Genomic DNA, 56288 nt, shown 5'->3' on the forward strand with positions numbered 1-56288 from the left:
GTGTGGATCTGGTAGCCGCCCAGGTCGAACTGGGCGTCGGTGATGCCGGTGTGGGTGGTCACGTACTGCTTGGCGATGTCCACCAGGTAGCCCGTCTGCCCGCTGAGCCCCACCTGCTTCGGCGGCTCCTGGGGCTCGGGAAAGGTGGTGTAGGCGGCCCGCTGGGCGGGCGTGAGCTTGCCGATCACGACCATCCGGTCGAGGATCCACTTCCACCGGTCCACCGCCCGCTTGTGGTTCTCGGGGCTGATCGCCGGGTCGTAGCGCCCGGCTCCCTTGAGCAGCGAGGCGAGCACGGCGCCCTGGCTCACGTTGAGCTGCGAGACGTCCTCGCCGTAGTACGCCTGGGCCGCCCGCTCGATGCCGTACGAACCGCGGCCGTACCAGCTGGTGTTGAGGTATCCCTCCAGGATCTGCTGCTTGCTCAGCTTCCGGTCGAGCTTGACCGCCAGGACGATCTCGGTCAGCTTCCGGGACATCGTCTGCTTCTGGTTCAGATAGGCGTTCTTCACATACTGCTGGGTGATGGTGGAACCGCCCTGCATCGCACCACCGGTCGCCATGTTGCGGACGGCCCGCGCCATGCCCTGCGGGTCGACGCCGTAGTCCGAGTAGAACGTCTCGTTCTCGGCGGCCAGCGCCGCCCACTGCACCCCCTGCGGCACCTGGTCCAGCGGGATGTCCTGCCGGTTGACCTCGCCGGTGCGGGCCATCTCGGTGCCGTCCGCCCAGAAGTACACGTTGTTCTGCTGGATGGCGAAGGCCTTGAGATCGGTGGGGATCTTCGTCTCGTGGTAGACGTATCCCAGCAGCCCGACCAGACACGCGACACCGAACAACCCGATCCGCACCACATGCCGCCACGACGGCACCCACCGGCGCACCCCCACCCGGTCCGGCCGCGGATACCCCTTGGGCCGCCTGCCCGCCCGCCCCCGACTCAACCGCACCACGGCCGCCCTGCGCAGACGCAGACCCGCGACCCCGGCCGCGCGCCGACTGCTGGCAAGCATGTGCCCCCCGTAATTCACCCAACCATTCGAACCCCCTTACCAATAACGACTTTGAAAGTCCGTTTGGTTGCATCGCACGGAGACGAGTTGGACAGCCCCGCCGCGGCGGCGCGACCCGCGGTCCACGAGGATGTGGAGACTGCGAGACTGCCAGTCATGGCAACCGTCCCGGTGATCCCCCAGCGCCATCAGATAGCGCAACTGCTTCCGGCGATCGGCTCCCGGCTGCGGGTACTGCGCCAGGAGGCCGGGTTGACGCTGGATCAGGTGGCCGCCCTCACCGGCATCGGCGCTTCCACGCTCTCTCGCCTGGAGGCCGGGCACCGCCAGCCCTCGCTCGACCTGCTCGTCCCGCTCGCCGCCGTCTACCAGACCCCGGTGGAGGAACTGGTCGCCGTGGTGGAGCACGCAGGGGAACCCCCGGTCGTTCACTCGCCGCAGCGGCGCCGTGGCATCGCCGCCCAACGGCTCTCCCATCACACCGGCGGGATCCAGGTGTACCGGCTGGTCCTGCCCCCGCACGAGAAGCCCGACCAGCGGCGGCACGACGGCTACGCCTGGATGTGCGTCCTGGCCGGGCAGGTCCAACTCCTCCTGGCCGGCACCCGGCTCACCCTCGGCCCCGGCGACGCGGCCGAACTGGACACCCGGACCCCCCACTGGTTCGGCGCGGCAGGTGGAGCACCGGCCGAAGTGCTGTACCTCGCAGGCGCGGACGGACTGCGGGTGCGCCTACAGGCCCGCGCGACGAGCCGTCCGCCCGAGCCGTTCCCGCCCAGAAGCACGAGCGCGAGCACGACGCAACCGCAGCCCTCGTGAAGCCGCCCGTCGTCGTCGCTCCGTGCTGTCTGGCGCTGATGTTCTGCCCGGATGGCGCTGTGGTTCAAGCCCGTGCTGTACCGATCCTCCTAGGCTCCAAGGGAAGGGACACCCCGAACACCGGGCCGTCGCCGACGCGGTGACCCCGCGAGGAATTGGAGCTTTCCGATGGCTGAGGACACGTTCACGGGCAGGGTCGTCATCGTCACCGGCGGTGGGTCGGGCATCGGGGCGGCCACCGCTCACCGCTTCGCCGCCGCGGGCGCCACAGTGGTGATCATCGGCCGGACGCAGGCGAAGCTGGACGAAGTGGTGTCCGGCGCGCCGACCGGCTCGACGCTGATCGCTCGGGTCGGTGACGTCTCGGACGAGGTGGAGATCACCCGGCTGGTGGACGGCGTTGCCCACGACCACGGCCGGTTGGACACCCTGGTCAACAACGCCGGCACGTGTGAGCCCCTGGGTTCCGTGACCGATATCGATACGGCGGGCTGGCGACGCGTCATGTCCACGGACCTCGACGGGGTGTTCTTCGCCTCCAGGGCCGCGCTTCCACATCTGCGCGCCGTGGGCGGCAGCATCGTCAATGTCGGTTCGGCCTCCGGGCTCGGCGGTGACTGGGGCCTGGCCGCCTACGACGCGGCCAAGGGCGCGGTGACCAACCTGACCAACGCGATGGCGCTCGACCACGGCGCGGAAGGCGTGCGGGTCAACGCCGTGCATCCCAGCATGATCTCCACCGACATGACGGCGGGATTCCTGCAGAACGAGGCGATCGTCGCCGCAGCGCTCAACCGGGTGCCGATGCGGCGCTTCGGCGATCCGGCCGAGGCGGCTTCCGTCATCACGTTCCTGGCCAGTGCGGCGGCGAGCTTCGTGAACGGGGCTCATATCCGCGTCGACGGCGGGCTCGGCGCCTCGAACGGCAATCCGCACCTCGCGTAGCGGCTGGGCATCTCGACCGGGATCGTCATAGCCGTCCTCCTGGTCCTGCGCAGGGGTGGCAAGGTCCTCCGGGCCCGCCGCAAGCAGCGGTCCAGCGCCGACGCGCGCCACCCCGAGTAGCGGCAAGGCGAAACAGGCTGTCATCCGACAGGTCATTCGGGTGCTGAGCGCGTGAGCTTGGCATCCATGTCGAGCGAGCCGACGATCGACCGCAAGGTCGCGATGAGCTCCGCGACGGAACCGGTGCGAGCCTCGGCGCGGCTGATCGCGCAGATCCGGACCGTGTCGGAGGCGTCGGCGATCGGGCGGAACAGCACCGTGGGCAGGGAGTTGGTGAACGCGATCGGCCCGGGGTGGACACCCACGTGTCCGCGCGTGGCCACGTGCACGGCCAGCTCGTCGTAGCGCCCCACCTCCTCGATGTGGGTACGCGGGATGCCTGCCCGGATGATGTCCGCCTGCAACTGGCTTTCGAGGTAGGGGTTGTCGGCACGCGGAGTGATCAGGATCTGACGGGTGCGGAGGTCGGTGAGCGCCACCTCCCGGCGGCTCGCCAGTGGGTCCGCCGCCTGCACGACGGCGACCAGCGGGAACTCGCCGAGCACGGTACTGGCGATCCCGGGTTGCTCGGGGACCGACCAGCACAGACCCACGTCCACCGCGCCGTCCGCCACGGCGGCCAGTTGCTCGGGAGTGTGCATGGGGACCGGACGCCACCGACCCCGGGCCTCGTCGTCAGCGGCGGCACCGGGCCAGGCGTCGACCAGTCCCGGCAGGAGCAGCTGTCCCAGCTCCGGGGTGTGGGCGACGACGAGGTCGCGATGGCGCACCGAGCGCAGGCGGGCGGTCCGATGGGCCTGGTGCAACGCCTCGATGGGCTGCCGTATCGCGGCGGCGAACTCGGCGCCGAAGGGCGTCAGTCGGACCTGCCGGCTGGTCCGCTCGACGAGCCGACCACCGAGGCTGCGTTCCAGACTGGCGACGGCCTCGCTGACACTGGGCGGAGCCAGTCGCAGGCGGTCGGCGGCCCGCCGGAAGTGCAGTTCGTCCGCGACGGCGAGGAAGCACTCCATCTGACGCAGGTTCACCGCCGCGCTCCCGTCACTTCGTGGTGCCCGAACCATGACGAGCAACTGCCCTATTCTGTCACATCGTTCGGATTTCCCGAACGATGTGTTCGGCAACCTGCAGTTGATCAGCCCCTCGGCGTCGCGGCATCGTAGCCCGAGGGAGGGCACTATGACCGAGACCGTCCGGCCGCTGCGGCGGGCCTGGATCGCGCGGTTGGGCCCGCGAGGTGAGGTCGACATCGACCGAGCGGCAGCTCCTCGCGCGATCGTCGAGGACGCCGTCGAACGCGTCGGTGCGGACCCCGTGCTCTGGGCGATCGAACTGAGTTCCCTGGTCGTGCGGCGGATCGTCGGCGAGGTGCCGGCCCTCGGTGGCAGCCCGGCCGGGGTCGAGCTGCTCCGCCGAGGCAACGAAGGGACCACCCTGCGGGCGCTGTTCACCCTGCTGGACGGCCCGGCCGTCGCCCCGCCCATCGGTGCGGCGACCCTGGAGGGCATCCGCGAGTTCGTCCACCGGGGCGTGCCGCTCGAACAGGTGCTGCACGGCGTCCGGATCGGGCACGCGGCAACGGCCGAGGCGTTCCTGCGGGCCTGCACCGAGCTGGTCGACCCGCAGGCGGCCGTCGAGGAGGTCACGGCGGTCTCCCGCGAGCTGTTCAGCTACGTCGACGAGCTGTCCGACGCCATGATCCGCACGTACCTCGTGGAGCACGAGGTGTGGAGCACCAGCGCGGCCGCGGCACGGGCCGACATTGTGCGTTCCCTGCTGGGTGATGCCACCACGGCGGATGTCGGCGAGGCGTCGCGGGCCCTCGGCTACGACCTGCGGCGGACCCACGAGGCGGTGGTGGTGTGGTCGGACTCGCCGAACAGGAGCTCCACGCTGCAGGCGGCGGCGATCGAGGCGCTCCGGGCCCGGGATGCCACCACGACGCTGGTCGTCCCCGTGGCCTCGGGGCGGTTGTGGGCGTGGGGCACCGTACCTCCGGACGGCACGCGCCGGACCGGTTCGTGGGATGCCGTCGCGCAGGCACTGTCCCGGCAGCAGGTGCAGGCGGCCTTCGGGACCCCGGGCGCCGGTGTCGCGGGCTTCCGTCGCTCGCACGGTGAGGCCGAACGCGGGGAGCGGGTCGAGCGGCTGCGGCGCGAGGCCGGACGGGTTCCGAGGCCTGCGACCGCCTACGCCGACGTCGCTGCCATCGCGCTGTCGGCCACCGATCTCGACGCCGCCGGTGACTTCGTGCGACGTGAACTCGGCGGGCTAGCCGCCCGCAGCGCACCGATGGAGGCGCTGCGGACCACGCTGTACCAGTACATCGGCGCCGAGCGCCGCCTGGTCGAGGTCGCCCGAAACCTGCACGTGGCCAGGGGGACCGTGACCTACCGCGTGAAGCGGGCCCAGGAGGTGCTGGGACACGACCTCGACGACCGCCGCTTCGCCCTGCACACCGCCCTGGCGCTCGCCGAGGAACTGGGGGACGCCGTCCTGCTACCGCGCGACATCCAGCGGTGAGCGGTGAGCCCGGCGGGCCGGTCGCGGCCCGGACCGACCCGGCAGACCAACAGGAGGCCGGGATTCTGAGCCGCCAGAACAAGCGGCCACCCCGGGAGCTTGCGTTTACTTCGAGGTGTCGGACGCGGTGCGGTACCGGGCCGCGCATCCCGACACACGGACTCGAGCACTCCAGGAGGCGCACGATGATCGACCGAGAGACCTTCCTCGAGCTGATGAGCGGGGTGTGTGCCCCGGTCACCGTGGTGACGGCGATGACCGCCGACGGGCGACCGCACGGCAGCACCGTGTCGAGTTTCGCCTCGCTCTCGCTGGACCCTCCGCTGGTGAGCTTCGCCCTGGACCGCGCCTCGGGGCTGCTGACCCACCTTCAGCCGGGTGACCGGGTGGGGGTGAACATCCTCGGCGCCGACCAGCAGGAGCTGGCGTCGACGTTCGCCCGTCCAAGTCGGGGACCTGGCCTGAAGTTCGACGGCGTCAGCTGGACCGTCCGCTCCGGACTTCCCTACCTGCCCGAGTCGGCCGGCTGGACGGCGGGACGCGTGGAGCGCCACGTGGACGGCGGCGACCACGTCCTGCTCGTCGTGGGCGTCGAGGAGGCCGAGTCGACCCCCACGGCCCCGCTGGTCTACGCGCGCCGGGTCTTCGGCACGCATTCCGGCCTCGCTGTCGCGAGCTGAGTCGCGAGCCGACCCGTACCCCGACAACCCCCGACACCGAGGTGACGACGATGAGTATCTCCCTGGACACTCCCCATCTGACCGGCGCCGCGCGCGAGTTGCGGGCCGACCTGGTCGAGCGCGCCGCCGCGCTGCGACCGGTGCTCGCCGGCAACGCCGAACTGACCGACCGCGAGCGAGCGGTGCCCGCGAAGAACATCGACGCCCTGGCCGAGGCCGGCCTGCTGTCGCTGATGCAGCCCGCCCGTTACGGCGGCCGGCAGACCGACTTCCGCACCCTGCTGGAGGTCGGCCGCGAGGTCGGGCGCGCCTGCGGCTCCACTGGCTGGTTGACCTCGCTGCTCAACGCCAACGCCTGGTTCGTCGGGCTCTTCCCCGCCCAGGCCCAGGACGACGTCTGGGCCCACACCCCGCACGCCCGGGTCGCCGGCGTCGTGACCCCCTCGGGTACCGCGCGCGTGGTCGAGGGCGGCTACCGGGTGAGCGGGCGCTGGGCCCCCGCCTCCGGGTGCGCCCACGCCGACTGGGCGGTCCTCGGGGTCACCCGGCCGGATGCCGAGGGCACCTCGGACGCCGTCGGCATGGTGCTCGCGCCGATGTCGGAACTGACCGTCGAGGACACCTGGTTCGTGGCGGGCATGCGCGGGACGGCGTCGAACACGCTCGTCGGCGAGGACTTCTTCGTACCCGCACACCGCTTCCACTCCGTCCCCGACGCCGTCGAGGGTCGCTACGCCACTCCCTTCACCGACGAGGCGCTCTACCGGGCGCCGTTCGTGCCGGTCGCCGCACTCGTACTGACCGGGCCCCAGCTCGGGCTGGCTGCGGCCGCCGTCGATCTCCTGATCGAGAAGGCCCCGCAGCGGGGGTTGACCCTGACGAACTACGCCTCCCAGGCCGAGGCCCCCACCACCCAACTCGCCGCCGCGAACGCGGCGTCGGTCGCCGACTCCGCCCTGCTGCACGCCTACCGCGCGGCCGCCGACATCGACGAGGCCGCACGCGCCGGGGTGTTCCCCGACTACGACGCCCGGGCACGGATCCGGATGGACGCGGGCATGGCGGCGGTCCACGCCCGTGAGGCGGTCCGCATCGTGTGCTCGGCCCAGGGGGCTTCGAGCTTCGGCGAGTCCAATCCGCTGCAGCGCATCTGGCGCGACATCGAGACCGGCAGCCGGCACGCCGTCCTCAACCCCGACGTGGCCGCCGAGATCTACGGCAAGTCGCTGTTCAGCATCCGGGGCACGGTGTCCGTGATGGTGTAGACAATCGTCACCGACGGCAACCAGAACCCGATCGTCCGGGCAGACTGCCCGTACGCCCCTTTCCCGCACGTTTACCCGAGGAGGCGACCGTTCGTGACGACAGGCCGGATCGATCTGCACCAGCATCTCGTGCCCCGGGAGTACGCCGAGGCGTTCGCGGCAGCCGGAATCGGACACGCGCTGCCCGGCTGGAGCCCGTCGGCCGCACTGGCGATGATGGACGAACACGCCATCGGGACCGGGGTGTTGTCGCTCTCGACACCGGGCACCCACTTCGGTGACGACGCAGCCGCGCGGCGACTCACCGAACAGGTCAACGACATCCACTATCCCGGCATCGACGCGGCCGGGCACGCCGCAGTCGACCGCGGCTGAACCCACCCCCGCCGTCAGCAAGAGAACGCCGACATCGTCGGCGGCTGGACCCAGCTGGACTCACCCCAAGCTGAGCAGCACCCGCCGACGCGGTCGGCTGCCCCGCCCACTTCCCCCTCGGGAGACACATCGTGCGTATCGCCACCCTTTCCGGCCGGCTGGCCCTCATCGTGGACGGCAAGGCCGTCGACGTCGAACAGGCCAGTGACGGCAGCTTCTCCGCCGACCCGCAGGCCGTCTACGAGCGGTGGGAGGCGTTCCGGGCCTGGGCCGCCGCCGCCGACCTGCCCGCGGGGGTGGCGTTCGAGCCGGCCGAGCTGGGCTCACCGGCCCCGGCGCCACGGCAGACGCTGGCGATCGGCTTGAACTACCGCGCCCATGCCGCGGAGTCCGGGTTCAGCGCGCCCGAGGGCTTGCCGCCGGTGTTCACCAAGTTCGTCACCAGCATCAGCGGACCGGTCACCGAGGTGAAGCTGCCGGCAGGGGGCCATACCGACTGGGAGGTCGAGCTGGTCGCGGTCATCGGCCGCCGCGCCGAGGGCGTCGCCGAGAGCGATGCCTGGAGTCACATCGCCGGACTGACGGTGGGTCAGGACCTCTCCGAGCGGGTCTCGCAACTGGCCGGCCCGGTGCCTCAGTTCAGCCTGGGCAAGTCCTTCCCCGGGTTCGCCCCCATCGGGCCGTGGCTGGTGACGCCGGACGAGTTCGACAATCCCGACGACCTGGAACTGCGCTGCGCGATCAACGGTGAGCAGGTCCAGAAGGGCCGCACCCGCGACCTGATCTTCTCCGTGCCCGCCCTGATCGCCGGGCTGTCGGCGGTACTGCCGCTGCTGCCCGGCGACGTCATCTTCACCGGCACTCCGGCCGGCGTGGGGCTGGGCCGCGATCCACAGCGCTGGCTGGCCGCCGGTGACGTGCTCGTCAGCACCATCGAGGGCATCGGCGAACTGCGCCAGACCTTCGTCGCCTGACCCGGTTCGACGGACAGACGGACAGAGGAGTCCTGATGGCACTGCACCGTCTGACCTCCATCACCATGGGGGTCCCCAACGTCGCCGAGACCGCCGCCTACTACGCCGACTTCGGTCTCACCCCGGACGGCGACGGCTGGTTCACCACCCAGGACGCCGGACGCCAGCTGCGGATCGTTCACGCGCCGACCCGGCGCCTGGTGGAGGTCCGGATCGGCGTCGACACCCCTGACGACCTGGCTGCGGCCGCCTCGCGGCTGAAGCGGCTCGGCATCGAGAGCATCGTCGACGCCCTGACGCTGATCACGTACGACCGGACCACCTCCGTACGTGCGGTCCTGGAGGTCGCTCCCCGCCTGGTCCAGGCCCCGGTGGCGATCACCGCCTACAATGGCCCCGGACGCGCCCAGCGGACCGGTGCCCGCGCGCCCGGTGTGCTGCGCACCAGCCGCGTGCGGCCCCGCAAGCTGGGCCACGCCGTCCTCGGCACCACGGACTTCGACGCCACGACCGCGTTCTTCCGCGACGGGCTCGGCTTCAAGGCGTCCGACTACATCAAGGACCACGGGGCGTTCCTGCGCTGCTCCACCGACCACCACAACATCCTGGTCCTGGCCGCCCCGGTGGCCTTCCTGCACCACTCCTCCTGGCAGGTCGACGACATCGACGAGGTCGGCCGCGGCGCCGCCGCCATGCTGGAGGGCAACCCCGAGCGGCACATCTGGGGCCTGGGACGGCACCACGCCGGTTCCAACTTCTTCTGGTACCTCAAGGACCCGGCCGGCAACTTCAGCGAGTACTACTCCGACCTGGACTGCATCGTCGACGACCAGCTGTGGACGCCGGAGGTCCTGGAGGGCGCCAGGGGACTGTTCAACTGGGGCCCGCCGCCCCCGCCCTCCTTCCTCGCCCCCGAGGACCTCGCTGCCCTGATGGCCGGTTCACACAGCGAGTCCAGGTAGCGGCACGAGCAGCGGGCCGAACCGGGACGGCGCTCCGCGCACCCTGCGCAGCGTCTCCTGCGAGCTTCATCGAAGGACATCCATGGACAAGACCTCACCCACCGCGGCCGGCGCCGTGGCCGACATCGAAGACGGCGCTTCGCTGGCCGTCGGCGGCTTCGGCCTGTGCGGCATCCCGAGCACCCTCATCTCCGCCCTGTACCAGCAGGGTGCGGGCTCGCTGCGCGTGGTCTCCAACAACTGCGGCACCGACGAGCACGGCCTGGGCGTCCTGCTCGGCGCCGGACGCATCGCCCGCGTCACCGGCTCCTACGTCGGTGAGAACAAGGAGTTCGCCCGCCAGTACCTCACCGGCGAAGTCGAGGTCGAACTCGTGCCCCAGGGCACCCTCGCCGAACGCCTGCGCGCGGGCGGCTGCGGCATCCCCGCCTTCTACACCCCCGCCGGCGTGGGCACCGCGCTCGCCGACGGCGGCATCCCCTGGCGCCACCACACCGACGGGGGCGTCGCCGTCGCCTCGCCGACGAAGGAGATCCGCACCTTCCACGGCCGCGGCTACGTCCTGGAGGAGGCCATCACCTGCGACTTCGCCCTGGTCCGTGCGGCGCGCGGCGACCGCCACGGCAATCTCGTCTTCGACAAGTCCGCCCGCAACTTCAACCCGCTGGCCGCCATGGCAGGCCGGGTGACCATCGCCGAGGTCGAGGAACTGGTCGAACCGGGCGTCCTGAACCCCGACGAGATCCATCTGCCCGGCGTCTTCGTCCAGCGGGTCGTAGCCCTCACCGCGCAGCAGGCGGCGGACAAGCGCGTCGAGAAGAGGACGGTGGCCCCCTGATGGCCTGGACCCGCAACGAGATGGCGGCCCGAGCCGCGGCCGAACTTGGCGACGGGGACTACGTCAACCTCGGCATCGGACTGCCCACCCTGGTACCCGGCTACGTGACCAAGGGGGTGCACGTGGTGCTCCAGTCGGAGAACGGCATCCTCGGCACCGGCCCCTATCCGGCCGAGGACACCGTGGACCCCGACCTGATCAACGCGGGCAAGGAAACCGTCACCGTCCTGCCCGGCGCGGCGTTCTTCGACTCCGCGCTGTCGTTCGGCATGATCCGCGGCGGCCACATCGACACCGCGATCCTCGGCGGCATGCAGGTCTCCGCCCACGGCGACCTCGCCAACTGGATGGTCCCCGGCAAGATGGTCAAGGGCATGGGCGGCGCGATGGATCTCGTCCACGGAGCACGCCGGGTCATCGTCCTGATGGACCATACCGCCAAGGACGGCAGCCCCAAGATCGTCGAGGAGTGCACCCTCCCGCTGACCGGCCGGGCCTGCGTCCACCGGATCATCACCGACCTGGGCGTCCTGGACGTCGGGGACCACGGCCTCGTCCTGGTCGAGACGGCGCCCGGTGTCACGGTGGAGCAGATCGTCACAGCCACGGCGGCAGCGCTGCGCCTTCCGGAACCACTCCGCCGGACCACCTGAGACCTCCGCCGGCCCGGTGATCTTGGACAGCCACCGGGCCGGCGGAGCCCAAGTGAAGACGATGTTGCCCGGGACGCTGCGGCGTCCCGGGCAACGTGCGTGAGCGGCAGCACCAGGGCTCGAGTGCCGGGCCTGCCGCAGGGCCTCGCCGGTGGCGACGGGTCGCGGGTGCGGCCGCCGTCGAACCAGCGGGCCGCCCACCGGCGGGAGTGAGCACGGCGGGCGGCCCGGTCGGGTGTGATCAGGGAGCGAGCACGACCGTCTTGCCGGGCAGCCGCCCGGCGCCGGCGTCCGCATGCACGGCGGCCAGCTCGGCCACCGGGCGGCGGGCGGCGACGTGGATCTGGAGCTTGCCGGCATCCACCTTGGCGACCAGCTCGGCCAGTTGGGCTCCGTCGCTGCGCACCCACAGGCTCGCGCTGCGCACCCCCCGAGCGGGGTCCTCGGGAATCGGGCCGGCGCTGCTGGCGGCGACCCCGCCGTCGGCGATGTAGTTCGTCAGCTGCGCGAGCTCCTCCGGGGAGACGCGCACATGGTTCACCACGACCTGGAACGGACCGCCCACGGCAGCCGGGCCCGCGGCGAGGTCGAGGGGGCCGACGACCCGCTCCGCGCCGTAGCCGCGAAGGCGGTCGGCGTGCTGCGGCGCGTCCACCGCGGTCACGTGCGCTCCCGCGTCGACGGCGAGCTGCACCACGAGGCTGCCCACCGCGCCCCCCGCCCCGTTGACCAGGACGGTCTGACCGGGCTTCAGCTCGGCGAGCTCGAACGCCACCTGCCAGGCCGCCAGGCCGGTCAGCGGCAGCGCCGCGGCGTCGACCAGCTCGGTCGTCTGCGGCGCCGCGGCCAGGGACTCGGCCGGGACCAGCACGTACTCGGCGGCGCCGCCGGCGGAGTCGAGCGGCAGCATCGCCACGACCCGGTCGCCGACCGCCAGGCCCGTCACGCCCGCGCCGAGCTCGGCCACGGTGCCGGCCAGGTCGATCCCCGGCACGTACGGGAGAGTGATCGGGAGCATCTGGGCCAGGGCACCGGCGCGGATGTGGTCGTCGACCGGGTTGAACGACGTGGCCGCCACCCGCACCAGCACCTGCCCGGCGCCGGGGACCGGACGCTCGACGTCCTCGTAGCGCAGGACCTCGCTGCTGCCGAACTCGTGGAAACGCATGGCCTTCATGGCACTTTCCTCCAGGGTGTATTGATGCCGTCGCCAAGGGATGAGGCGATCAGGCGGGAAGGTGGAGCACGTCGAGGCGCTCAGGTCAGCTGCACCGAGCGGGTGGAGTTGCCCAGCACCATGCGGTCGATGGCGCTCACAGCGCTGCCGGGGTCATCGGCGGCGCCGACGGTGACCAGCAGCGGGACGAAGTGGTCGGCCGTCGGGTGGGCGACCGCGGCACCGGGTGCTTTGTTGCGGTAGTCGGCGAGGGCGTCGGCGTCGCCGCGGGCGAGGGCGTCGACGGCCCATTCGTCGAACGCCGCGGTGGCGGCGGCGAGCTCCGGCCGGTGGAAGACGGCGAAGCTGTGCGTCATGAAGCCGGAGCCGAGGACCAGGATGCCTTCTTCGCGCAGCGGCCGCAGGCGTGCCCCGAGCTCAAGCAGCGCGCTGGGATCGAGACTTGGCATCGACAGCTGCACGACCGGAACGTCGGCCGCGGGGTACATGGCCATCAGCGGGATGAAGGCGCCGTGGTCGAGGCCGCGGTCGGTGAACTCGTGCACCGGCGTGCGACCCAGCAGGCCGGTGAGTCGCCGAGCCAGGTCGGTGGCGTCCGGGGTCGCGTAGGGCAGGGTCTTGTAGCGGGGGTGGAAGCCGCTGAAGTCGTAGTGGAGCGGGGTGCCGGCCGCGGCTCCGGAGATCGCGACCGGTGCCTGTTCCCAGTGGGCCGAGATGACGACGATGGCCCGGGGTTTGGGCATCGACCGGGCCCAGTCGAAGAGTTCGCCGAGCCACTGCGGATCGTCGAGGGTGAACGGGGCCCCGTGGCTGACGAAAAGGCTGGGCAGCGGCCCGTCGGAGGGGTGCCACACCCGCTGCTCGCGCGCCTGCGGCAGGACCCGGGCCAGCAGGTCGTCGTAGGCCGCGGCCGGCATGTGCGGCGGGAGGGGGAAAGCCAGGCTGCTCGTGGTGGTCATCGACATCAGCTCCTTCACTTGCCCAGGCAAGTATTTTCACTTGCCCAGGCAAGTTAAAAGTAGCTCATCAAGAGTTGCCTAGGCAAGTGATGCGAGTTGTCCGGGCAAGTATGATGGGGCCCATGGACACTCAGTCGCCCTGGCTCGACGACGACCAGCAGGACCTGTGGCAGGCGCTCCTCACGGTCGTCATCGCCCTCCCGGCGGCCCTCGACCGCCAACTGCAGCGAGACGCGGGCATCTCCAACTTCGAGTACGGGGCGCTGGCCCAGCTGTCCATGGCCGACGAGGCCACGATGCGACTCAGCGACCTGGCCCGGGTCTGCGACAGCACCCAGCCCCGCCTGTCGAAGATGATGGACCGCTTCGAAGCCCGCGACTGGGTCGCCCGCCGACCCGACCCCACCGACGGTCGATACACCCTCGCCACCCTGACCGACGCCGGCCGGCAGAAGCTCGTCGAGAGCGCACCGGAACACGTCGCGCAGGTGAAGCGACTCGTGTTCGATCCGCTCAGCGCCGCTCAACGCCGCCACCTCGAAGCCGCGCTCACCCGCATCGCCGCCACCGTGCGCCGGGAACTCGAAGGCGGCTGAGCACCGGCTTGGCCTTGGCTTGGCTCGGCTCGGCTTGGCGACGGTGGGACCGGGATCTCAGACGAGGTCGGTGACGGTGCCCCGGATGCCGAGCAGCGACTTCCCGTACAACTCCGCGCTGACCTCGGGGCTGACGATCGCGTGCCGGCTGCCGGTCTCGCTGTCGCGCCAGATCCGCTGCAGCGGGTTGGCCTCGGCGAAGCTGCCCGCCCCGTGGACGGAGACCAGGATGCGGATGGCCTCGCGCGCGTTGACGGCGGCGACCCCGGTGTCCATCCGCATCCGGGCGCGGGCGTCGTAGTCGGGGTAACTGCCGTGCGCGGCAGCCTCGTCGATCTCGGCGGCGGCCCGGTAGGCATGCAGCTGGGCCGAGTCGATCAGCGACGCGGCCTGTGCGACTGCGAGTTGCGTGGTGGGAGCGACGGCCTGGTTGTCGTAGAAGGTGTAGGTCATGGGCCGGCGAGGGGCCCGCTCCACGACCAGGTCGAGGGCAGCCTGTGCCAGCCCGAGCTGCGGCCCGGCGAGCACCAGCGCCGACACCGGGACGAAGGCCGAGCGGTAGACGGCCTCCTCGGCGTGCGGGGTGAGGTAGCGCCCCGCCACGGCGTCCGGCGCGGACAGGTACCGGTGGCAGGGGACGAAGACCTTGTCGGCGACCAGGGTGTTGGACGCGGTGCCGCGCATGCCGGTCACGAACCAGGTGTCCTCGACGGTCAGTTCCGACATCGGAATCAGGACCATCCCCGGCTCGAGCTCGGCGCCGGTGACACGGAGCACACCGACGATCGCCCACTGGGCATGGGCCGAGCCGGACGCCGGGCTCCACCGGCCGGTGACGACGAAGCCGCCGTCCACCTCATCGGCCGTCCCCGTCGGCGCGAGGACGCCCGCGACACGGGCGGTCGGGTCGTCGGCCCAGATGTCGTCCTGAGCCCGGCCCGTGAACAGCCCGACGTACCACGAGCAGACGTTGAGCAGCGTCGCCGCCCACGCCGTCGATCCGCAGCCGCGCGCGATCTCCCGGGACACCTCGAGGCAGGTCCGCACGTCGGCCTGCAGTCCGCCGTAGCGTGCCGGCTGCAGGATGGACAACAGCCCGGCACCAGCGAGGGCTTCGATGTTCTCCTCCACCACCCGCCGTTCGCGGTCGCTGCGCTCGGCGTTGCCGGCTATCTGCGGGAGCAGCTTCGCGGCGCGCGCCACCAGGTCGGCGCGCTGCTCCCGGTCGGCGGTGGTGGCTCCAGGGCGGTCAAGGGCGATCGTCATCGATCTGGCTCCTTCTCGGGTCGCTGGCGCGCCGCAGACGATGCCTGGCAGCAACGTTGCGGCCGTGTGCCCTTCATGGAACAGCCTGGGCCGCCGGCCCCGCTTGATCTGCGGATCCAACATCGAGCGGGGTGATTGGACGCCTGGTTCAGGTCCTGGGGCGGGCCGGCTCGAGGACCGTGTCGCCGAGCTCTTCGGCCAGCAGCAGCGCGGCGTACAGGGGGAATCGGCGGGTACCGATGTCGTGGCCGAGGATCTCCTGCGCCCGCTTGACGCGGTAGGCCACCGTGCCTCGGGCAACGTGCAGTTGCTCGGCGACCCGCACCAGGCTCCGCTCGGCTTCGAGATAGTGCAACAGCGTGGTGCGCAGCGCCTGCACCGCCTCCCCACGACCCCCCAGCTCACCCAGCTCGCTGTCCACGAACTCCCTGGCGGCGACCAGGTCACCGGCCAGCAGCACGGTGAGCACGACGTCGCGGTACAGGGTGACGCGGGGCGGCTTCCTGACCGAGCGGCCGCGCAGTTGCTCGACGCGCAGTTGCTCTACGCCCGATTGCTCGACACGCAGCTGCTCGACGCGCAGTGCCTCCTGATGCGTTCGACGGAAGCCCGGCAACCCCGAGGCCGGGGTGCCCACGGCCGCGCACACCCCGGCTCCCAACTCGGGGATGCTCGCCGGCTCGGGCCGTCGGCTCGGCACCGTCCCCCACGCCCAGACGCGCCCGGAGCCGACCGGCACCACCAGCATCACCCGCGCACCCCACCCCGTCAGCAGGCTCGTCGCCGCCGACTGGAGCCGGGCGTCCTCGGCGGGAGTGTCGGCCCACACGATCACGCCGACATGCGTGCGTTCGAGGTCGTAACCCAGCGTGCGCGAGGCGGCTCCGACGTCGACCACGGCGTCGGCCAGCAGTGCGTGCACCGTCTCCACTCGGGCCGCCGCCTGGCTGGTGACCCAACGGTCGCGTTCCGTCAGGTACTTCCGGGTCATCGCGTCGGTGAACGCGTCGACGAAACCGAACAACTCGTCGATGACGGCTGCCATCTCGTGGGTGAGCCGAGCCGGCTCGACCAGCCGTTCGCAGGCGCGCAGGAACGCCCCCGCCAGGTCCGCGTGCCCGACCCGGATCGCCCGCAGCACCCGGTCCAGCGGGATGGAGCGATGCACGAAGTCCCGGATTCCGTCCAACGACTCGTCTGTGACCGCGGGGAACTGCGCCGACGGCTCGGCCAACCGCAACAGCGAATGCAGCGTGGCAGCCTCGCTGCCGCGGCGTAGGACCTCGATCGCGGCCCCGCCCCCGTCGAGCGGGGGCACCTCCGCCACGATGCGCGAAGCCGCGGCCCGTCCCTGCTCGATCGCCCAACACACCGGATCCAGGCCGACTTTCGCCACCGCGTCCGCGAGAGTGGCCGGCGAGCACGACGACAGCTCGAGGCCGCACGGACCCGCCGGGGCCAACCCGGCGAGCCACTCCCGTCCGACGTCCACAGCCGGCTACCGTCCCGTCGTCGCGCGAGGGACGGACCGGGGTGCCACCACCGTGCCCATGGCCGTATCTTCGGACACGGCGACGGTGTCGACAAGGCACTCGACGATCTCACCCCACGGCCGGCCCCGGGACTCCATGACCGCCGTGGTGGAGCCGGTAGTGCTGGGCGAGGAGATCCCGTCCGTAGTCGTTGCCGTTGGGGGCTCGCACGATGGTGTGGACGTGGAAGCGGGCGGGCTCGGGATTGGTGAGGAAGACACCGGGATGGTTGTCGTACTCGACCAGCAGCACGGGTGAGTGGATCCGGTAGTAGAAGGCGCACTCGTCATCGTGGCCGCCGCGCCAGGCGAACCGTGTCTCGTCGAAGTGCTCGCGCACGAGCGCCAGGGTGCGCTCGGCCTGTGGCAGCGGGAGACGGTCGAGATAGACCCGGATCAGCTCCACCAGACCGTCACGCTGCTCGGACGGCAGGCTGGCCGCGACGATGCCCTCGGGAGGCAGGACGAGGTTGTCACTGCCCGCCCCGGCGAGGTGCCGACCGTTCCACGGGCCGGCGAGTTCGGGCGGCAGGTCCGCCGCGCGCAGCGAGGGCCCCATCAGGAACTCGTCCGCCCGGCCCGGGTCCAGGGTGCGGCGGAAGGTCAGGGCGACCTCGGTCTCGTCGCCGAAAGCGCTGACGCCCTCGAACCGCCCCGTCCCCGTCGTCGGCTCGGCGCCCAGGAACACGGGGGCGAGAACCACCTGCCCTCCCACGAAGACGCAGTGCAGGTCCACGTGATGGCCCATCAGCTGCCATCCCCACGGGGAGTCGCCCGAGGGAGTCCCGAAGACGGTGAACCAGTAGGCGAACTCCGTGAGGGTGTCCCGGTAGTCGTCGATGAGCTCGCCCAGGTGCTCGTTGAGCGCCATCGCGGCTCGCACCTGGGCGTAGCCGGCCGGGCTGAGACTCGCCTCGACGACGGCCAGTGCGCGGTCGCGGTCACGGTCGGCGAGCCGATCCAGGCGCATGCCCTTCGGGTGCCAGGTCGGGATCGCGTTCGTCCACAACCGCCACTCCGGGGCGTCCATCGGCAGGGCGGCGACCGCCCTCTGGTGGGGCGCCAGCCCGTCGAGGTAGGCCCGGGCCGCCATGACGGCGGTCTTCGGGGATGCCCCCGCATCGCCCAGACGGTAGAGGCCCGGACGCGGGGTGCCGTTCTCGGTGATGCCGATGTAGGGCTCACGATGACGGCGCAGGCCGGCGGTCAGCTCGAAGGCCGCCTCCGGGGGGAGCAGGTCGTCGAAGAGATGGGAGTCGACGATCGGCAGGGCGCTTCGAGTGGCCGGCAGGGGGAAGTCCTCCCGGCGTCGTTGACGGGACATGTGGCTCCTTACTCGGTCTACTCGGTGGGGACGGCGAGGACGTCGCCCGGTACGAGGAAGCGGTTCTCGATCCGCCGGGAGGCGATGAGCCATCGGGGAGCGCCCGTGTCCGGCTCGCCGACCCGGACGAAGCGGTCGAACACGTCGGCGACCAGCACCGGAACGGTCGTCGGCAGCGGAGGCTCGCCGTCCTGCGCGTAGAGGACCAGGGCGGATACGGCGTCGACCAGATCGGTCTCGTGACGCAGGAGGTGGAGGTTGGACATCAGGTGACGTGAGACCCGCGGCCCCCGCGCGGTGCGGTCGCGGTACACGCCGTTGATCTCGTCGGTGCCGCGGAAGGTCCGGCGCGAGAACGTCAGTTCCGCGTCGGCGGTGAAGAAACCGGAGGCCGCCGAGCCGTCACCGTGGTCGATCTCGAACCACAGCGCCGTCACCAGCATCGACAGCTCGGTGTGCACGAGGGCCAGGCTCTGCCTTCCCATGGCCTGGGCGTCGCCGACCGCCTTCACCAGCGCGTGTGCGCCCTGGCGCAGCATCGCGGTGTCGGCTCCCAGGACGAGGAAGTCGTACCCGCGGCGATCCAGCAGTTCCGACGCGTTGCCCGAGGCCGTGGTCCCCAAGGTGATGTGGTGGTCGACACAGCGCCGTTCGGCCCCTGCGACGAGGTCGGCCAGCCTGCCGTCACCCTCGCGGAACCGGCCGGAGACCGCGAGATCGGTCGGGCCGATGAAGACCGCGTCGACGCCGGCGACCTCGCCGATCTCGACGATCGCCTCGAGAGCTCCGACGCTCTCCGCCTGGACCACGAGACGAACCTCCTCATTGCCGGAGCGCAGGTAGTCACCGAGGGCCTCGAGCCCCCACCGGCCGGCCCGTCCGGAGTTGCTGGCCCCACGTCGTCCGAGCGGAGGGAACCGTGTCGCTCGCACGGCGTCCCGCGCGCGGGCGGCGTCATCGACCTGCGGGACGAACAGCCCGGCCGCACCCGCGTCCAGCGGGACCTGGACGTCGCGTGGTGCGGTGCCGGCGACCCGGACGAAGGGCGCGAGCCCGCAGCCACGGGCCAGCCCGATCATGGTCGACATCGTGCGGATGTCGATCGCGCCGTGCTCGGCGTCGATCACGACGAAGTCGAACCCGGCGAGTGCGAGCAGCTCGACACTCTCCGGCGCGGGGAGCTTCACCCAGGCGCCGAGCCGGGGAAACGCATCGCCCGTCACGGCCGGGTCCCCTGGTAGTCGCCGGCGTTGAGCACCCAGCCCTTCGCGATGAAGTCCTCGCGCGGTGGGGCGAAGACGTCGATGAGCGTGTGCGGGCCGGCGCCCACCGCCCGGGTGGTGTGCACGACGGTCGGCGGGATCAGCGTCATCGACGGACTGCCGACCTGGACGTGCTCATCCTCGCGCCACTCGCTCATCCGGGGGGTCCACGGGACCCTGAGGTGATGGGCGTAGTTCCCGGTGAGGGTCACCGACATCTGCTCGAAGTCCTCGTGGGAGTGCGGTGAGAGCCGCTCGGTGTCGCGCGGCCCCTCGTGCACCGGAAACCAGTTCACCATCAGCGACCTCGTCCGGAAGATCCGGCCGAGGCGTCCTTCCTCATCGGGAATGTCGCGCAGGCGATGGACCCGGATCCGGTCACCGCCGGCCTCGGTGGGCTCCGGTAGCGGTGCGGCCCGCAGGTCGGCCCCGGCCGCGTGGTTGACGGCCCGCCTCATCTGCGCGTCGCAGCGGGCCGTGAACACCCTCGCCACCGTCGTCGACGCCGCCGCGTGCACGGTGCTCGTGCCGGCCGGCACGACGACGAGTGCGGGTTCGGACACCGACACCCGTGCCCGGCCGTCCTGTTCCACCCCCACCACCGCGCCGTCCTGGACGAGCAGCACGTACTCCTCGGGCAGGTCATGCTCGGTGAGGCGGTCACCCGCTTCGAGCTCGGTGATCGCCACCACGAAGTTCCGGCCGCACACCGACCACGTCCGACTGCCGCCGGCGGAGACCAGGTCCGGGTCACGCTCCGAGATCTCGTCGACGACGGAGGTTCCTGGGATTGCGGCGATGGTCATCGGACCTCTCCTCTGGCACTGCGTGGACGACACGAGCTTCCTACCGACCCGGCCGAGGAACAATCGCGAGTTTCCGAGCGCACCGATCGACGGAACCGAACCATGGCTGGACCGACAGCAGTTGATCGGGGCTCACGCAGCCGACCAGCGCCCGGATCGGCCTGTCGCTCAGGGCGGCGGTACGACAGTCACCGTCCTTGGTATCCATGACCGCCCGGCAGACCCGCAACGGATAGCCCTGCGGGGAGCGGCAACGCACCGTTCCCGGTGCCGGATCGAGCCCCGCTGCGTCCGCCGGTGCTTCGGCCTCGGAAACCCGCGCGCCGGCGCATATGCGACTCGTTAGACTCCGCCTGCTCGTCAGTTCCTGTGCAGATCACAGAAGTCCGGCGTAACCGAAATGGGGGGATCGTATGAACCTGCTGCCATCCGGCAGAGGAAGAAGGAGAAGCATCGGCGCGCTCGGGTCGGGTGCCGTGTTGCTGGCCGTCGTAGCCTCGCTGATGGGCCAGCCCAGCAGCGCCGCTGCGGTGGCGCTGCCCGCCGCGGCCGTCGCGTCACAGCCCGGCGCCACTCCCGGACCCACGGCCGGCAGCGCCACCGCTGCCCCGTCGGCTGCCGCCACCACGCCCCCGTCGGCGTCCGAGAGCCAGCCGGCCAAGGCCACGCCCAAGACGGCGCCGACGACCGACGCGAAGTCCGCCCGCAGCGAGGCCGTACGGGCGCTCCAACAGAGCACCCCGACCGGCCCGTGCCCGGCCACCCTTGATCCGCAGACGGTCGCCGGCTGTGCGGTCGGCGCCTACCAGACGGCCTCCTTCTCCATCACCCTGCCGCAGCAGACGGACCTGGTGCTCATCCAGGCCGTGGCGGCCCAGGGCACGCTCTACCCGGTGCTGGTGGCGCCGGACGGCACCACCAAGGTGACCTGCGACAGTCCATTCGGCGCCGGCTACGGGTACGGCGTGCTGCGCTGCCCGACCGCTCAGGCGGGGACGTACTCGCTGCAGGTCAAGGACGGCAGCGGGACGCAGAACGGCATCTCCGTGTCGTACCTCCCGCTGCTCTCCGCCACCGGCTGCAAGACGGTGGCCGCGACCGACCGGACGCTGGGCGCCCCGACCGTGTTCCCCGGCTCGCTGCCCGTCGCCTCCGCCGGGGACTGCTACACGCTGGACCTGGCCGCGGGCGACGTGCTGCGCAGCTACGCGAACATCTACCGGGTCACCCAGACCGTGTACGACGCCACCGGCAAGCAGGTCTGCACCGACCAGTCGAACCCGGGCAACGGCCTCGACTGCCGGCTCACCGGCAGCGCGCCGTTCCGCGTGACCGTGCAGCAGCCGTCCGGGGCCGCCCAGGACTACTCCTACAGCGCCGCCCGGCTCTCCCAGCCGGAGGGCTGCACGCTGGTGCAGCCGCAGGCGTTCGGGACCACCCCGGACTTGAGTTCCACGGCTCGCTGCCGCACGCTGCGGGTCTCGGACGCCACCCATTACAGCTTCGGCCCGGTGTCCACCGGGACGGCCCCGTCCGGCGGGCTGTTCACGCCGGATGGCACCGCACTGGTCGCCAACTGCTCGCTCGGCGCCTGCGACCTGACCCCCGGTGACTACACCTGGGCGGTCCAGGCGAGCAACACCACCGCCGGGGCGTTCGGCATGTTCCTGTACTCGGCCACGGAGAACCGGGGCTGCGTCGCGACTGGTGACGAGGGCCTGGCGAACGGCCCCGCCACCGGCACCTTCGCCGGCCCGGGCGAGCAGTTCTGCCTGACCTTGCCGACTGCCGCCGGCAACGGCCTCTACCTGCTCAACCAGCCGCCGTCCGGCGGCGCCGACGTGGCGGTCGAGATCGACGACGCGGGCGGCGCCAAGCAGTGCACCAACGGCGGCTACGTCTACTCCGTCTGCAAGTTGACGGGCACCGCACCGTTCCACGCGGTGGTGAGCGGCACGCCCGGCACGGCGTACCGGCTGGCGATCCAGCGGACGGGCGACTCCGCCGGCTGCACCGCCTGGCCGCAGTCCGGCTTCGACGGCTCCTGGGGCGCGCAGGTCTCGCTGACCGCGACCGTGTCGCAAGCCTGCCTGAGCCTGCCCGCCGGGCAGCACGCCGCCGCCGAAATGATCGACTTCGCCAGCGGCAAGAACCAGTTGAACGCCTCGGTCCACGTGGTGGATCCCAACGGCACCGAGGTGTGCGCGACGGTCGGCAGCTCCACCACGACCTGTCAGCTCGCGGCGGGTGTCTCCTACACGGCGATGCTGGTCGGCGTCGGCGGCGCGGACACCTACAAGGTGGTCCACCGTGACATCTCGCCGACCGCGACGTGCACCACCCCGGCCTCGACGGCGGTCGGCGGTCCGTCGACCCCGTACGACCTGACCTCGGACCTGGACGCCCGCTGCCTGCGGGTCAGCGGCGCGACCACGGACAAGTTCTGGCTGAGCGCGCGCACCCTGGGATCGCGCTATGACCCCGGCACGCTGGTGATGGTCGTGGACGCCAACGGCAAGTCCGCCTGTACCCAGTTCGGCACCGCCTGCCGGGTCACCGGCTCTACCTCGTACGTCGCGCTCGTGCTCGCCTCCGGCTACAACGGCACGACCATCCACACCAACGTGGATGCCTGGAAGGTCGGCTCGGCGGCCGGCTGGGCGCCCGAGTGCGCCGCCAACCCGGTCTCCGTGGACGGCTTCGCGCTGCGCAGCGGCGTGCTCAACGAGTCCTCGACGGGCTACTGCGCCGTGGTCGACATGACGGCCGACCAGGCCTTCAACGTCTACGGCACCAGCAGTTCCCCCGGTCCCAACGAGCCGTTCCTGACGCTGATCGGCAGTTCCGACTGGGTGGACTACAACATGACGTACCAGTGCGTCAACATGTTGGGCACCTTCGGTGCCAGGTGCGCGGCGCCCCATACCGGTACTGTCGGCCAGGCGGTGCTGGTGCTGAGCGCGGCCCAGGCGGCCACCCCCGTCGAGTACAGCATGCAGGGTACCTGCGACACGAACTGCACCCGTCCCCCGCTGCAGACACCGACGGGGATCAGTCCCGCGACTGGTACCGCCGGGACGCAGCACCAGGCCGTTCTGCAGGGCACGGGGCTCACCCTGGGCACCAAGATGTGGCTGGCCAAGAACGGCACCAGGCAGACGGTGCTGACTCCGCTCTCCGTGAGCGCCGACGGCACCTCGCTCGATGTCCTGGTCAACACCAACGGCCTGGCTCCCGGTAGCTACGACCTGGCGCTCGACACTGTCGGTTACACCAGCGGTACGCCCTCCTACGGCTATCTCCCCAACGCGTACACGGTCACCGCCGCCGTGACCGCTGCCAAGAGCAAGTTCGTCCCGACCACCCCGACCCGCTTCCTGGACACCCGCTACGGCATCGGTGCCCCGCAGGCGAAGCTCGGCTGGGGTGCCGTGGTGGCGCTTCAGGTGGCGGGCCAGAACGGGATTCCGTCCACCGGGGTCAACGCCGTCGTCATGAACGTGACGGCCGTCAGCCCGTCGGACGCCGGCCATGTGACGGTCTATCCGGACGGTCAGCCCGCCCCGAACACGTCGAACCTCAACTTCGCCGCCGGGGACACCGTCCCCAATCTGGTGACCGTTCCGGTGTTGAACGGCAAGGTCGACCTGCAGAACGCCTCCAGCTCGGTCGACCTGATCGCCGACGTCACCGGCTACTTCACCGACTCCGGCGCCGGCTCCGCGTTCACACCGATCACCCCGACCCGCTTCATGGACACCCGCTACGGCATCGGTGCCCCCCAGGCACCCGTCGGCTCCGGCGGTGTGGCAACGCTTCAGGTAGCGGGCGTGAACGGTGTTCCGGCCACCGGGGTGACCGCCGTCGTCATGAACGTGACGGCCGTGTACCCCTCCTCGGCCGGCCATGTGACCGTCTACCCCGACGGCCAGCCGCTGCCCGATGTGTCGAACCTCAACTTCACCGCCGGGCAGATCGTCCCCAACCTGGTGACCGTCCCCGTCGTGAACGGGGCGGTGGACCTGCGTAACAACTCGGGCTCGGTCGATCTGATCGCCGACGTCACGGGCTACTACTCGGCCACCGGATCGACATACTCCTCGGTCACGCCGGTTCGCCTGCTGGACACCCGGGTCGGCACGGGCGCCCGCCAGGGGAAGATGGGCGGGGACAACATCGTGAGCCTGCAGGTGGGCGGAGTCGAGGGCGTGCCCGCCACCGGAGTGACCGCGGTGGTGCTGAACGTCACGGCCACCGAGCCCACCGATGACAGCCACATGACGGTCTATCCGCACGGGATCGGGCGTCCCAACGCCTCGAACCTCAACTTCACCGCCGGACAGACCAGGGCCAACCTGGTCGTGGTCCCGGTGGTGGACGGTCGGGTGACCTTCTACAACCACGCGGGTGACACCCATGTGATCGCCGACCTGGAGGGCTACTTCACCTCCTGACGCCGCTTCATGCCGAAGGCCCTTCCGGGAGCGCCCGGGAGGGCCTTCGGCATGAAGCGGGTCAGCCGGAGCGGCTCGGGCGGACGACTTTCGCGATCCCTCCGAACATCCTTGTCCGACCGGGGTCTTGCCAGGAGCTGGGCGCGAAGTGATACCTTCGCAAAGGAATGTTTGATGCGATGCGCGCGGTGAGGATCCCGCGCCACGAACGGGAAGGACACTCCATGAGCACGGTTGCGCCCGACAGGACGGCCGTCCACCGCCCGCCCTACCTGGTCTTCTGCGACGTCGACGAGACGCTGATCAGCCGCAAGAGCATGTTCGACTTCCTGCAGTTCCACCTCGTGCGCCGCTACGGAGCCACCGGGCAGCAGCAGTACGAGCGGATCGCGCGGGAGCTGCGCAGCCAGGGGGACGCCGGTGCGTCCCGCAGCACGGTCAACCGGAGCTACTACCGCGCTTACACGGGCGAGAGCGCGGCCCAGATCGAGGCGCTCGGCCGGCTGTGGTTCGACGAGTGTGCGACCGACCCGGGGTTCTTCATCCCCGGCACGCTGCAGGAGTTGGCGCGCCACCGCGGCGCCGGTGCGGAGATCGTCCTGGTCTCCGGTTCGTTCCTGCCCTGCCTGGCTCCGATCGCCGAGCGCATCGGCGCCGGCCACATCCTGTGCACCACGCCGATCGTGCTGGACGGCAGCTACACCGGCGAGGTGATCGAGCCGGTGATCGGCGAGGGCAAGCGGTCCGCGGTGCTGCGGATGCTCGCCGACCACCCGGGCGTCAATCCGCTCACCTGCTTCGCGTTCGGAGACCACCCCTCCGACTTCCCGATGCTCGACTGCGTCGGCCACCCGCGCGGTGTGGGCGAGGACCCGTTGCTGCGTGAGTACTTGACGCAGCGCCATGAGCTGCCGTCCCTCGACCAGCGCGGCACCTCGGGGTGCGCGCTGGCCTGCTGGTCGATGGGCTCGGACGGCCTCGGCGACGGGCACGGCGCCTCGTGCCGGGCCAGCTGCGCGCTGCCGCTCGACTGAGCCGGTACCCGTGCACAACGTTCAAGGGCAGCGACTTCGCGTCGCTGCCCTTGGTCGTGTGCGCGGGGCTTCAGTCGATGCCCCGGCAGATGTGCGGTTCCCATGCGTCGTCGGTGTCGCCCGCGAGGCGCGGGACGGGGGCGCCGGCGGCGAAGCGCGACTCGGTCTGGTGCTGGGCCGGCGCACCCTTCGCGGGTTTCGATGCGGCGTCCTGGCTGGTCATCTCGACTCCTTGGCAGAAGTGGCAGAACTGGCAGGGGTGGCAAGGGTGGCAGGGGCGTTACTCGCACGCCTCGGCGTCCGCCGCGGAGGACTATCGCGAGCCAGCCAGCGCCAGCGCCGGCTCCCGCTGCTCGGCGACCGGCGTCCAGGCCGGCGCGGACGCGGCGCTCGCGGCACGATCGCGGGCCGGCATCGCGTAACGGGTCGGTGCCCAGCGCAGCAGCGCCGAGCCCACCGACATGCCGCCGCCGAACGCGGAGAGGACCGTCAGGTCCCCCTCGGCGAGCAGTCCCCGCCGGTGCACCTCGTCCAGCGCGACCGGGACCGAGGCCGCGCCGGTGTTGCCGTGCTCGGCGAGCGTCAGGTGCAGGCCGGCCGCCTCCAGCCCCAGCTCGGGCCAGACCTCGGCGAGCATCACGCCGTTCGCCTGGTGCGGGACGAAGTGGCGGACCTCGCGGCCCGGCACACCTGCCTTCACCAGCAGCTCGTGCACGGCCCCGGGCAGGTTCCCGTGGACGAACTCGCGCACCCCGCGACCGTCCATGGTGAAGTAGTGCGCCCCCTGCGCCAGCGTGGTGCTGGACGCCGGGCGCCTGCTGCCGCCGGCCGGGACGCTGATCAGCCGGTGCTGCTCGCCGCGGGTGACCAGGCTGGTGGTGATGCCGCCGACCCGCGAGGGCACGGGGCCGAGCACCACCGCACCGGCGCCGTCGCCGAACAGGATGGCCGTCTTGCGGTCGCTGTAGTCGAGGATCCGCGAGTAGACGTCCGCGCCGATCACCACCGCGTACGGCCCGGCGCCGGTCGAGGGTTCGGCTCTCAGCATCCGCTCGGCGGCGGTCATCGCGAACAGGAAGCCGCTGCAGACCGAGTTGACGTCGAAGGCGGCGGCGTGGCGGGCCCCGATCCGGCCCTGGACGATCGCGGCGGTCGCGGGTTGCGGGTGGTCGGGGGTCGAGGTGGCGACCACCAGGTAGGAGATCTGTCCGGGTGTCAGACCCGCCTGCTCGATGGCGCGCAGCGCGGCGGCCGCGGCGAGATCGCTGGTGGCCTCGTGCGGAGCGGCCCGGTGCCGGCGGCGGATGCAAGTCTTGCGCTCGATCCACTCGGCGCTCACTCCCGCCCGCTCGGCGATCTCGTCGTTGTCCACCACGGTGGCGGGGAGGTAGGAGCCGGTGCTGATGATGCCGATGGGGCGTGAGTTGTCCATGATCTCTTGGGTCTCTTCTCAGGTCGGGGAAACCAGTCAGTTCGGGGAGCCAGTCGGTTCAGGAAGCCAGTCGCTCCAGGAAGCCAGTCGGCTCACGAAGCCGGCAGCAGGCGGCGGTCAGGACGCGGCGATCGTGGTGAACTCCTGGAAGCTGGGGCCCTGCAGCTTCAGCTGGGCGTGGATGTCCCCGCCGAGGCCGAAGTGCCCGATCGCGCCGCCGTAGTTCTGCTGGTAACTCATCCACAGCACGACCACGTTGATCACCCGGTTCGAGCCGGGCGAGCCGGCCTCCGGGAACGGGTTGGGCAGCGTCGCCTGGTAGTGCGCCATCCCGTGGTCGTCGGTGATGAAGGCGTTCGGCACACCGAGCGGACCCGGGCGGGTCGGGCCGGCGGGGTCGAGGTCGTGCTCGCGCAGCGACATCACGGTGTACAGGCTGTTCGGGATCAACCCGGTGAAGGCGAACGAGAAGTCGGCACCGCGCCGGTGGGCCGGCACGTGGACCTTGAGCTGACCGCGCGCCTGGACCCACTGGCCGATCGTGATCGGCTCGCGCACCTTCGGGCCGTCCTCCTCCCGCAGGTCCGGGATCGGGGCGTTGTGCAGCGGGTGGCTGGGGCGCTTGACCTCGTGCGCGTCGGGGCGCTGGGCGGGGGCGAAGAGCATCGGGTAGTTGTTGCACGGCAGTGGGAGCGGGAGCGTGTAGAGCTCGGTCGAGGCGTCGGGCGCGGTGGGGTCGGTGTCGAGTTCCCGGACGATGGCGTACGGCAGGTTCTGGCCCAGCGGCGGCAGCGGGCTCTCGGGCGAGACCACGGCGCTGCCCCACGCGGAGACGGTGCCGCCGTCGGGACCCGGGCGGTTGATCCGCCCGATGACGACGAAGTTGCCGTCCTCGTCCACGATCTCGCTCGGCGGGTAGAGCGGGCCCTGGGTGGTGACGCTCAGGTCGTAGGTCCGGGTCAGGGCGGTGGCGGTGGGCGTTGCGGTGGCGGGCGGGGCCTCGGGGGTGATGGTCATGATGACTGCTCCTTCTCCTTCTGGAAGGAGCGGCCGGGGGGGGGGGGGGGCGCGGGCCCCCCCCCCCCCCCCCCGGGGCCGGGGGGGGGGGGGCCCCGGGGGCGCGCCGCGGAGCGGGGGCGGGGGGGCGGGGCGGGCCGGCGCCGGGGGGTTCGGGCCCGCTGCCGGCCCCCCCCCGGGGGGGGGGGGCGGGGCCGGGGGGGCCCCCCCCCCCCGCCCCCCCCCCCCCGGCCGCGGGCCGTGCGGGGCCGGGGCGGCCCCGCCGATGGGGGTCAGACGCGGGGGGTGACACGCTCGTAGATGCGGGTGTACAGGCCGTTGTCGCCTCCGGTGATGTACTTGTCGCCCGCCTGACGGACGATCTCCTGGTAGCGCGGGTCGGTGAAGGACTCCAGGTACTTGGCCGGGTCGGCGTTGAACCCGGACACGAACATCACGCCCGGCTCGGTGCTGGCCAGCGAGTGGAAGGCCTGGAAGCTCTCGACGGCGGCCGAGGTGCGGACCACGTCGAAGATGGTCTCCTCGCGCCAGGCCCGGTACTGGCGGTAGACCCGCGGGACCACCTCGACGTGGCGCATCTGGACGTACTTGGTGTCCGGCAGCGCGCCGGCGGCCGGCTTGGGCGCTTCGACGAACTGCAGGATCTGGCGCTGGAAGTCGGCCTCGCCCAGCGGGCCCACGGCCTCCCAGAGCTTCCACCAGTCGGCGCGCAGCTCCTCCATCCGGTCGAAGCCCTCCAGCGGCGCCAGCTCCAGCACGGAGTTGGTCTCCAGGCCGCGGTAGAGGATCCGGCCCTCGAAGCCGGAGGCGTCGTTGTGCTTCTGCCAGGCCTCGGTGACGGCGTCGACCTGCTCCGGCTTGACGGAGAGCTCGGTGGCGGTGATCAGAGCAGCAGACATGACGGTTCTCCTGATGGTGTGTGGCGGAAGGTGAGATGGGTGGTGCGACGAACGGGTGGTGCGGTGGTGCCGTGCGGGTGCTTCTGGGTGTGCCGAACGCTCAGGCCGCGATCAGTTCCTGGACCGGTACGGCCGCGACGATCTGGTCCACCGCGAACCGGGCCCGCTTGTGCTCCTTGGCCTCGATGACGTGCGACTCGAAGGCGGTGTAGGCGACCTCGGTGAGCGAGGAGCGCCGGCCGGCCTGCAGGATGCTGATCTCGGCGGCGAAAGAGAGCCGGGACGGGTCGTCGAGCTCGGCCTTGACCGTGCGGAACTCGATGGTGGCGTCGAGCGGGAAGAGGAAGTTCTCGAACGCGGTGTTCATCGACTCGATGACGTAGTAGTAGTTCCGCTCCGAGTACCGCGAGGCGTGGTAGCGCTCGCTGACCGCGAGGAACATCTGTCGGGCGGCCTCGATGGCCACCATGCCCTGGACGTGTTCACCGGTCTGGTGGTCGATCAGCAGCTCGTTGTCGTTGTGCACCCGCAGGTTGGCGGCGAACAGGTCGACGTCCAGCCGCTGCAGGTCGGCGATCAGCGTGTTGCAACTGTCGTGCTTGTGCGCCTCGTTGCGGGCTGCCAGGGCGGGTTCGTGATAGCGGAAGTCCAGTCGTTCGGCGAGGCCGAAGAGGCGGGCGTGGTCGTGGATCGACTGCCGTTCCGCACTGGTGACGCCCTGTCCGGCCTGGATCACGATCGGGCGGTCGTCCAGCGAGTACACGCCCAGTCCGAGTTCGTCGATGAACTGACTGACAGTCAGGACGCCTTCCTGGCCGGAGAATCCGAAGAACCGGTCCCCGACGATCAGCAGGGGGCGAGCGATAGCCGACATGAGCATCTCCTTGGTTGGGGGCGGCTCCGCACGGAGCGGATACCGCGAGCAAGAGGGAGGTGGTGCAGCCGTGCAGTGGGGGATGCGAGCTCGGTCGCGGACGGTCACGGGGAGGGTTGGGGCTTCCCCGTTTCCGTCTCCCTCGCCGTTGCGGCGGGGCCGATGTGAAGAACGTAGAACACGACCGGGGTCGGGCGCAACCATCTAGTTGGTTTTTCTGAACTATCCAGTTGGTTTCACCTTGGACTACCCTCGTCTCATGGCTGAGACACCCAAGGGTCAGCTGACCCGCACCAAACTGCTGGAGGCCGCCCAGGCGGAGTTCTCCGAGCACGGCATGGCCGGCGCCCGCGTGGACCGGATCGCCGAGCGCTCCGGCGTGAACAAGCAGCGCATCTACGCCTACTTCGGCAACAAGGAGGCGCTGTTCTCCGCCGTCCTGAGCAAGGTGTACGAGCACATGGGCGCGACCGTGCCGATCCCCACCACCGAGGACGGGCTGCGCGCCTACGTCGGCCAGGTCTTCGACTACCACCGCGAGTTCGGCGACCTCGTCCGACTGCTCGCCTGGGAGGGCCTGCACTACCGCGACCGGCCGATCCCGGACGAGAAGGATCGCGAGGCCTACTACGTCCACAAGGCCGTCGCACTGAGCATCGCACTCGGCGTCGACGATCCGGCGGAGGCGGCCCGGGTGCTGATCGCGCTGGTCGGCCTGGCGTCCTGGCCGTTCATCGTGCCGCAGCAGCGCCGGCTGATGCTCGGCCCGGACAGCGATACCGACGCCGGCTGGGAGCTGCTGCGCGCCGGCATCATCGCCCACGGGCACGTCATCATCGACAGCGTGCTGCGGGAGAGTGCCACGAGCTGATCAGCCATCAGCGGGGGTGTCACGCAGGGGAGTCCGGGTTGCCCGGGCTCCCCTTTCGTCGTCTCCGGGGTCGTTCTTCGAAGAAACCAACCAGCTGGTCCAGGAAAACCAACTAGATGGTTGCGCTCGATCGCGGATCGGGCTACCTTCGTTCTCACCAGGCCGGACGCGCTTCGTCTCCACTGAAGCGGCCCCACGGTCACCGCCGTTGCTGTCGGTTGCCCCAGGCCTGCTTCCCCCTCTCCCCCATCAGGGAGCACCCGCACCGGGACAGCCGTCCCGCGAAAGTGAGGCGACCATGGCAACGACCGACTCGGAGCACCGCACCCGGACCGCTCCCGTGACCGCCGTCAGCGGCGCGACCGGCGGCATGGGCACGGCGATCGTCGAGGAACTCGCCCGCTCCGGCGCCACGGTGGCGCTGCTCGGCCGCGACGAGGAGCGACTGGCCCGGACCCGGCAGCGGATCGGCGAGCGGATCGGCGGCACCGACCGGCTGGTGCCCTACCGGACCGACATCAACGACACCCGCTCGGTGGACGAGACGGTCGCCGCGATCGTGCGTGAACTGGGCGGCATCGACGCCCTGGTGCACGCTGCCGGCGACGGGCCGATGGCCTCGCTCGACGAGACGACCGACGAGATGTGGCAGGCCACCTTCAACGCCAAGCTGATGGGCGCGGTCCGGCTGACCCGGGCCGTCGCCAAGCCGATGACCGAAGCGCGCAGCGGCGCGATCGTCCTGATCAGCGGCGTCTTCCGGAAGGACCCCGACCCGCTGTTCCCGGTGAACAGCGCGGTCAACGCGGCCCTCGCGACCTTCGGCAAGGCCGTCTCCAAGGATCTGGGTCGCAGCGGGATCCGGGTCAACGTGCTGGATCCGGGCGCCGTGCAGACCCCGCTCTGGGACCAGATCGCCAAGGACCTCGCCGACCGGCTCGGCGGCACCGCCCACGAGGTCACCGCCCAGGTGGCGGCGCAGACCCCGCTCGGCTCGCTCGCCCGGCCCGAGGACGTCGCCCAGCTCGTCGGCTTCCTGCTCTCCCCCGCCGCCCGGCACCTCGCGGGCGCGGCGATCACGCTCGACGGCGGCGCCAGCGCCGGCCTGTAGTACCGGACTTCGCCCTTCCTACCGACTACTCATTCCTGGAGACCACCATGCCCATCCTGTCCATGACCACCTGGCCGAACCAGACCGACGAGAAGTGCCAGGAGCTGATCGAGGAGCTGACGGCGACCGTGCACCGCGTCATCGGCGCCCCGCTCGACAAGATCACCGTGTACATCAACGAGATTCCGCAGAACCGCTGGGGCGAGGGCGGAGTGCTCGGCACCGACCCCGAGTTCGCCGAACTCAGCCGTCGTCGTACCGCCGCCGCCGGCGTCTGACCGTCCGCCCGCTTCCCCAAGGAGAGATCTGATGGCCCTTCTCGACCGGACCGCCCGCCCGGCCCGCACCGCACCGACCACCCGGACCACCACGACGGCGGGCACCGAACCGCCCGCACCGCGCCGCGTATCGCCCAACACCGTGCTGGCCGCCGCGCTGCTCGCCTTCTTCGTCATCTCGCTCGACGGCTCGGTGGTCAACGTCGCGCTGCCGGCCATCTCCAGCAGCCTGCGCGGCTCGATGGCCGACCTGCAGTGGATCGTCGACGGCTACACCCTGATGTTCGCGGCCTTCATGCTGTCGGCCGGCACCCTCTCGGACCGGATCGGCGCGAGCCGCGCGTATGCCGTCGGGCTCGCCTCGTTCACCGTCGCCTCGATGGCCTGCGGACTGGCACCCGAGCTGGGCACGCTGATCGTCGCCCGGATGGTGCAGGGCGGCGCCGCCGCGCTGATGGTCCCGGCCTCGCTGGCCCTGATCCGGCAGAACTACGACGACCCGGCCAAGCGGGCCCGGGCGATCGCGATCTGGACGGCCGCGGGTGCGGTCGCGGTCGCCGTCGGACCGGTGGTCGGCGGCATGCTCACCAGCGGGCTGAGCTGGCGGGCCGTGTTCTACCTCAACCTGCCGGTCGGCGTGATCGGTCTGGGCCTGCTCAGCCGGATCCCGCGGTCTACCCGGCGCCAGGCGCCGGTCGACCTGCCCGGACAGACCTCTGTCGTGGTCTCGCTGGCCGCGCTGACCTACGCGGTGATCGAAGGCGGCCGTGGCGGCTGGGGCACCGCGAGCGTGCTGGGCACCCTGCTGCTGGCAGCCGTCTCGATGGCCTTCTTCGTCATCACCCAGGCCCGGCGCAAGCAGCCGATGGTGCCGCTGAGCCTCTTCAAGTCCCGTACCGTGCTGGTCTGCCTGGCGGCCGGCTTCACCATCAACGCGGTCTTCTACGGCGCCATCTTCCTGCTCGGGATGTACTTCCAGCAGGTGCGCGGCGCCTCCCCGGTCAGCACCGGCGCGATGTTCATCCCGATGTGCGCGTTGATCGCCGTGATCAACATGGCCGGTGTCAAGCTGGCCGCCCGCAAGGGCGCCCGGGTGCCGATGACGCTGGGTCAGCTCGTGATGGTCGCCGGCTCGCTGCTGATGCTCACGGTCACCCCGAGCACCCCGATCCTGATCCCGGTGCTGCTGCTGGTCCCGATCGGCCTGGGCGGCGGGCTCGCGGTGCCCTCGCTGACCGCCGCGCTGCTGGAGAACATCGACGCCGAGCGGGCCGGCACCGCCGCCGCGGTGCTGAACACCGGTCGCCAGGTCGGAAGCTGCCTCGCGGTGGCGGCCTTCGGCGCACTGATCGCCGACCGCGCGACCTTCATGAACGGTATGACCACGAGCTTCGTGATCTGCACCGTGATGCTGCTCGCCACTGCGGTGACCACCGGGCTGCTGCTCCCCCGAATGGTCAACCGATCTGCCAAGTAGGAGAGTTGAACCACCACCAGCTCCCCCGCGACAGCCCCTCGCAGGCCGACCCGATCGGCCGCGGGGGGCTTTCGCGCAGCCCGGCCGGCAACAAATACCTTCACAAAGGAATGTTAATCTGGCATCATGGCACCATGCTCACCGCCGACCTTGGGAGGCATGCGCGAACATGACCGTGATCCAGGAGCGCTCCGTCGCCCTCACCCAACCCGGGCCCGATCCCGCCGGCTCGAACGAATCCGCCGTCCTGTCCACTCACACCAGACTCACCGAGCTGGAGATCATCAGAGCGGGACTGCACGACGGACCCAGCCCCGGTGCGACTGCCCAGCAGCACGCCCGGGGCAAGCTCACCGCCCGTGAGCGCATCGAACTCCTGCTGGACGAAGGGTCGTTCACCGAGATCGAACCGCTGCGCCGGCATCGCGCCAGCGGCTTCGGCCTGGAGGCGAAGCGGCCCTACACCGACGGGGTGGTGACCGGCTGGGGCACCGTGCACGGCCGTACCGTCTTCACCTACGCGCACGACTTCAGAATCTTCGGCGGCGCACTCGGCGAGGCGCATGCCGCCAAGATCCACAAGCTGATGGACCTCGCGCTCTCCGCCGGCGCACCGCTGGTCAGCCTCAACGACGGCGCCGGCGCCCGGATCCAGGAGGGCGTCTCGGCGCTGGCCGGCTACGGCGGCATCTTCACCAGGAACGTGCTGGCCTCCGGCGTCATCCCGCAGATCAGCGTGATGCTCGGCCCGTGCGCGGGCGGCGCGGCCTACTCCCCCGCGCTGACCGACTTCGTCTTCATGGTGCGCGACATCTCGCAGATGTTCATCACCGGACCCGACGTGGTCCAGGCGGTGACCGGCGAACAGGTCACCCAGAACGGGCTCGGCGGCGCCGACGTGCACGCCGCCGTCTCCGGGGTGGCCACCGCGGCCTACGACGACGAGGTCGGCTGCCTACAGGACGTGCGCTACCTGCTCTCGCTGCTGCCGGCCAACAACCACGAACTGCCGCCGAGCGAGCCGTCCTGGGACGATCCCGAGCGGCGCTGCGAGGCGCTGCTGGACCTGGTGCCGGCCGAGCCCAACCAGGTGTACGACATGCGCCGGGTGATCGAGGAGATCGTCGACGACGGCGAGTTCTTCGAGATCCAGCAGGGCTGGGCGGGCAACCTGCTCTGCGTGCTGGCCCGCCTCGACGGCCGGGTGGTGGGCATCGTCGCCAACCAACCAGCGGCGATGGCAGGCGTGTTGGACATCAAGGCGGCCGAGAAGGGCGCCCGCTTCGTGCAGTTCTGCGACGCCTTCAACATTCCGCTGGTGACCCTGGTGGACGTGCCCGGATTCCTGCCCGGCGTCGACCAGGAGCACGACGGCATCATCCGGCACGGCGCCAAACTGCTGTACGCGTACTGCAACGCGACCGTCCCGCGGATCTCGCTGGTGCTGCGCAAGGCCTACGGCGGCGCGTACATCGTGATGGACTCCCGCTCGATCGGCACCGACCTCTCGCTCGCCTGGCCGACCAACGAGATCGCCGTGATGGGCGCCGAGGGCGCCGCCAACGTGATCTTCCGCCGGGAGATCGCGGCCTCCGACGACCCCGAGGGCGTGCGGGCGCAGCGGATCGAGCAGTACCGGAGCGAGCTCATGCACCCGTACTACGCGGCCGAACGCGGCCTGGTCGACGACGTCATCGATCCGCGCGACACCAGGTCGGTGCTGATCCGCTCGCTGGCCATGTTGCGCGCCAAGCACGCCCAACTGCCCTCCCGCAAGCACGGGAACCAGCCGGCGTGACGACCGTCCAGGAGACCGGCCGGCCCAAGGACACCGGCCGGCCCACCGACGAGCCCGGCTCGCCGCCGACCGGAGCCGAGGTGCTGCGCGTTCTGCGCGGCAACCCGACCGCCGAGGAGGTCGCCGCCACGACGGCGGTGCTCCTCGGCCTGCTGCGCCACCGGGCGCCTGCCGACCCGCCCGCGGACGTCCGCGGCCCGATCGGCTGGGACCGGCCCGAGCACTCCACGCACCGCGTCGCCAGGTCCTGGCGACGCTGACGCCCACCGAAGGACCGACATCATGTACGCAACCGGACCCTCCTCCCACGCGGAGACGTACTCCACGACCGAGGTCGTCCGCCTGAGCGGGCTGTCGACACAGTCCCTGCGCTGGTACGAGGACCAGGGTCTGATCGACAGCGGCGCCGAGGACGGCGCCGGCGACCGGATCTACAACCCGGTCCACCTGCGCTGGCTGAAGTTCCTCAACCACCTGCGCAGCACCGGCATGTCGCTGACCGACCTGCGCCGCTACGTCGAGCTGAACCGCGAGGGCGACCGGACACTCGCCGCCCGTCGGGAACTGCTCGAAGCGCACCGGGACCACCTGCGCTCCCAGGTCGACGGCTACGCCGCCACCCTGCGCTATCTGGACTGGCGGATCGGCTTCTACCGGGAGCGGGAGGCCGTGCTGGCCCAGTCCCGCGCCCGCTAGGGCCTCTCCTACGGATCCTGCCGGGCGCCGAGGGCCGCCGTGGCGTAGGCCTCGGCCACCAGTTCCAGCCGGAGCACCCGGTGCGCGGCGACGGTGTGCACATCCCGCCACCGGCGCTGGAGTTCGTCGCCCGCGCCGCGCATGTGCGCCCCGCCGATCCGCAGCATCCGGTCGACCGCACCGACCAGCAGGTCGACCGCGACGGCCGCGTCACGCTGGTTGCCGGCCACCAGCAGCGGCGTGACCAGCTCGGTGTCCGCCCGGTACGCCGCTCTGGTGAGCAGCAGCTCGGCGGCGTCGATGTGGGCGGACGCGGTGGCCAGGGTCTCGCGTACGGCCGCGCTCTCGTGGTTCGAGCGTCCGCTGCCGGTCGCCTTCGATCCGGCCCACCGGGACCACAGCTCCAGGGCCCCGCGGGCGGCGCCCAGTGCGGCGGCGCAGAACGTGGTCCCGCCGGCCAGATGGGCGGGGACCGCGTACCGCTCGCCGCGCTCCCCGGTCCCCTCGATCAGCAGCAACTCGTCCATCAGGAAGGAGCGGTGCCGTGGCACGAAGGCATCCTTGACCACCGCGGTGTGGCTGCCGGTCCCGCGCATCCCGGTGCTGTCCCAGGTGTCCAGCACGGTGACCTGCTCGGCGGGCACCAGCAGCACCCGGATCCGCCCGCCGTGCTGGCCCGGCTCCGGCGCGGCCAGCAGCACCCAGTCGGCGAAGTCGACCCCGCTGACGAAGTGCCAAGTGCCGTGCAGGCGCCAGCCGCTGCCTTCGGGCATGGCGACTCCCGAGGGCGGCGTGAGCGCGGCGGCGATCCGTACGTTCGGGCAGGCGCCCCACAGCTCCCACTGGCCCTCCTCGGGCAGATGCGCGGCGTAGCGGCCGTGCGTGGCCCACAACGCGCCGCACCACGCGGCCGACGAGCAGCCCTCGCCGAGCGCGGCGGCATCGGCGAACAGGCCGGCGAAGCTGCCGTCCCGGCCGCCCCAGCGCTGCGGCACGAAGTAGCCGGGCAGGCCGGCGGCACTCACCGCGGCCGCCGTCCGGATCGACAACCGGCTTTCTCTGTCGGCCTGTTCGGCGTCGACTGCCGCCAGCCGGGCGGCGTGGCGAACCGCCTGCCGCACGGACGGCGAGAAGCCGGTCGCCACCGAAACGCTGTCCGTCAAGACGTTCGACATGCCGGAGTACTCCTTCGGAAAAGTGCATTCAGGAAGGTATTGTTTTTGGGTCGACCAACTACCCCGTCCCGGAAGGGAAATCCGCAGGTGAAGCAGGAACGATCCCGACGCACCCACGAGCTGGTCTTGGACGCGGCCGCCGCCGAGTTCGCCCGGCACGGCTACCCACGCGCCAACCTCCAGCACGTGGCGGACCGCACCGGACTGACCAAAGGGGCCCTCTACGGCCACTTCGCTTCGAAGGAGAAGCTCGCCCAGGCACTGACCGAACAGCTGGACCAGGTGGTGGCCGCGCTCGCCGCGCAAGCCGCCACCGCGGACGCACCGGCTCTCGAACGGCTGCGCACACTCACCCTCGCACTGGCCGAGCGGATCGAGTCGGACGTGCGGATCAACGCCGCGCTGCGGCTGGTGATGGACGAGGCACAGGCGGCCCAGGAGCCGCCGGCGTTCCTGGAGAAGCTGCGCCGGCTCGCCGAGGAGGTGGTGGAGAGCGCCAGGACGGCCGGGGCGCTCGACGGGCGGCCGCCCGCCATGCCGCTGGCCGACCTCGTGGTCGTGATGCTGATCGGCGCGTACTACACCGCCCCCGGCGTGGATCGGCGCGGTCTGGCCGCTCGGGTGCGGGACATCTGGGACGCCTTCGGCCCGAATGCGGGCGCTCGGGACGCGGGCACTCAGGACCCAGGCGTTGAGGAGGTCGCGGAGACCGGCTGACCGCCCGGCAGGGCGGCGCGCGTGGTGGTGTCCCAGGTCGCCCGGGAGGCCGCGAGCACCCGGCCGGCCTGCACCGCGTCGATCTCCAGGTGCACCCGGCCCGGCGCCGACGCGCGTCGTGCGTCGCGCGGAATCAGGTAGATCGGTTCGCCCAGCTCTCCGAAGGCCAGGCAGTCCACCTCCAGGCCGACCAACGCGCGCGGGCCGGCCTGGCCGTCGGCCGTCCCGGCGCCGCCGTGGTGCACCAGCAGGTGCCCGAGCTGGCGGAAGCCCTCGGCAGCGACCATCAGCGGCAGGTGGTCGCTGGGGTGGTCGAAGTGGATCGCGTGCCGGGTGTCCACCACCAGTTGCCACGGGCCGCCGGATCGGCGGGTCAGCAGGCTGTCCTTGACGCGCTGGCGGCCGACCACCGACGGGCGGACCCGCTCCGACACCCGTAGTCCCGCCGCGCTCATCCCCGCGGCACTCATCCCCGCCACGCCGACCCCCGTGGCACCGGTCACGGCCGCGCCGGCCGGACGGGCGCCGCGGCCGCGCAGCATCGTGTACCGCTTGTCGTCCACCGCGATGAGCTGCAACGCGCCGCGGCCGCAGGTCTTCCCGCCGACCGTCAACACCACCTCCAGCCGCATGCCGAAGCGCTGCGGCGGCCGGCTGCCCACCCACAGCAGCTGGGCCTCCAGCACCACCGGCAGCGGTTCGCCGCCGACGTACAGCGGCCCGGGGTCGGTGATCTCGAACTCCGCACCGGAGCCGATGAACCGGTGCGACAGCGGAACGTCGTAGTACGTGTGCGCCAGGTACACCAGCGACTGACGGATCGTCTCCGCGAACAGCAGCGAATCGCTCAGCCCGGCCGCGCTCGGCGCGTAGACGGCGTGGTCCCGCGGCCACTGCGCGGCGACCAGGAACTCGTGCTCGCCACGGCGGACGGTGTCGGTGAGGAGGACCTCCGCGATCGCTGCCTTGTGAACCAGCTGACGCGGCACCGGCTGCCCGAATCTCAGCCCGCTCTCGACGGCCGGGCCGGGCGTGGCGAGCGGCCGAACGGCCGCGTCCACGGAGATGGTGGCAGGCTGATGCATGGTCTGTCCCCTCATGAAGTGATTCACGCAGACGCCCTCGGCGGCACAGTGCTTGCACTCGCCGAGTCGACGATTACAATACATTCCCGAAGGTATACTTCAAGGGGTTTGTCGATCGTCTAGCGCTGGCCAGGCACCAGCAGCCACAGCAACGCGCAACCAGGAAGGGCACCATGGCCGCGGAGAGCAGTAAAGAGAGGCCCCCGGCCAGCCAGACCGGAGCGCGGAAGGCGCCCGGCCTCAAGCAGGAACGCGCCGTGCGCACCCGCGGTGTCGTGCTCGACGCGGCGGCCGAGGCGTTCGCGGCCAAGGGCTTCCCCGCCGTCACCGTGCTGGACGTCGCGGAGCTCGCCGGCGTGACCAAGGGCGCCGTCTACTTCCACTTCGCGAACAAGGATGCGCTCGCGCAGGCGGTGGCCGAGGAGTTCTACGAGTTGCAGGCGGCGATCGCCGCCGGCGTACGCGCGGCCGACCTGTCCCCGCTCGACGCGGTGGCCGAGCTGCTCACCCGTACCGCGCTGGCGTTCCGCGACAACCGGACGGTCCAGGCCGGCGCGCGGCTGCAGATCGAGCGGTCGCTGATCGGCGCGGACCTGCCGATGCCGTACCTCGGGTACACCGACTCGGTCACCACCTGGCTCCAACAGGCCAAGGACACCGCCCAGTTGCCCACGGACGCGCAACCCGAGGCGCTGGCGCGGGTGCTGGTCAGCGCGTTCTTCGGCGCTCAGCACATCTCCTGGGTGCTCAACGACCGCGCCGACATCGCCGAGCGGGTGCAGGAGCTGATCGACGTCGTGGTCCCGCGACCGGCGCGCAAGCCCGCCCGCCGCAAGTCCGCCTGAGCACGCGCAGGCTGCGGGAGGCGAATGGCGCGGCTGTATGTGCCGTCGATTCAGGGCGGCGGGAGATACGGTTGGGAGCCATGACGCCGGAACCTCCAGGCGGGGAGCACGCCCCGCGGAGCAAGTTCATGTTGATCTTTCGCGGGGGCGCCGTCTCGGGGCACGATCTGTCGCCCTCGGAGCTTCAGGCCCACGTCGAGAAGTGGTACCGCTGGTCCGATGAGCTGGCCCGGCAGGGTCGGTGCAACACCGGAACAGCGCTCGACAACCCGGGCGCCGCGGTCCGGGGCCGTGAACGCGTGGTCACCGACGGCCCCTACGCGGAGTCGAAGGATCTGGTGACCGGCAGCATGGTCTTTGAGGCCGCCTCCCTGGAAGACGCCATCGACGTGGCGCGCGGATGCCCGACATACGAGTTCGGCGGTTCCGTCGAGGTGCGGCCGGTCCAGGACCCTCGGATCTGAGGCTCGTGGACGGAGGGCCTGCCGCGGTGTCATGTGCGGAACTGGTCGAGGACCTGTTCCGGAAGGAGTACGCGCACCTGGTCAGCGCGCTGACCCGGGTCCTGGGTCCGTCCAACATCCCGCTGGCCGAGGACGTCGTCCACGACGCGCTGGTCAGTGCCATGCAGGCCTGGCGTCTCGGGTTGCCGCAGGACCCGAAGGCGTGGCTCATCCGGGCCGCCCACAACCGGGCGATCGACATCATCCGCCGCGAACAGCGCCACCGCTCGTTCCTGCCCGAACTGGCGACGATGACGGCGCTGACCGGAACGATCGAGGCGGCACTGGCCCCTGCCGCCGAGAGCTCCAGCCAGTTGGCGATGATGTTCGCGGTTTGCGATCCCGGCCTGAACCGCGAGACGCACGTGACCCTGATCCTGCGGTGGCTGTGTGGTCTGTCGCCCAAGGAGATCGGTCAGGCGTTCCTGGTCGACACCCAGACCATCGACCGACGGCTGCACCGGGGTCGCGGTCGGCTGCGTCAGCTGGGCCGGTTGCCCGACGTGGACGACTTGCCTGACATCGACACCCGGCGGGACTCCGTCCTGCGATCGCTCTATCTGCTGTTCAACGAGGGCTACCACGGCAGCAACCCGCACGACCCGGTACGTCCGTTCCTGTGCGAGGACGCGCTGCGTCTGACCGAACTGCTGCTGGACGCCAAGGCGACGGCGCGACCGGAGGTGCACGCCCTGGCCGCCTTGTTCTGCTTCGACGCCGCCCGCCTGCCGACGCGCCTGGATGAGCACGGTGTGTTCGTGCCCCTCGAGGACCAGGACCGGAGCCGCTGGGACCGGGCGCGCATCGAACGCGGTCTGATGCACCTGGCCCGCTCGGCCGCCGGGGACCACCTGTCCCACTGGCACCTGGAGGCCGGCATCGCCTGCGAGCACGCGATAGCGCCATCGATCCGGGAGACCGACTGGGACCGGATCGTCGGCTTCTATCAGGTCCTCGCCCAGCAGTCCTGGAGCCCGGTCGTGGCGCTGAACCGCGGGCTGGCCCTGGCCGAGCGGGACGGCATCGATGCCGGCCGCCGCGAGCTGATCGCCTTGGCCGGGGAGCCGAAGTTGTCCCGGTATCCCTTCTACTGGGCGGCCCGGGCTGACCTGGAACGGCGGGCCGGCTGCCACACCGCGGCCCGGGAGCACTACTCCCGCGCCATCGCGCTGTCCCGGAGCCCGGCCGAGCGCGTGTCCTTCGAGCGGCGGATCGAGAGCCTGGAAATCTCCTAGTGCCGCGTCCGGTTTCGGTGCCCGCCGTTCGTCGTCCTGGTGAAGACCAGCAGCCAGGAGGAGAAATGAACGAGCTACTCGACGCCGCCGTCGCCGCGCACGGCGGCCTGGACCGATGGAACCAGGTCAAGTCGATCACCGTCGACGCCTCGATCACCGGGGCTCTCTGGTCCCTCAAGAGCCAGGATGACGCGCTCAAGGACGTTCGCCTCGAGGTGGACACCACGCGGGAGCGGCTGACGATGCACTTCACCGGCCAGGACAGACGGTCGGTCTTCGAGCCCCGCCGAGTCGTCCTGCAGCGCCGTGACGGCGCGCTCATCGAGGCACGCGACGACCCGGAGACGTCGTTCGACGGCCATCAGCTCCAGACCCCGTGGGACGACATTCAGCTCGCCTATTTCACCGGGGAAGCACTGTGGACGTACCTGAACACGCCGTTCCTCTACACCCTGCCCGGGTTCGTCACCGAGGAGATCGCCCCCGTCGAGGCCGACGGTGAAACGTGGCGGCGGCTGCAAGTGACGTTCCCCGACCACATCAAGAGCCACGCCCGCCAGCAGATCTCCTGCTTCGGCCCGGACGGACTGCTGCGCCGCCACGACTTCACCATCGACATCCTCGGCGGGGCGACCGGGCTGCTCTACGCCACCGGCTACCGCGACGTCGACGGCATCGTCATCCCCACCACGCGACGAGGCTACGCCTGGCAGGGCGACTACCAGCTCATCCCGGAGCCGCTGCTGGTCGCCATCGACATGGGCGAGATCACCGTCCGCTGACCGCAGGCGGCCGGCCGACGGCCCGTCCGGGACTGGCCGGTGATCACCAGATCCAGGTGGATTCCAAGGTCAACCGAAACAGAGAAACCCCAGGTCAGAGGCCTGACCTGGGGTTCACGATGGAGCCGCCTTCGGGATTCGAACCCGAGACCTACGCATTACGAGGCCACGAGGGGTCGTGACGGCTGGTTCCGGCTCATGCTCCGCAGTGCCGTTTTGCCTGATCAGAGCACGGTCGACTTCCCAGACTGCACTGCCTGATGCTGCCTCATCCAGAGGCGTCCGGCCGCACACCGGCCGCACACGGCCACACCGGACGCACCAGTCTGTCCAAGACTGAGCCTGTCGATTACCCACAACTGCTGGGGAACCGCGCAAGGAGACAGGGCTAGTTGCTCCCGGACGGCGCACGAGAGAAGCTCCTGCAGACGGTGAACGCCGCGCGGGACCGGCTGGTGGTGACATGGCTCGCCGATGGCAGGCTTCGAATCGGCGAGCTGTGCGGGCTGCACCTGATCGCCCTGCATCTGCGGGAGGACGCGGCCTGCAGCGAGTGCCGCGCAGACTTGGTGGTGGACCGCACGGCGTTCAACGTGGATCATCCAGGCCAGCGGCTACATCACCGCGCCCACCGGTGCCGCCCCGAGGCCCACTCCACCCAGGCCCTCAAGGCGAACGCGGACCTGGCCTTCGAGCGCGCCGAGTGCATCGACTGCGGCGCCTGCGTGGCGGCTTGCCCCAAGGGCGTCCCGCTGACCAGCATCGCCAACATGAACCGCGAGTTGCTCCGCGCCGCCCGCAGGCCGCAGGCGGCCTGCCAAAGCTGACGCCGAACACGAGGGCCCCGGAAACCGGCCGAGTGCGGTCCGGGGCCCTCATGCCGTCGCAGCAGGACTCAGGTCGTGGGCCCAAGCGGCGGAGCCTGCCGGATGCCGAACTCCCGTCGCAGCGCGGAGCGGGCGGCCAGGTAGCCGGACATCCCGTGGACGCCCGGCCCCGGTGCGGCCGCCGCGGAGCACAGGTACACCCCGCGCAGCGGTGTGCGGTAGGGGTCCCAGCGCGGCCCGGGACGCATCAGCGACTGCTTGAGGGTCACCGCGCCAGCGGCAATATCGCCGCCGACGTAGTTCGGGTTGTAGGCCTCCAGCGCTGCGGCGCTGATCCCACGGCAGGCCAGCACAGTGTCCCGGAAGCCCGGGGCGTACTGCTCGATCCGCGAAGTCACCATCTCCGCCGGCTCCGTGGGGTCCCCGTTGGGCACGTGCGCGTAGGCCCAGACCGGCCGCTGACCGTCTGGCGCCGCCCGCCCCGGGTCAGCCGCGCAGGGGTCGACCAACAGGACGAAGGGTGCGCCGCCGCGCCGGCGCCGGGCCACCGCCGTCTCCTGTCGGAAGATCTGCCGCTGAGTGCCGCCGAGGTGGACGGTCCCGGCCCGGCCGACCAGCGGCTCGGTCCACGGGATCGGCCCGCTGACCAGGTAGTCGACCTTGGCCGCGCCTGGGCCGTCGCGGAACCTGCCCAGCATCCTCCGGTAGCCGGCCGGAACCAGGTCCCCGCCGATCGTCAAGAATTCCTTGGCTCCGATGTCGAGCAGCACCGCTCGGATGCCGGCGAACCGTCGCAGGTCCGTGACCCGCTGCCCGGGATGGATCCGGCCGCCGTGCGCCAGCAGGTCGGCGGCCAGCACCTCGGCGATCCGGCCGCTGCCGCCCCGTGGCAGCGGCCAACCGCTGCCGTGGGCGAGGTGACCTAGCATCAGCGCGACAGCCGCCGAGGCCGGGGTCGGCATCGGCCCGACGACGTGCGCCGCCACTCCCGCCAGTAGGGCCGGCGCCTCCTCCCCGGCGAACTGCCGGGTGGCCAGCGGGCTGCCGTGGCCGAGAATCCGCCGCGCCAGCCGGAGGGCCGAGAGCGGATCGACCGCCGGGTTCGGCCGAACCGACAGCATCAGGTCGACCACCCCGGGGCTGCGTTCCAACAACGGACCCATCAAGGCCTCCCAGCGGCGCCCGTCTGGGCCGAGCCGCTCGCAGGTCCGCGCGAGGCTGTGGAACGCGAGCGCGGCGCGGCCACCCTCGAGCGGATGGGCGTAGCTGATCTCCGGCTGCCGCAGCTCGACCCCGCGTGCCAGCAGGTCGAACCCCCTGAAGAAGGGGGACGCAGCGACCATCGGATGCACCGCCGAGCAGATGTCGTGAACGACGTCCGGCCGGAACAGGGCCTGCGAGCGCAGTCCGCCCCCGATCTCCTCGGCTGCCTCGTACACGTCGACGGCCAGACCGGCCCTGGCCATGGTCACCGCTGCGGCCAGACCGTTCGGGCCACTGCCCACCACGACAGTGTCCGCGGTCATGGGGCTCCTCTCCTCGACACCGGCTGCTTTCCCAGCAGCATCCCGTCCGATGCTGTCCCGGCTCGCCCCGTCGACAAACCCGGACGGCCCGACTTTTTCTCGAAAGACCGTCCACACTCTTCTTCCGCCGCTGCGGGCCGGGCCGGCAGGATCTGAGAATTTCCACGCGGTTTGTCTGGTATCCGCCACCGCCCTCTGGGAGCACCACTCGTCCTAAATCGGACATTGCTGGATGTTTCCTGACCCCCGTTGCGCTGATCGGGACGCTCATGCACCATTGTTCGTACTACTCCTTTGGACCGGCGCCATTCCATGAGTCGGTCCGCCTCATCCATACCGCGAGGGATGCCATGCGTTTGGATATTAGGCACGTAAGAATGATCCTGGCTATCGCAGACGAGAGAAGCATCACCAGAGCCGCCCGCAGGGTTGGAATTCCCCAGCCGTCGCTCAGCGCTCAGCTCCATCGCATCGAAAAAGAACTGAGGATGGAACTCTTCTTACGCGAGCCCAGGGGTGTCGTGCTGACGGAGGGGGCCAGCCGGCTGATTCCCCACCTGAGGGCCGTCGACGCCGGCATGTCGATGCTCGAGACCACAGTGGAGAATGCGACGCACAACGAGGAGGCCTCATTCCTGCTAGGAGTGGGGTCCACTGCCCTGTTCGACACCCTGGCCGATTTCCCCCAACCCTCCGGCACTCGGCTGCAAATTGTGATGTCCGAGCCGGAGACCCTCTGGCCGTCGTTATTGAACGGCCTTCTCCATTTCGCGGTCACGTCGGAACTCGTCGAGACAGCCGAAAGGTATCATTCCGCTTTTCGGGTCGCTACGATACACGAAGAGGAGGTCGGCGTGGTCCTTTCGCCGGATCACCCCATGGGCGACTCCCAGGGGCTCAGCCTCGACGATCTGAGAAACGACCAGTGGACCGCGTACCCGCCGGGCACGACCCTGCACGACACCCTGGTCCAGTCATGCCGATCGGTAGGCTTCATTCCACACATCAGGTACTTCGCCACGTCGGAGCCCGGGCTGGGCAGAATCCTGGCCCGTAAGGACAGCGTCTCCCTCGGAACCCCGCTGTTCGCCGCCAGCGTCGGCGCGCGCTGGAAGAGCGTCGGCCTGCCCTCCGTCTGGCGGATGGTCGCCGCCTGGAACCCTTCCGTGCTCCGCCCCGCAGTAGCGACCGGTGTCATCGACCATCTGCGCAGACAGTCGATGCGGACGGCCGCGAACCACTGACCGGGCCCCGGCAGCTCTCTACCGCCGAGGCCGAGTGCCGGTCAGCAGAATGCACTCGTACTCCACCTCCAGGCCGCCGCCCGGCATCAAAGCGACCCGACGCTGCACGGCGTCAAGGAGCTGGGACCGCCGGTCGGCGGGCAGCGCGAGGTGTCCGCTCTCGGTGGCCAGGAGGCTGCGCCACTCGGCCGCCGAGTACGACCGGCGCCACGGGACGGCCTCCCGACGGACACCCTCGAAGCCCGCTTCCCCCAGTTCCCTCTCGAACAGGGCGAAGTCGATGGGAGAGCGCTCCTCCTCAGGCTCGCCATCGCCGTCCGCCGGGCCGCCCTCGTCCGCGAACCGCTGGTAGACGCGGGCGAGGGCATCCGCCACGTCGGCTTGGTGGGAGCCGATATTCCACACCAGGAGAAGCCTGCCGCCCGGCTTCAGGCAGTACCGCGCCTTCTGGGCCCGGGAGTCGGGCGAGAGCCAGTGCCACGCCTGACCGCAGGCGACCACGTCATACCGCCGGGTACCCGGGTCCCACTCCTCGAACGAGGACACGTCCACCCCGAGCCCGTTGGTCACGGCGACGGCGGCCATCCGCTCGTCGGGTTCGACGCCTTCGGCCTCGAACCCGACCGAGCGCAGGGCACGTCCCAACTTCCCGGTACCGCAGCCGATGTCGAGGACGGTCCCACCAGAGGCCACGTCGCCCAGGGAGCGACTCAGCCAGCCCACCGGGTAGTCCGGACGCATGCGGTCGTACTCGTCCGCCGCGACGCCGAACACGGTTCGCCCGTCGATGTGCATGTTCTGTGACTCCTCAAGTGGATCCGGTCAGGACGCGAACAGTAGATAACTGGCCAGCGATGCCAGGGTGAAGGGGGCAAGCCTGAGCGGCAGGATGCTCATGAAGCCCAGGTGCAGGGCAACACCCGCCACGACGGCGAACGGCCGGAGCGGGGGCACCAGCAGACCGACCGGCAGCAGGATCTCCAGCGCGACGACCAGCACGGCGAGGACACGCCAGCGCCGGGGCACGGCGCCGGCGGCCATGGCCGCGGTCGCCCCGGTCGGCGGGTGCCAGTACTCCCAGCCGACGATCCGGGGCCGCACAGTGGCGGCGATGTAGGCCTGTTGGACCAGCGACAGCCCGCTCATGAACTGGGGCGACCGCAGCTTCTGGTAAGCGCTGTTCCAGTAGACGTCCACCGTCAGCAGGACGATCAGGAACTGGCTCCACGCATTGCCGGTGCTGACCCCGTCGGACGGCGCGAGCGTCGTGCCCAGGTTCTGGGCCGGCAGCAGGAAGCAGAGGCACGTCACGAGGTAGATGGTGTTGAAGCGGTACTCGTAGCACAGCTCCTGCGCGAACCCGAGGAGCAGGACCACGATCGCGGCCCTGGACTGGATGCCGAACAGGAGCAGCACACTCGCCGCGAGTCGGGCGACCACCAGCGGCTGGTGGACCGAACTGAGCAGCCTGGCCCTGTCGATGCCCCACCGCCGCTCCAGCCGGAAGCGTCCGAAGGAGCCCGCGCGCAGCCTGTTCCAGTCCCCGAGGAAGAGCGTCGCCCCCGTCTTGAGCAGGGCGGCGACAGCGATGAGCACCCGGTACACCTGGATGCGGCTGTCGTGCACGGGCGTCGAGAAGCCGGTCAGCAGCTCACGAAACAGCCACATGGCCATCCACGATTCCCACCGCGCGCTCGCCGAATGGTCCGTAGGCGACGCCCGAGCAGGTCACCTCCGGGTACCGCTCCCGGAGATACTGCACGTAGTCGTCGAGCTGGTCCGGGCCCACCATGAACTCGCCCCGTGGAATGGCCCGGTAGAGCTCGGTCACGACCCGTTCACCGGTGGGCGAGGAGGTCTGCGCGACCTCCGTCGTGACGATCACCGCAGTGGCCCAGGCGTACATGGGCCAGCTCATCGCCCTGCCCACGGGGGGCAGGAAGCCGGCGTGCACCATCCTGAGGAACAGTGCCGCGGTCAGTGAGAGTTCGACGACCTGTCGCACTCGGGGCCTCCGTCTCCGGTGAGCTGGTGTGACAACACGGGGAGGGCCATGCAGAGGCGTCCGCGACGCCCCTGCATGGCCTCAGATTCACCGCAGAACCAGGTGCTTGAGGCTCTCCACGCGGTTGCGGGCGGTCAGCGCCACAGCGAGCTTCTTGATGACGGCCATGTTCTTCACCTCCTCTCGGCGTTGGAACGGACGGGCCCCGGATCAAACCGGGAGTCATGGGGGGAACCGGCGGCAAGCGGGTCAGACCAGGAAGACCGGTCCGACCGCGGCAAGCTTCACGCGCCGGGTCTTGGTGCCGAACGGCGCGTTCTTCCGGATCACCGCCGGCACGGAGCCGTCGATGGCGAAGTATCCGTAGTCGACGTAGGATTCCTCGGCGAGCAGCCGTTCGTCGCGCACAATCGCGCTGCGGGTGGGATGCGAGGCGATCAGCCGCTGGACGATCCACGCCTCACCGGAACCCAGCGCGGACTCGACGGCTCCGCTCCAGGTGGCCTCGTCGGCCTCCGCGCCGACCGTGACACCGCGGCCGCAGAAGCCGGCTCCGGGTTTCAGCACCAGTTCCGAGCGGTGCGCCAGCACCCATGCCGGAAGATCGACCGACTCGCCGTCGACCGTGGTGGTGTCCTCCTCCAGGACCCGCGTCCACGGAACGAAGGTCGCCAGCACGTCCGCCAGGGCACGTGGCATCCGGCCCGCGTCGAGTTCCTCGGACAGCGGGGCGAGGACGGTCTTGTTGGCCGCGATGGCGTCCTCCAACTCGTCGGCGATCACCACGCGTCCGGCCCTGGCAGCCTCCAGCAACGGGGCCAGGAGTTCGAAGTTGCCGACCGGGTCCGGCTCCTCCGCGGCGAACCGGTAGAGCAGAGCGCACCGCTCGTCCCCGTGGAACACACCGTCCGGCCTGACCTCCAGGTCCTCGACCGCGGCGACCTCGGCGCGCAGCCCGTGCCGCCGGAGTTCGCCTGCCATCAGTTCGAAGTCGGCGTCGTACTCCCGCAGTTCGGCCGCGAATTCGATCACGGCGATCCGGGCCGACGTCGGCTCTCCGGCTGCATGCAGCCGGCGCGAGAGGTAGGCGGCCAGGACGGCCACGGCATCCTGCCGGCGGGCCCCCAGGGCCCGTAGGTGGTCACCGATGGCGGGAGCGGTTTCGAACAGGCGCCCGAGGACGTCGGCCTCTGGCATGAACCCGCAGCTCGACCCGGCGTTGGGCTCGACGATCGAGATCGCGTCACCGTTCAGGACCACGTCGGGCCGGCAGATGGTCAACCAGTTCGGACGGCGACTGGTGTCCACGTAGCGAAGAGTCGGCTCCTCCAGGCGCAGCGCGGCGGCCAGGTGTTTCCAGGAGGACTGGAAGCGGGTGTCGAAGAGGTGGTCCAGCCCACGGCGCAGCGCCGTGTGGCAGGCGGCCATCCTCTCGACCGCGGCGGCCGGCAGCAGAGCGGGCGGAACGGGGAGGAACTCGCCGTGCCACCGCAGGTTCTGCCGCACGATCTCCCGCGTACCGGGCCCGTCGGCGCCGAAGTGGGCGATGATCTCCTCGTCGTGACTCATCGCAAACTCATGGAGTGGCGCGTTGAGTTCATGGATCTGTTGTTCGAGTGTGATCACGTCAGATCCCGGCCGTCGAGGACGTGGTGGCCTGCGCACCGCCTCCGGACGCGACCGCCGCCGTAGCCGTCCTGAGCGACCACTCCTCGCCGCCCCGCCGGGTCCGCAGCACGACGTGCGGCTGTGGGTCGTCCAGCTTCAGCTGTATGGTGCGCTCCGTTGTCCAGCCCGACCACCGGAACTCGTCCCCGCCCACGTGCACCAGCCCGAACCTCGGCTTGCCCTGCACCGACAGGACGAGCCTGCCGTCCACCTCGGCCGTCGACACCTCGACGCTGCTGGTGTCCTCCAGGAAGGACCCGTCGAGTTCCTCCCAGGACAGGAACGCCCCCGGCACCTCGAATCGGCACGCCAACTCGGCCGGGTCCATGGTCAGTTGAACGGCAGGCTTCGAGAAGAGGTAGCCCTCGACGTGCTCCGGCCGCTGGAAGACCGGCGGGAGCAGACCGAGAAGCTCCCCGGACACCTCCACGTCGACCACCAGGTGGACCCGGGTGGCTGCGCCGGTGTTCTGAACCGTGTGCCCACGGGTGAAGTCCGCGTACCAGAGCTGACCCGCCGCCCAGCAGTGGTCCTCCCCGCCGATGCTGAGAGTCGCCTCGGGCACCGTCACCAGCGGCACGTGCAGGCGCGCCACTCCCCAGGGCAGGTTCCACTTGGTGTCGCTGTGCAACGGGGATCGGGCTCCGGGCCCGAGAGCCATCAGGCGGACCGAGCGCACCGGTTGGGGAAGCGCCGCGATGACCTCCCGGAGGGAAGGAAGCCGATCCAGCCAGGCGGTGTCCGCGAAGTCCTCCAGGTCCGGCCCGCCGGGATCGGTCCGCGACTGGGCGCCGCCGATGCTCCGCAGCGGAATGGTCCGCCAGTCGGACTGGGTGGCCGGAGCTCCGAGGCCCTCGCCGGTCATGATGAGGATCTTCGACCAGGTCCCCGGCGCGACATCCGCCAGCTCCTTGAGTACGGGCGCGACATCGAAGTCCATGTCGAGCCGCGCCACCGGGGGCAGCGCGCGGAGCACCGGGGCCGCAGGCCAGGGATCGACGCTTCGCATCAGTTCTCCTCCTTCTAGGGCAGCGCACTTCGATGAGACGGATTCATCCAGAGCAGCCTGGGACCGCTGATTCGGTCCTGGCGGTGGCACCCGCCCCTGTATCCCAGGGGACGGGTGCCTTACTCAGCCTCAGTGGACGTAACGCATAGCGCACCTCCTCCGCCGTCGTCCCGGCACCGATTCGGTGTTGGAAAGGACACTACGCAGCCGCAGCCCGGGCCGGGAAATACCATCTGACCGGAACAGCACGCCAAGATGGTATGGATGGCCAGCGCGGCCTCGTGGAAAGGTATCCCCGAGACTCGGCCGAGAGGGCCGGGAATTCATGAACAACACAACTGACAAAGGGGATCCCATCCATGGTCGTCTTCGATCCGCTTAATCCCGAAATGCTCGAAGACCCGTACTCCGTCTACGCCCGCCTGCGTTCCGATGATCCCGTGCACTGGCATGACGGACTCAAGGCATGGGTGGTGACCGGATACCGCGACTGCCTGGGGGTGCTTCAGAACCCGGAGGCCTTCAGCTGCGACTTCCGCAAGATCGGCGACGCCGTCCCCCAGGAGTTCTTGAGTATCCAGACCGTTGATCCGCCGCTGCACGAGGCCATCCGCAAGCCGATCATCGCCGCTCTGCGGAAGATGGACATCGCGGCCTGGCTCGACGGGGCCGCAACCGCCGCGGACGCCCTGATGCATGAGGTCGACCACGACGGGTTCGATTTCATCGAATTCCTGGAGCAGATCTCCGCACGTACGATGTGCACCTTCCTCGGGATACCCGGTCCCGCCGATGAGGGAACCGTGCGGGCCGCCCAGCGCGACCTCATCCTCAGCATGGACGCGGGATTGGATCCAGAACGTGCACCGGCCGGCGTCCGCGCCCGCGGATTTCTCAGCGACATCATCGAGCCCTGGCTGGACCAGCCGAAACCGGGCGGTTTCATAGACCACGTGGAATTCGACAAGAGTGCTGACATGCGCCATTATCTGGTTAATTCGCTGCGCAACTTCTTCGTGGCCGGCTATTCCTCGACCAGCAGCACCCTGGGAAGCGTCACGGCGACACTGCTCCGGCACGGCACGCTGGCGGCAGTCGAACCCGCGACGATCGACGCGGTCGCGATGAACGAGCTCGTCCGCCACAGCGGTGCCGTCCAGGCGGTGAGTCGGGCCGTCGTCCGGGACGTCCGCCTCCCCTCGGGTCACCAGGTCGACGCGGGCGACGTCGTGATCGCCGTGGTGGCATCCGCCAATCGCGATGGGACCGCATTCCGCGACGCCGACGAGTTGCGCCTCGACCGCTCGCCGAACCCGCACCTCGGCTTCGGTCGAGGCGTCCATGCCTGCACTGGCACACACCTGGCGGTCGCACTGGGATCCCAGGTGCTGACCCGGCTCAGCCGGAAGTTCGTGTTGAAGCAGGCCGGGTCGGCGGTACGGCGCCCCACCGGCACGTTGCGCGGCTTCGACAGGCTGCCGGTCCGGCTGATCCGCCGCTGACCGGCCGACCGACGAACCACCGCGATCCACCCTGGAGTCGAAGAGTCATGGACGAGACCGTTCGCTTCCCCTATGCGCGCTCCTGCCCGTTCGATCCGCCGAGGGAGTACGGCGAGCTGCGCCGTCACTCCCCCGCCGTCCGAGCCACGTTCATGGACGGCCCGCCGCTGTGGCTGATCACCCGGCATCGAGAGGCGCTCGCACTGTTGTGCGACAACCGGTTGAGCACCGACCCGCAGCAGCCGGGCCATCCGTTCGCCGCGATGGCCGCACACGGCCGTCAGCGGGCCGGCCAGTTCATCGACATGGACCCGCCCGAGCATGACTACTACCGCAAGGTCCTCATCTCCGAGTTCAGCTACCGGCGGGCTCGGGAGCTGAGGCCCGTCATCGAGCGGACGGCCCACGAAGTGATCGACGAATTCGCCGCGGCCGGATCCGCCGATCTCGTCGCACAGTTCAGCTATCCCTTCTCCACGCGCGTGATCTGTCACCTGCTCGGTGTGCCGGCCGAGGACAGCACGTATTTCAACGACTGCACCCAGAAGATGATCGACAGCTTCTACGACAGCGCGGCGCTCCCGGCGGCCCGTCAGCAGCTGTTCGACTACCTGGAGGCCCTCGTCACCCGAGTGGAACGGGCCCCCCGCGCCGACACCCTGATCGGCCGCCTGGTCGCCCGGCAGCGCCGGACAGGCCGGCCCGACCACGACTCCCTGGTGGGCATGGTTTTCCTGCTGCTGACGGCGGGCCATCAGACCGTCGCCAACATGCTCTCCCTGGGGACCTACACCCTGCTCCGGCACCAAAAGCAGCTGGCGGAACTGCGGGCTGACCCCGGCCTCTGGCCAGCCGCGATCGAGGAGCTGCTGCGGTTCCACTCGATCGTCGACTGGGTCGGCTTCGACCGCGTGGCGTTGGAAGACATCCCGCTGGGTGAGCACACCATCGCCGCCGGGGAAGGGGTATTCGTGCTGGGAGCGTCGGCAAACCGGGATCCCGGGGTGTTCACTGATCCCGACGTCCTCGACATCCACCGCGACGCCCGCAGGCACCTGGCGTTCGGCTTCGGGGTGCACCAGTGCATCGGCGGGAGCATCGCGCGGGTGGAGCTCGAAGTCGGCTACCAGGCCCTGTTCGACAGACTGCCCCGGCTGGCCGTCGCAGCCGAGCTCGACGACTCGTGTTTCCGCTACGAGGCCCGCACCTTCGGCATGATCCGCCTTCCGGTGCGGTGGCGGCCGTGATGGTGCGGGTGCTCCGCGAGCGGTGCATCGGTGCGGGTCAGTGCATGCGAACGGCTCCGGCGGTATTCGAATCCGATGCATCGGGCGGCGTCCAGGTGGTGGAGGAGGCGGTAGGCGACGCTTCCGGAACCGAGGTCCGGCTCGCCGCGCAGCTCTGTCCGGTCCAGGCGATTCTGGTGGCGGACACAGCCGGATAGGCGGCCGGTACCTGTCCGGTCAGACCTGCGGCTCCGAGACTGCAAGGCCGGTCAGCGAGATCGAGGCCGCCCACGCGGCGGTCGCAAGGGTCGCGAGGCCCGCGCAGGCCATCGCCGTCGCGGCGGTGGTCATCTGGGCGAGCCCTCCGAAGACAGCGGGCCCCACGCCCTGCAGTGTCATCAGTCCGGATGCCAGCAGACCGAACGCCTGACCCTGCCGGGGCTCGGCCACGGAGTCCAGAAAAGCTCGCTGGAGCCCGAGGCCGTAGGCGAAGCCCATTCCGGTGGCTACGAGGAGCACCACACAGAGCGCGTACGGGGGGTGGGAGAAGAAGACGATCAGCGGGGTCCCCAGGAGCGCCATGAGGGGCACCACGGCGCGCTTCCGGGCAGCGGGGCTCATCAGACGGCCGGTGACCAGGTCGCCGATCAGCATGCCGCTGGGAAGGCTGGCGAGCAGCCAGGCCGAGGAACCGGTCCAGAATCCGCTTTCGCCGGCGTAGGGCACGATGAGGCCCTCGGCCCCCGCGACAAACCCGGCCGGCAGCCAGAACGCGATCAGCAGCCTGCGGACCCGGACGTCGGCCAGCAACCGGCGGGTGCTCGACAGGCTGTCGTGCACCACGGACCGGAAGCCGCCGTCCGCCGGGTGCCCGGAGGCCGTTCGCCCGGGAGTCGGGAGGCGGGGCAGGCCCGTCCGTACCAGCGCCGCGGCGACGGCGTAGGCCAACGCGCCGACCAGCAGCGCATGGTGTGGCCCCACCACGGTCACGGCGATGCCGCCGGCTGCCAACCCGATCAGCTGCGTACTGGAGCTGACCATGTTCAGCAGCGACCGTCCCAGGACATAGGAGTCGCCGGTTAGCGTTTCCCCCAGGAGCCGGTTGCTCGCACCCCCGGCAACCGGCGTCAAGCAGGCCACAACCGCCACCAGCACCAGGCAAGCCCAGACTGGTAGATCGGCCAGGGCAAGCAGCGTCGCCGCCGCGCATTCGAACATGTACCCCGAGGTGATGAGCCGTCGCGGAGGGATGCGGTCGGACAACGCGCCGAGCAGCGTGGAGCCGACCACCTGCGGCACGAAGCCGATCCCGAAGGTGACGGCGCCCAGCAGTGCCGATCCGGTCCTGGTGTAGACCAGGATGGCGAGTGTGGCGATCCGTAACGAGTCTGCGGTCCCGGTCAGGGCGCTGGCGGCCAGCAGCAACCGGAACCGTGACACAGCCATCACCTGGCGGTAGGGCGTGCGTGTCTGCGACGGGGGTTCAGAGGTCATGCGCAGCAGCGTGCCGTCGGGCGGTCGCCCTGGCGACTCATTCGTCCCACGACGTAACCTGGCGCCGTGCTGCGCATAGAGATCACCGCTGACGCGTTGTTGTACAGTCGGTTCGCGTTGTCACCGGCCTTCGAACTCGCTAGCTTGCTGCGGTTGTTGAGCGGGCATAACGACCGACAGCTACCGCCGCCGTGGTCGGCCCGGCTGACACCGCAGTTCCAACAGCTTCGGCGGGAGACCGACCTGGACGCCGTCCTCGCCCTGCAAACGGACAGATTCGGCGCGGAGCTGATCGCGCCGCCGCCGACAGGCCTCGGGCAGCGCTGGGAGGACGATCTATCAGCGATGCTCCGCACCTCGCCCGCTCAGGCCCGCCACGAGGCGGAACGCTGCATCGCCACCGGCGTCGTGCTCGATCCCCGGGTCGTCGCGCTGCTGCGCGGTGAGGATCTGGTCGGCAGCATCGCCCGCACCCTGGATCAGGCGTGGCAGGTCCTCTTGGCACCGGACTGGGCACGCTTACGAGCCGTCTGCGAGAGGGACGTCATCCACCGCGTCGGGCAGTTGGGCCGCTCGGGATGGGCGTCAGTGCTCGACGGGCTGCACGACGGCGTCACCTGGAACGACAATGGCGTCACCGTTCCGGACGCCACCCCACCCGTGGTCACACTTGCCGAGGACGGCCTACTGCTGGTCCCCTCGGTGTTCCTCGGCCCCGGGGTGGCCGCCCACCTCGACGGAGCCTGGCCCAAGACCCTGATCTACCCGGCCCGCGGCACTGCCGCACTGTGGAGCGTCCCCGGCTCGCCCAGGATCGACGCCCTCGCGGCCCTGATGGGCCCTTCCCGCGCCCGACTGCTGGTCACACTCGGAGCGCCCGCCAGCACGACACAGTTGGCCAAGAGCCTCGACATGGCGACCGGAGCCGTGGGAGACCACCTCGCGGTCCTACGCCGAGCCGGCCTCCTGCAGCGGGCAAGATCCGGCCGCTCGGTCCTGTACCGCCGCACCCCCCTGGGCGATGCCCTGCTGCGCGCCCATGAAGGATCCTGAGGACCACCCGCACTGGTCGGCCCCGGGGCTGTGCCGGGGCGCCCAGGCAGCGCCTGCAGAGGCACCTGGGCCGGCGGGACGTCCCGCGCGACGACTACGGCGCCCTGCTTGGTGACGTCGCCGGCCACGCACGCGTCTTCACTCCGCGACCGCCCTGATCAGCTGGTACCGAGGGCGTTCTTACGTGATGCGCGGACGCCCTCGATCGTCTCCTTGCTGATCAGGTGGACACCCGGCCCATGGCGTCCGACCGGCTGTCAGGTCGTCGGCCTCCCCGCTCTCGCCGGGCAATTCGGGATCCGACCCAGCGGCTCGCTGGGCGAGGTAGTGCTGCCGCACGGCCGCGCGGACCTGACCGGTGGGTGCCGGGCTCTGCTGCGACGCCGATCCGGCGGGGTTGCCCATAGCGGGCGCGTACCCGCC

Annotated in this window: 53 protein-coding genes and 1 pseudogene (1 of these 54 only partly in view); 31 read left to right on the forward strand and 23 right to left on the reverse strand. The window is 70.6% G+C overall.

Translation table 11 applies throughout. From position 1 onward, the window contains the following. Positions 1 to 1013, reverse strand: the 5' portion of a protein-coding gene (locus P3T41_RS06620; protein WP_280688587.1) for a transglycosylase domain-containing protein. Its footprint begins 1009 nt before the window's first position; the window shows 1013 of its 2022 coding nt (coding positions 1-1013); the start codon lies at positions 1011 to 1013; its stop codon lies beyond the left edge, outside the window. A 156-nt stretch (positions 1014 to 1169) separates the two neighbouring features. On the opposite strand from P3T41_RS06620, the gene P3T41_RS06625 reads away from it, so the two are divergent. Together P3T41_RS06625 and P3T41_RS06630 are read left to right on the forward strand one after the other, a co-directional pair. Next, positions 1170 to 1832, forward strand: coding sequence for a helix-turn-helix domain-containing protein (locus P3T41_RS06625; RefSeq protein WP_280688589.1), 663 nt, complete (start codon positions 1170 to 1172; stop codon positions 1830 to 1832). Between the two features lie 168 nt (positions 1833 to 2000). Further along, entirely contained in the window at positions 2001 to 2777 is a 777-nt protein-coding gene (locus P3T41_RS06630; RefSeq protein WP_280688591.1) for an SDR family oxidoreductase, read from the forward strand. 152 nt (positions 2778 to 2929) lie between these two features. Here P3T41_RS06630 and P3T41_RS06635 read toward each other — a convergent pair whose 3' ends face one another. After that, complete coding sequence (locus P3T41_RS06635) at positions 2930 to 3865, reverse strand: LysR family transcriptional regulator (RefSeq protein WP_280688592.1); 936 nt, start codon at positions 3863 to 3865, stop codon at positions 2930 to 2932. A 151-nt stretch (positions 3866 to 4016) separates the two neighbouring features. Between P3T41_RS06635 and P3T41_RS06640 the strand changes: the two genes are divergently transcribed. The 8 genes from P3T41_RS06640 to P3T41_RS06675 all read left to right on the forward strand — a co-directional run bounded on the left by P3T41_RS06640 (position 4017) and on the right by P3T41_RS06675 (position 11107). Continuing rightward, the gene (locus tag P3T41_RS06640) at positions 4017 to 5360 is read left to right on the forward strand and encodes a helix-turn-helix domain-containing protein (RefSeq protein ID WP_280688594.1); all 1344 of its coding nucleotides are present in this window, start codon (positions 4017 to 4019) and stop codon (positions 5358 to 5360) included. A 185-nt stretch (positions 5361 to 5545) separates the two neighbouring features. Further along, positions 5546 to 6040, forward strand: a complete 495-nt coding sequence (locus tag P3T41_RS06645) for a flavin reductase family protein (protein WP_280688596.1) — start codon at positions 5546 to 5548, stop codon at positions 6038 to 6040. Positions 6041 to 6090: 50 nt separating this feature from the next. Further along, positions 6091 to 7305, forward strand: a complete 1215-nt coding sequence (locus tag P3T41_RS06650) for an acyl-CoA dehydrogenase family protein (RefSeq protein WP_280688598.1) — start codon at positions 6091 to 6093, stop codon at positions 7303 to 7305. A gap of 93 nt (positions 7306 to 7398) precedes the next feature. Beyond that, positions 7399 to 7680: a hypothetical protein gene (locus tag P3T41_RS06655; protein ID WP_280688600.1), complete on the forward strand. Its 282-nt coding sequence runs from the start codon at positions 7399 to 7401 to the stop codon at positions 7678 to 7680. A gap of 131 nt (positions 7681 to 7811) precedes the next feature. Further along, positions 7812 to 8654 (forward strand): fumarylacetoacetate hydrolase family protein, encoded by an 843-nt coding sequence (locus P3T41_RS06660; protein WP_280688602.1) that lies wholly within the window; start codon positions 7812 to 7814, stop codon positions 8652 to 8654. A gap of 35 nt (positions 8655 to 8689) precedes the next feature. Further along, entirely contained in the window at positions 8690 to 9616 is a 927-nt protein-coding gene (locus P3T41_RS06665; protein WP_280688604.1) for a VOC family protein, read from the forward strand. An 82-nt stretch (positions 9617 to 9698) separates the two neighbouring features. Then, positions 9699 to 10454 carry a CoA transferase subunit A gene (locus P3T41_RS06670; protein WP_280688605.1) on the forward strand — a complete coding sequence of 252 codons (756 nt, stop codon included), beginning with the start codon at positions 9699 to 9701 and terminating at the stop codon, positions 10452 to 10454. Beyond that, on the forward strand, positions 10454 to 11107 hold the full coding sequence (locus P3T41_RS06675; RefSeq protein ID WP_280688607.1) for a CoA transferase subunit B: 654 nt from the start codon (positions 10454 to 10456) through the stop codon (positions 11105 to 11107). Before P3T41_RS06670 ends, P3T41_RS06675 begins: the two co-directional genes overlap by 1 nt. A gap of 241 nt (positions 11108 to 11348) precedes the next feature. On the opposite strand, the gene P3T41_RS06680 is transcribed toward P3T41_RS06675, so the two are convergent. Together P3T41_RS06680 and P3T41_RS06685 are read right to left on the reverse strand one after the other, a co-directional pair. Continuing rightward, positions 11349 to 12284, reverse strand: coding sequence for an NADP-dependent oxidoreductase (locus P3T41_RS06680; protein WP_280688608.1), 936 nt, complete (start codon positions 12282 to 12284; stop codon positions 11349 to 11351). An 80-nt stretch (positions 12285 to 12364) separates the two neighbouring features. After that, on the reverse strand, positions 12365 to 13243 hold the full coding sequence (locus tag P3T41_RS06685; RefSeq protein ID WP_280688609.1) for a class III extradiol ring-cleavage dioxygenase: 879 nt from the start codon (positions 13241 to 13243) through the stop codon (positions 12365 to 12367). Between the two features lie 122 nt (positions 13244 to 13365). Between P3T41_RS06685 and P3T41_RS06690 the strand changes: the two genes are divergently transcribed. Further along, positions 13366 to 13839, forward strand: coding sequence for a MarR family transcriptional regulator (locus P3T41_RS06690; protein WP_280688610.1), 474 nt, complete (start codon positions 13366 to 13368; stop codon positions 13837 to 13839). Positions 13840 to 13896: 57 nt separating this feature from the next. Here the strand turns inward: P3T41_RS06690 and P3T41_RS06695 are convergent, their stop codons facing one another. From P3T41_RS06695 to P3T41_RS06715, 5 genes are all read right to left on the reverse strand, one after another. Next, positions 13897 to 15105, reverse strand: a complete 1209-nt coding sequence (locus P3T41_RS06695; RefSeq protein WP_280688612.1) for an acyl-CoA dehydrogenase family protein — start codon at positions 15103 to 15105, stop codon at positions 13897 to 13899. Between the two features lie 148 nt (positions 15106 to 15253). Next, positions 15254 to 16423 carry a helix-turn-helix domain-containing protein gene (locus tag P3T41_RS06700; protein ID WP_280688614.1) on the reverse strand — a complete coding sequence of 390 codons (1170 nt, stop codon included), beginning with the start codon at positions 16421 to 16423 and terminating at the stop codon, positions 15254 to 15256. A 283-nt stretch (positions 16424 to 16706) separates the two neighbouring features. Then, positions 16707 to 17960, reverse strand: a complete 1254-nt coding sequence (locus tag P3T41_RS06705) for a DUF3500 domain-containing protein (protein WP_280688616.1) — start codon at positions 17958 to 17960, stop codon at positions 16707 to 16709. 17 nt (positions 17961 to 17977) lie between these two features. Further along, complete coding sequence (locus P3T41_RS06710) at positions 17978 to 19183, reverse strand: aldolase/citrate lyase family protein (protein ID WP_280688618.1); 1206 nt, start codon at positions 19181 to 19183, stop codon at positions 17978 to 17980. Continuing rightward, positions 19180 to 20028, reverse strand: a complete 849-nt coding sequence (locus P3T41_RS06715; protein WP_280688620.1) for a hypothetical protein — start codon at positions 20026 to 20028, stop codon at positions 19180 to 19182. Before P3T41_RS06715 ends, P3T41_RS06710 begins: the two co-directional genes overlap by 4 nt. A gap of 479 nt (positions 20029 to 20507) precedes the next feature. Here P3T41_RS06715 and P3T41_RS06720 point away from each other — a divergent pair, with 479 nt between their 5' ends. Both P3T41_RS06720 and P3T41_RS06725 read left to right on the forward strand, forming a co-directional pair. Beyond that, entirely contained in the window at positions 20508 to 24482 is a 3975-nt protein-coding gene (locus P3T41_RS06720; RefSeq protein ID WP_280688621.1) for a hypothetical protein, read from the forward strand. Positions 24483 to 24706: 224 nt separating this feature from the next. Then, positions 24707 to 25516 carry an HAD-IB family hydrolase gene (locus P3T41_RS06725; RefSeq protein WP_280688623.1) on the forward strand — a complete coding sequence of 270 codons (810 nt, stop codon included), beginning with the start codon at positions 24707 to 24709 and terminating at the stop codon, positions 25514 to 25516. 70 nt (positions 25517 to 25586) lie between these two features. Here P3T41_RS06725 and P3T41_RS06730 read toward each other — a convergent pair whose 3' ends face one another. The 5 genes from P3T41_RS06730 to P3T41_RS06750 form a co-directional block, all read right to left on the reverse strand. Next, complete coding sequence (locus tag P3T41_RS06730; protein ID WP_280688624.1) at positions 25587 to 25739, reverse strand: hypothetical protein; 153 nt, start codon at positions 25737 to 25739, stop codon at positions 25587 to 25589. Between the two features lie 90 nt (positions 25740 to 25829). Continuing rightward, positions 25830 to 26948, reverse strand: a complete 1119-nt coding sequence (locus tag P3T41_RS06735) for a beta-ketoacyl-ACP synthase 3 (RefSeq protein ID WP_280688626.1) — start codon at positions 26946 to 26948, stop codon at positions 25830 to 25832. A 117-nt stretch (positions 26949 to 27065) separates the two neighbouring features. Then, positions 27066 to 27965, reverse strand: coding sequence for a hypothetical protein (locus P3T41_RS06740; protein WP_280688628.1), 900 nt, complete (start codon positions 27963 to 27965; stop codon positions 27066 to 27068). A 272-nt stretch (positions 27966 to 28237) separates the two neighbouring features. Then, entirely contained in the window at positions 28238 to 28864 is a 627-nt protein-coding gene (locus P3T41_RS06745) for a hypothetical protein (RefSeq protein WP_280688630.1), read from the reverse strand. Positions 28865 to 28964: 100 nt separating this feature from the next. Next, positions 28965 to 29738, reverse strand: a complete 774-nt coding sequence (locus P3T41_RS06750; protein WP_280688632.1) for an AfsA-related hotdog domain-containing protein — start codon at positions 29736 to 29738, stop codon at positions 28965 to 28967. A 259-nt stretch (positions 29739 to 29997) separates the two neighbouring features. Between P3T41_RS06750 and P3T41_RS06755 the strand changes: the two genes are divergently transcribed. The 7 genes from P3T41_RS06755 to P3T41_RS06785 all read left to right on the forward strand — a co-directional run bounded on the left by P3T41_RS06755 (position 29998) and on the right by P3T41_RS06785 (position 35969). Continuing rightward, the gene (locus P3T41_RS06755; protein WP_280688634.1) at positions 29998 to 30609 is read left to right on the forward strand and encodes a TetR/AcrR family transcriptional regulator; all 612 of its coding nucleotides are present in this window, start codon (positions 29998 to 30000) and stop codon (positions 30607 to 30609) included. Positions 30610 to 30907: 298 nt separating this feature from the next. Further along, positions 30908 to 31720: an SDR family oxidoreductase gene (locus P3T41_RS06760; RefSeq protein ID WP_280688636.1), complete on the forward strand. Its 813-nt coding sequence runs from the start codon at positions 30908 to 30910 to the stop codon at positions 31718 to 31720. Between the two features lie 47 nt (positions 31721 to 31767). Continuing rightward, complete coding sequence (locus P3T41_RS06765) at positions 31768 to 31998, forward strand: tautomerase family protein (RefSeq protein ID WP_280688638.1); 231 nt, start codon at positions 31768 to 31770, stop codon at positions 31996 to 31998. A gap of 31 nt (positions 31999 to 32029) precedes the next feature. Beyond that, the gene (locus P3T41_RS06770) at positions 32030 to 33475 is read left to right on the forward strand and encodes an MFS transporter (protein WP_280688639.1); all 1446 of its coding nucleotides are present in this window, start codon (positions 32030 to 32032) and stop codon (positions 33473 to 33475) included. Positions 33476 to 33644: 169 nt separating this feature from the next. Next, complete coding sequence (locus P3T41_RS06775; RefSeq protein WP_280688640.1) at positions 33645 to 35273, forward strand: acyl-CoA carboxylase subunit beta; 1629 nt, start codon at positions 33645 to 33647, stop codon at positions 35271 to 35273. Then, on the forward strand, positions 35270 to 35533 hold the full coding sequence (locus tag P3T41_RS06780; protein WP_280688642.1) for an acyl-CoA carboxylase subunit epsilon: 264 nt from the start codon (positions 35270 to 35272) through the stop codon (positions 35531 to 35533). Before P3T41_RS06775 ends, P3T41_RS06780 begins: the two co-directional genes overlap by 4 nt. 22 nt (positions 35534 to 35555) lie before the next feature. Next, positions 35556 to 35969, forward strand: coding sequence for a MerR family transcriptional regulator (locus tag P3T41_RS06785; RefSeq protein WP_280688644.1), 414 nt, complete (start codon positions 35556 to 35558; stop codon positions 35967 to 35969). 8 nt (positions 35970 to 35977) lie between these two features. On the opposite strand, the gene P3T41_RS06790 is transcribed toward P3T41_RS06785, so the two are convergent. Then, positions 35978 to 37144: an acyl-CoA dehydrogenase family protein gene (locus tag P3T41_RS06790; protein WP_280688646.1), complete on the reverse strand. Its 1167-nt coding sequence runs from the start codon at positions 37142 to 37144 to the stop codon at positions 35978 to 35980. A gap of 87 nt (positions 37145 to 37231) precedes the next feature. Here P3T41_RS06790 and P3T41_RS06795 point away from each other — a divergent pair, with 87 nt between their 5' ends. Next, positions 37232 to 37861, forward strand: a complete 630-nt coding sequence (locus tag P3T41_RS06795) for a TetR/AcrR family transcriptional regulator (RefSeq protein WP_280688648.1) — start codon at positions 37232 to 37234, stop codon at positions 37859 to 37861. Here P3T41_RS06795 and P3T41_RS06800 read toward each other — a convergent pair. Beyond that, complete coding sequence (locus P3T41_RS06800) at positions 37822 to 38946, reverse strand: ScbA/BarX family gamma-butyrolactone biosynthesis protein (protein WP_280688649.1); 1125 nt, start codon at positions 38944 to 38946, stop codon at positions 37822 to 37824. The two genes, P3T41_RS06795 and P3T41_RS06800, sit on opposite strands and share 40 nt — an antisense overlap. A gap of 257 nt (positions 38947 to 39203) precedes the next feature. On the opposite strand from P3T41_RS06800, the gene P3T41_RS06805 reads away from it, so the two are divergent. The 5 genes and pseudogenes from P3T41_RS06805 to P3T41_RS06825 all read left to right on the forward strand — a co-directional run. Next, the gene (locus P3T41_RS06805) at positions 39204 to 39791 is read left to right on the forward strand and encodes a ScbR family autoregulator-binding transcription factor (protein ID WP_280688651.1); all 588 of its coding nucleotides are present in this window, start codon (positions 39204 to 39206) and stop codon (positions 39789 to 39791) included. Positions 39792 to 39871: 80 nt separating this feature from the next. Further along, a complete protein-coding gene (locus P3T41_RS06810) occupies positions 39872 to 40255 on the forward strand; it encodes a YciI family protein (protein ID WP_280688653.1) in 384 nt (127 codons plus the stop codon). Positions 40256 to 40281: 26 nt separating this feature from the next. Continuing rightward, positions 40282 to 41529, forward strand: coding sequence for a sigma-70 family RNA polymerase sigma factor (locus P3T41_RS06815; protein WP_280688654.1), 1248 nt, complete (start codon positions 40282 to 40284; stop codon positions 41527 to 41529). A gap of 65 nt (positions 41530 to 41594) precedes the next feature. Continuing rightward, positions 41595 to 42311 (forward strand): hypothetical protein, encoded by a 717-nt coding sequence (locus tag P3T41_RS06820; RefSeq protein ID WP_280688656.1) that lies wholly within the window; start codon positions 41595 to 41597, stop codon positions 42309 to 42311. Positions 42312 to 42874: 563 nt separating this feature from the next. Then, a pseudogene (locus tag P3T41_RS06825) lies at positions 42875 to 43138 on the forward strand (4Fe-4S dicluster domain-containing protein); the annotation flags it as partial. A gap of 68 nt (positions 43139 to 43206) precedes the next feature. Here the strand turns inward: P3T41_RS06825 and P3T41_RS06830 are convergent. Further along, a complete protein-coding gene (locus P3T41_RS06830; RefSeq protein WP_280688658.1) occupies positions 43207 to 44664 on the reverse strand; it encodes an NAD(P)/FAD-dependent oxidoreductase in 1458 nt (485 codons plus the stop codon). A 350-nt stretch (positions 44665 to 45014) separates the two neighbouring features. Here P3T41_RS06830 and P3T41_RS06835 point away from each other — a divergent pair, with 350 nt between their 5' ends. Then, entirely contained in the window at positions 45015 to 45908 is an 894-nt protein-coding gene (locus tag P3T41_RS06835; protein ID WP_280688660.1) for a LysR family transcriptional regulator, read from the forward strand. An 18-nt stretch (positions 45909 to 45926) separates the two neighbouring features. Here the strand turns inward: P3T41_RS06835 and P3T41_RS06840 are convergent, their stop codons facing one another. The 5 genes from P3T41_RS06840 to P3T41_RS06860 all read right to left on the reverse strand — a co-directional run bounded on the left by P3T41_RS06840 (position 45927) and on the right by P3T41_RS06860 (position 50590). After that, positions 45927 to 46703, reverse strand: a complete 777-nt coding sequence (locus tag P3T41_RS06840; protein ID WP_280688661.1) for a class I SAM-dependent methyltransferase — start codon at positions 46701 to 46703, stop codon at positions 45927 to 45929. 27 nt (positions 46704 to 46730) lie between these two features. Further along, positions 46731 to 47576: a hypothetical protein gene (locus P3T41_RS06845; protein ID WP_280688662.1), complete on the reverse strand. Its 846-nt coding sequence runs from the start codon at positions 47574 to 47576 to the stop codon at positions 46731 to 46733. Continuing rightward, on the reverse strand, positions 47560 to 47913 hold the full coding sequence (locus P3T41_RS06850) for a hypothetical protein (protein ID WP_280688664.1): 354 nt from the start codon (positions 47911 to 47913) through the stop codon (positions 47560 to 47562). Before P3T41_RS06850 ends, P3T41_RS06845 begins: the two co-directional genes overlap by 17 nt. Before the next feature lie 249 nt (positions 47914 to 48162). Next, positions 48163 to 49482 (reverse strand): hypothetical protein, encoded by a 1320-nt coding sequence (locus P3T41_RS06855; protein ID WP_280688665.1) that lies wholly within the window; start codon positions 49480 to 49482, stop codon positions 48163 to 48165. A gap of 58 nt (positions 49483 to 49540) precedes the next feature. After that, on the reverse strand, positions 49541 to 50590 hold the full coding sequence (locus P3T41_RS06860) for an aspartyl/asparaginyl beta-hydroxylase domain-containing protein (protein ID WP_280688666.1): 1050 nt from the start codon (positions 50588 to 50590) through the stop codon (positions 49541 to 49543). 359 nt (positions 50591 to 50949) lie between these two features. On the opposite strand from P3T41_RS06860, the gene P3T41_RS06865 reads away from it, so the two are divergent. The 3 genes from P3T41_RS06865 to P3T41_RS06875 all read left to right on the forward strand — a co-directional run bounded on the left by P3T41_RS06865 (position 50950) and on the right by P3T41_RS06875 (position 53536). After that, complete coding sequence (locus tag P3T41_RS06865) at positions 50950 to 52092, forward strand: cytochrome P450 (protein ID WP_280688667.1); 1143 nt, start codon at positions 50950 to 50952, stop codon at positions 52090 to 52092. A 263-nt stretch (positions 52093 to 52355) separates the two neighbouring features. Beyond that, positions 52356 to 53339 (forward strand): cytochrome P450, encoded by a 984-nt coding sequence (locus tag P3T41_RS06870; RefSeq protein WP_280688668.1) that lies wholly within the window; start codon positions 52356 to 52358, stop codon positions 53337 to 53339. Beyond that, a complete protein-coding gene (locus P3T41_RS06875) occupies positions 53339 to 53536 on the forward strand; it encodes a ferredoxin (protein ID WP_280688699.1) in 198 nt (65 codons plus the stop codon). The genes P3T41_RS06870 and P3T41_RS06875 overlap by 1 nt, the downstream gene beginning before the upstream one ends. Before the next feature lie 19 nt (positions 53537 to 53555). On the opposite strand, the gene P3T41_RS06880 is transcribed toward P3T41_RS06875, so the two are convergent. Further along, positions 53556 to 54812, reverse strand: a complete 1257-nt coding sequence (locus P3T41_RS06880; protein ID WP_280688669.1) for an MFS transporter — start codon at positions 54810 to 54812, stop codon at positions 53556 to 53558. 66 nt (positions 54813 to 54878) lie between these two features. Here P3T41_RS06880 and P3T41_RS06885 point away from each other — a divergent pair, with 66 nt between their 5' ends. Further along, positions 54879 to 55865 (forward strand): DUF5937 family protein, encoded by a 987-nt coding sequence (locus tag P3T41_RS06885; protein ID WP_280688670.1) that lies wholly within the window; start codon positions 54879 to 54881, stop codon positions 55863 to 55865. Positions 55866 to 56288 lie beyond the last annotated feature (423 nt).

Origin of the sequence: Kitasatospora sp. GAS204B (assembly GCF_029892155.1) — a bacterium.
GTDB lineage: Bacteria > Actinomycetota > Actinomycetes > Streptomycetales > Streptomycetaceae > Kitasatospora.

Bases quoted from the DNA above. Each gene is read 5' to 3' on its own strand.
- P3T41_RS06625 (WP_280688589.1), top strand. From the start codon at position 1,170: ATGGCAACCGTCCCGGTGATCCCCCAGCGCCATCAGATAGCGCAACTG.
- P3T41_RS06630 (WP_280688591.1), top strand. From the start codon at position 2,001: ATGGCTGAGGACACGTTCACGGGCAGGGTCGTCATCGTCACCGGCGGT.
- P3T41_RS06640 (WP_280688594.1), top strand. From the start codon at position 4,017: ATGACCGAGACCGTCCGGCCGCTGCGGCGGGCCTGGATCGCGCGGTTG.
- P3T41_RS06645 (WP_280688596.1), top strand. From the start codon at position 5,546: ATGATCGACCGAGAGACCTTCCTCGAGCTGATGAGCGGGGTGTGTGCC.
- P3T41_RS06650 (WP_280688598.1), top strand. From the start codon at position 6,091: ATGAGTATCTCCCTGGACACTCCCCATCTGACCGGCGCCGCGCGCGAG.
- P3T41_RS06665 (WP_280688604.1), top strand. From the start codon at position 8,690: ATGGCACTGCACCGTCTGACCTCCATCACCATGGGGGTCCCCAACGTC.
- P3T41_RS06670 (WP_280688605.1), top strand. From the start codon at position 9,699: ATGGACAAGACCTCACCCACCGCGGCCGGCGCCGTGGCCGACATCGAA.
- P3T41_RS06675 (WP_280688607.1), top strand. From the start codon at position 10,454: ATGGCCTGGACCCGCAACGAGATGGCGGCCCGAGCCGCGGCCGAACTT.
- P3T41_RS06680 (WP_280688608.1), bottom strand. From the start codon at position 12,284: ATGAAGGCCATGCGTTTCCACGAGTTCGGCAGCAGCGAGGTCCTGCGC.
- P3T41_RS06685 (WP_280688609.1), bottom strand. From the start codon at position 13,243: ATGACCACCACGAGCAGCCTGGCTTTCCCCCTCCCGCCGCACATGCCG.
- P3T41_RS06690 (WP_280688610.1), top strand. From the start codon at position 13,366: ATGGACACTCAGTCGCCCTGGCTCGACGACGACCAGCAGGACCTGTGG.
- P3T41_RS06695 (WP_280688612.1), bottom strand. From the start codon at position 15,105: ATGACGATCGCCCTTGACCGCCCTGGAGCCACCACCGCCGACCGGGAG.
- P3T41_RS06705 (WP_280688616.1), bottom strand. From the start codon at position 17,960: ATGTCCCGTCAACGACGCCGGGAGGACTTCCCCCTGCCGGCCACTCGA.
- P3T41_RS06715 (WP_280688620.1), bottom strand. From the start codon at position 20,028: ATGACCATCGCCGCAATCCCAGGAACCTCCGTCGTCGACGAGATCTCG.
- P3T41_RS06725 (WP_280688623.1), top strand. From the start codon at position 24,707: ATGAGCACGGTTGCGCCCGACAGGACGGCCGTCCACCGCCCGCCCTAC.
- P3T41_RS06730 (WP_280688624.1), bottom strand. From the start codon at position 25,739: ATGACCAGCCAGGACGCCGCATCGAAACCCGCGAAGGGTGCGCCGGCC.
- P3T41_RS06735 (WP_280688626.1), bottom strand. From the start codon at position 26,948: ATGGACAACTCACGCCCCATCGGCATCATCAGCACCGGCTCCTACCTC.
- P3T41_RS06740 (WP_280688628.1), bottom strand. From the start codon at position 27,965: ATGACCATCACCCCCGAGGCCCCGCCCGCCACCGCAACGCCCACCGCC.
- P3T41_RS06745 (WP_280688630.1), bottom strand. From the start codon at position 28,864: ATGTCTGCTGCTCTGATCACCGCCACCGAGCTCTCCGTCAAGCCGGAG.
- P3T41_RS06750 (WP_280688632.1), bottom strand. From the start codon at position 29,738: ATGTCGGCTATCGCTCGCCCCCTGCTGATCGTCGGGGACCGGTTCTTC.
- P3T41_RS06755 (WP_280688634.1), top strand. From the start codon at position 29,998: ATGGCTGAGACACCCAAGGGTCAGCTGACCCGCACCAAACTGCTGGAG.
- P3T41_RS06760 (WP_280688636.1), top strand. From the start codon at position 30,908: ATGGCAACGACCGACTCGGAGCACCGCACCCGGACCGCTCCCGTGACC.
- P3T41_RS06765 (WP_280688638.1), top strand. From the start codon at position 31,768: ATGCCCATCCTGTCCATGACCACCTGGCCGAACCAGACCGACGAGAAG.
- P3T41_RS06770 (WP_280688639.1), top strand. From the start codon at position 32,030: ATGGCCCTTCTCGACCGGACCGCCCGCCCGGCCCGCACCGCACCGACC.
- P3T41_RS06775 (WP_280688640.1), top strand. From the start codon at position 33,645: ATGACCGTGATCCAGGAGCGCTCCGTCGCCCTCACCCAACCCGGGCCC.
- P3T41_RS06785 (WP_280688644.1), top strand. From the start codon at position 35,556: ATGTACGCAACCGGACCCTCCTCCCACGCGGAGACGTACTCCACGACC.
- P3T41_RS06790 (WP_280688646.1), bottom strand. From the start codon at position 37,144: ATGTCGAACGTCTTGACGGACAGCGTTTCGGTGGCGACCGGCTTCTCG.
- P3T41_RS06800 (WP_280688649.1), bottom strand. From the start codon at position 38,946: ATGCATCAGCCTGCCACCATCTCCGTGGACGCGGCCGTTCGGCCGCTC.
- P3T41_RS06810 (WP_280688653.1), top strand. From the start codon at position 39,872: ATGACGCCGGAACCTCCAGGCGGGGAGCACGCCCCGCGGAGCAAGTTC.
- P3T41_RS06820 (WP_280688656.1), top strand. From the start codon at position 41,595: ATGAACGAGCTACTCGACGCCGCCGTCGCCGCGCACGGCGGCCTGGAC.
- P3T41_RS06830 (WP_280688658.1), bottom strand. From the start codon at position 44,664: ATGACCGCGGACACTGTCGTGGTGGGCAGTGGCCCGAACGGTCTGGCC.
- P3T41_RS06835 (WP_280688660.1), top strand. From the start codon at position 45,015: ATGCGTTTGGATATTAGGCACGTAAGAATGATCCTGGCTATCGCAGAC.
- P3T41_RS06840 (WP_280688661.1), bottom strand. From the start codon at position 46,703: ATGCACATCGACGGGCGAACCGTGTTCGGCGTCGCGGCGGACGAGTAC.
- P3T41_RS06845 (WP_280688662.1), bottom strand. From the start codon at position 47,576: ATGTGGCTGTTTCGTGAGCTGCTGACCGGCTTCTCGACGCCCGTGCAC.
- P3T41_RS06855 (WP_280688665.1), bottom strand. From the start codon at position 49,482: ATGAGTCACGACGAGGAGATCATCGCCCACTTCGGCGCCGACGGGCCC.
- P3T41_RS06860 (WP_280688666.1), bottom strand. From the start codon at position 50,590: ATGCGAAGCGTCGATCCCTGGCCTGCGGCCCCGGTGCTCCGCGCGCTG.
- P3T41_RS06865 (WP_280688667.1), top strand. From the start codon at position 50,950: ATGGTCGTCTTCGATCCGCTTAATCCCGAAATGCTCGAAGACCCGTAC.
- P3T41_RS06870 (WP_280688668.1), top strand. From the start codon at position 52,356: ATGGCCGCACACGGCCGTCAGCGGGCCGGCCAGTTCATCGACATGGAC.
- P3T41_RS06875 (WP_280688699.1), top strand. From the start codon at position 53,339: ATGGTGCGGGTGCTCCGCGAGCGGTGCATCGGTGCGGGTCAGTGCATG.
- P3T41_RS06880 (WP_280688669.1), bottom strand. From the start codon at position 54,812: ATGACCTCTGAACCCCCGTCGCAGACACGCACGCCCTACCGCCAGGTG.